Genomic DNA, 56458 nt, shown 5'->3' on the forward strand with positions numbered 1-56458 from the left:
CCGCCGTCTCCGACCTGACCGCCGCCACCCTCGCCGGCGCGCTGCGGGCCGCCGTCCGCGAGCAGTGGGGCGACACCCTGCCCACCCGCTTCACGGTGATCGGCGTGGGCCGCTTCGGCGGCCACGAGCTGAGCTACGGTTCGGACGCCGATGTGCTCTTCGTGCACGAACCCCGGGAAGGCGCCGACGAGCACGAGGCCGCCAAGGCCGCCCGCGCCGTCGCCGACGAAATGCGCCGGCTGCTCCAACTCCCGTCCGCCGACCCGCCGTTGCCGATCGACGCGGACCTGCGCCCGGAGGGCAGGTCCGGCCCGCTGGTGCGCACCCTCGCCTCGTACGCTGCCTACTACCGCCGCTGGTCGCTGGTGTGGGAGGCGCAGGCGCTGCTGCGCGCCGAACCGGTCGCGGGCGACGCCGGGCTGGGGCAGCGCTTCCTCGATCTGATCGATCCGCTGCGCTATCCGGTCGAGGGCCTCGGCGAGGACGCGATCCGTGAGATCCGCCGGCTCAAGGCCCGGATGGAGTCCGAGCGGCTGCCGCGCGGCGCCGACCCGACCACCCACACCAAGCTGGGGCGCGGCGGTCTGAGCGATGTCGAGTGGACCGTCCAGCTGCTCCAGATGCGGCACGGCTGGTGCGTCCCGGGGCTGCGCACCACCCGCACCCGCGAGGCGCTGGCCGCCGCCCATGCCGCCGGGCTGGTCGGCACCGAGGACGCGCAGACCCTGGACGAGGCGTGGGTGCTGGCGGCCCGGGTGCGCAACGCCGTGATGCTGGTCCGGGGCCGCCCCGGCGACACCTTCCCGGTGGACGGCCGGGAGCTGGCGGCGGTCGGCCGCTACCTCGGCTACGAGGAGGGCCACGTCGGGGAGATGCTCGACGACTACCGCCGCATCACCCGGCGGGCGCGGGGCGTGGTGGAGGAACTCTTCTACGAGGGGTGAGCGGCCCGGCGGCCGGCGCCCGCCCTACGGCCGTCCGGCCGCCATCGCGCGGACCCGCTCCAGGACGCCCGCCAGCGACAGCTCGAAGGCGGTGTCGGCGCGCGCGGGGCCGGTGGCGGCGAGCGCCCGCGCCAGCCGCGGGGCGGCCCGCTCGTCGGCGACCTCCCACATCGTTTCCGGGGCGGCCAGATCCAGCGCCGAGCCCAGCACCACGTTCTCCAGCGCCGCGATGACCGGAATGACGGTGGGCGGCGCGAAGCCCGCGTCCAGCAGCAGCCCGGCGGCCCGCTCGTACTGGGCCAGGACCTTCGGCGCCCGCACCGGCGACGCGGTGAGCAGCGGGATCGCGCGCGGATGGGCGGCGAAGGCGGCGCGGTAGGAGCGCGCCCAGGACTCCAGGGCCGCGTCCCAGGGGGCGACGTCGAGTGCCGAGGTGTCGATGGCCTCGGCCACCCGCTCCCGCAGCAGCTCGATCACCCCGGCCCGGCCGTCCACATGGTGATACACCGAAGCGGTCTGCACACCGAGCGACCGGGCTATCTGCGGAACGCTGAACTCGCCCTGCGCGTCGACGAGTCGCAGCGCCGTCGTGGCGATCCGCGCCCGGTCCAGCAGCGGTTTGCGCGGCCTCGCCATGTTGTCGCTCCCACCCGTGAGGTCTTCCCGAATCGTACGGGCGGGGCTACATTGCAGAAACCGAAAGTCTTTAGGTTCCTGCTCCGGCTCACGGTTCCTGCCCCCCATGTCCTGCTCGCGGTCCGGTGGGCGTCGTCAACGACGAGGCCCCCGGCGGCTGCCGCCCGCGCCGTGCCACCCGTACACGCGCCCGGCGGGCCGCCGTCCGCGCTCCGCCTCCCCCGCAGAAGGGCACCAGCGCCATGGCCGTAGCGCCCGAGACCCGAGACGGGTCGCCGACGCGACCGTCCGGCCCACCCGGCTCAGCCGGCTCCTCCGACGTCCCGCCGCCGCCCGCCGGCACGCTGCGCCGCGGCACCCTGGGCGTCGCGGACATCGCCTTCTTCGTCATCTCCGCCGCCGCCCCGCTCACCGTCATGGCCGGCGTCGCCCCGCTCGCCATCGGCGCCGGCGGTCTCGGCGCCCCCGTCGGCTACCTCCTCGCCGGTGCCACCCTCGCGCTCTTCGCGGTCGGCTTCACGACCATGGCCCGCCACGTCCGCAGCGGCGGCGGCTTCTACGCCTTCATCACCCGCGGCCTCGGCCGCCCGGCCGGCTTCGGCGCCGCCACCGTGGCGCTGCTCGCGTACAACGGTATGCAGATCGGCGTCTACGGACTGCTCGCCACCGGCACCCAGGACGCCCTCGAAGCGCTCTGGGGCATCCACGTCCCCTGGCCGCCGATCGCCGTCGCGGGCGTCTTCGTGATCTGGTTCCTCGGCTACCGCAGTATCGACTTCGGCGCCAAGGTCCTCGGCGTCCTGCTGCTCGCCGAGACCGGCATCCTCGTCCTGCTCGCCGGGGGAGTGCTGCTGCGCGGCGGCGCGCACGGCCTCAGTCTGGACTCCCTGGCCCCCGGCAACGTCCTGGTGCCCGGCACCGGCGCGGTCCTCGCCTTCGCCTTCGCCGCCTTCACCGGCTTCGAGTCGACCGCCATCTACCGCCGCGAGGCCCGCGATCCGGCCCGCACGATCCCGCGCGCCACCTATATCGCGGTCGCCTTCCTCGGGCTCTTCTACGCCTTCACCGTCTGGATCGTCATCCAGGCGGTCGGCAGCGACGAGATCGTCCGGGCCGCCGTCCACGACCCGGCCGGTCTCTTCTTCACCGCGACCACCCAGTACGTCGGCACCTGGGCCGCCGACCTGATGCACGTCTTCATCGTCACCAGCATCCTCGCCTCCCAACTGGCCTTCCACAACGCGATCAACCGCTACGGCCTCGCGCTCGCCCGGGAGGGCGTGCTGCCCGCCGCGCTCGGCCGCGTCCACCGCCGGCACGGCTCGCCGTACACCGCCGGTGTGGTGCAGAGCGCCCTCGCGCTCGTCGTCGTCCTCGGCTTCGCCGTCGCCGGCGCGGACCCCTACCAGCAGCTGCTGCTGTGGATGAACACCCCGGGAATGCTGGGCCTGCTGGCGCTCCAGGCGGTCACCGCCGCCGCCGTGCCGCTGTACTTCCGGCGTTTCGCCCACCGGGAGGGCGCGCTGCGCACCCGTATCGTGCCGATCGCCGCCACCGTCCTGATGGCGGGCGCCCTCTGCCTGGTCATCACCAAGATCGACCTGATGACGGGCGCACCGTTGGCCACCAACGCCGCCCTGGTCCTCACCGTCCCCGCCGCCTTCGTCCTCGGCCTGCTCCTCGCCCGCCGGCTGCGCCGCACCCGCCCCGCGGTCTACGCGGGCTTCGCGGCGGAGCCGCCGGGGGAGGCGGAACCGGCGGACGAGGAACGGCCGGCGCCGGCACCGGCCGCGGCGGAACGGGCGGCGCCCACCGGGCCGCCCGCCGCCACCCCGCCCGCCCGCTGACCCCCGATCCGCCCGCCTCGTCCAAGGAGCCCCCGTGCCGACCGTGCCCGCCGCGTCCTCCCCGCTCACCACCGCCGACACCGTCCTGACCGGTGCGCGGATCCGCACCCTCGATCCCCGGCGGCCCTGGGCCGAGGCCGTCGCCGTCAAGGACGGCACGATCGCCGCGGTCGGCGACGAGCGGGACGTACGGGACTGGCGGGGCGCGGCGACCGAGGTCATCGACCTGGCGGGGGCCACCCTCACCCCCGGCCTGGTCGACGGGCACAGCCACCCGGTCTGGGGCGTCGAGATGTCCACCGGCCTCGACCTCTCCGGCTGCCACGACCTCGACGGGCTGCGCACCGCCCTCGCCGCCGCCGCCCGCGCGCTGCCCCCGGGCGGCTGGGTGACCGGCTGGGGCCTGGACCACAACGTGTTCGGCGACCGGCCCGTCCACCGCGACCTGATCGAGGACGCGCTCGGCGGCGCGCCCGCCTTCCTCCGGCTCTACGACGGCCATTCGGCGCTGGCCGACGGCCGCGCCCTGGCGGCCGCCGGGATCGACGGCCCGCGGGAGTTCGCCCAGCGCGCCAGCGTGGTCTGCGACGCCACCGGCCGGCCCACCGGGCATCTCGTGGAACACGCCGCCATGGACCTGCTGCTGCCCGTCCTGCCGCGCCCCTCGGCCGCCGACCGGCGGGCGCGGCTGCTCGCGCTGCTCGGCGAGATGGCCGCGGCCGGGCTGACCGGCGCGCATGTCATGGACCTCCAGGACCCGGACGCCCTGCACCTGCTGACCGGTATCGAGGCGGACGGCGACCTCCCGCTGCGGCTGCGGCTCGCGCCCTGGTGCATGCCCGGCGTGGACGCCGACGGCCTCGACCACCTCGTCGCGCTCCAGCGGCTCACCGGCCGGCGCTGGCGGGTGGGCGGGGTGAAGTTCTTCATGGACGGCACCGTCGAGGGCGGTACGGCCTGGCTGGAGCGGGCCGACTGCCACGGCCAGGGCACGGAGGCGTTCTGGCCGGACCCCGCGGCGTACACCCGCGCCGTGCATCACCTGGACCGCGCCGGGGTCCGCACCGCCACGCACGCCATCGGCGACGCCGCCGTCCGGCACGTCCTGGACACCGTCGAGGCGCTCGGCGCCGACCGGGCGCCCGGCCGCTACCGGCACCGCATCGAGCACATCGAGACCGTGCCGGACGAGCAGCTGCCACGGTTCGCCGCCCTGGGCGTCGCCGCCTCCATGCAGCCCACCCACACCGCGTACACCCGCGCCGACCACACCGACGCCTGGTCGCAGCGGGTCGGCACGGAGCGGGCGGAGCGGGCCTGGCGGTGCCGCGATCTGCGGGACGCGGGCGCGGTCCTGGTCCTCGGCTCCGACTGGCCGATCGCGCACCACGATCCGCGCCAGGTCCTGGCCACCGCCCGGCTGCGGCGCCCCGCGGGCGAGACCGGCACCGCACCGGTCACCCCCGGCCAGGCGCTGACCGGTCTGATGGCGCTGGAGGGCTGTACGTCGCACGCCGCGCTGGCGGCCGGCGAGGAGGCGGTGGCGGGCCGGATCGCCCCCGGCTACCGGGCCGATCTCACGGCCCTGGGCGTCGACCCGGTGACCGCCCCGGCCGACGAGCTGGGCACCGCCCCCGTCCGGCTGACGATGACCGACGGCCAGATCACCCACCGGGCGGTGGGATAGCCCCCGGCCACCGGGCCGCCCGGTCGGGAGAGGCGGAGAGGCCGGGCGCGCACCGTCGGGCGCACCCGGTTCCTTGCGCTGGTCGAGTGCGGCGGATGTGGTGTCGGTCGGTTCGCGCCCGCGCCCCATCCCGCCCCGCCCCGTCCGCGGCCCGCCGTCAGGTGAGCGCGCTCCGGGCGTCGGGGTACCGGGCCAGTCCGTGCGGCAGGGTGCCGTACCAGGTGCGGGCCGGGGCGAAACTGGAGGTCAGGCAGGGGTTGCCGCCGAGACCGTCCGGAGAGACCGAGAGGCCGGGCGCGCACCATCGGGCGCACCCGGCCCCTTGCGCCGGCCGCTTCGCGCCCGCGCCCCGTCCTGTCCGCGTTCCGTCCGCGGCCCGCCGTCAGGTGAGCGCGCTCCGGGCGTCGGGGTACCGGGTCGGCCTGTGCGGCAGGGTGCCGTACCAGGTGCGGGCCGGGGCGAGGCTGGAGGTCAGGTAGGGGTTGCCGCCGAGACCGTCCGGAGAGACCGAGAGGCCGGGTGCGCACCATCAGGCGCACCCGGCCCCTTGCGCCGGCCGCTTCGCGCCCGCGCCCCGTCCCGTCCGCGGCCCGCCGTCAGGTGAGCGCGCTCCGGGCGTCGGGGTACCGGGCCAGTCCGTGCGGCAGGGTGCCGTACCAGGTGCGGGCCAGGGTGAAGCCGAAGGTCAGGCAGAGGATGCCGCCGAGGGCGTCCAGCCAGAAGTGATTGGCCGTGCAGACGATGACCAGCAGCGTCGTGGTGGGGTAGAGCAGACCCAGAGTCTTGGCCCACCAGGGCTTGGCCAGCAGCGCGATGGTGATACCGCACCACAGCGACCAGCCGATGTGCATCGACGGCATCGCGGCGTACTGGTTGGACATCGAGGCGAGGTTGCCGGACGCCAGCGAACCCCAGGTGTCGTGCACGATCACGGTGTCGATGAAGCCGCCGCCGGTCATCAGCCGGGGCGGCGCCAGCGGGTAGAAGTAGTAGCCGACCAGGGCCACCCCGGTGGTGGCGAACAGGGCCAGCCGCGCCGCGGCGTAACGGCCCGGATGCCAGCGGTAGAGCCAGATCAGCACCCCGATCGTCATGATGAAGTGCAACGTCGCGTAGTAGTAGTTCATCGAGACGATCAGCCACGTCAGCGAGTTCACCGCGTGGTTGATGGAGTGCTCCACGGCGATGCCCAGGGTGTGCTCCGCCCGCCAGATCCAGTCGGCGTTCTCCAGCGCCTTGGCCTTCTGCTCGGGCACGGCGTTGCGGATCAGCGAATACGTCCAGTAGCTGACCGCGATCAGCAGGACCTCGAACCAGAGGCGGGGCGCCCGGGGCGCCCGCAGCCTGGCCATCAGGCCCCCGCCCGGCGGACTGTCCGCGCTCTCCCCGTTGGGTGGCGGGGTGTCTGGCCGGCCTTCCAAAGTCCTCACATGCGCTTCACCCATAGGCAGACAGTCTGCCAGAAAGCGGTGTACCGCCGATCATCCTTCGGTCGGGTATTCGATGTCCCGCCTCAGACGTACGGGGAGCGGCCGGCGTAGATCTCGCGGGGGAGACCGTCCCGGCCGCCCCTTAAGGGACCCGGGGCGGTGCGGGGCTCGCGGCGGCGTCCGGGGCTGAGGCGGTGGAACCGCGCACCACCAGCTCGGGGAGGAAGACGAACTCGCTGTGCGGGGCGGGGGTGCCGCCGATCTCCTCCAGGAGGGCGCGCACCGCCGCCTGCCCCATCGCCGGCACCGGCTGGCGGACCGTGGTCAGCGGCGGGTCGGTGAAGGCGATGAGCGGTGAATCGTCGAAGCCGACGACGGACACCTGGCGCGGTACGTCCAGACCGCGCTGCCGCGCCGCGCGGACCGCCCCGAGCGCCATCATGTCGCTGGCACAGACGACCGCCGTGGCACCCCGGTCGAGCAGCGCCCCGGCCGCGGCCTGGCCGCCCTCCAGGGTGTACAGCGAGTGCTCGACGAAGCGCGCGGCCTCGGCCGGCCCGAGGCCCAGCTGCTCGTGCACGCTGTGCAGAAAACCCTCGATCTTGCGCTGGACGGGCACGAACCGCTGCGGGCCGAGCGCCAGCCCGATGTGCCGGTGGCCGAGCGCCACCAGATGCGTCACGGCCAGCTGCGCCGCGGCCCGGTCGTCGGGCGAGACGAACGGCGCCCGCACCCGGTCGGAGAAACCGTTGATGAGGACGAACGGCACACCCCGGGCGCGCAGCCGCTCATAGCGCTGCATATCGGCGGAGGTGTCGGCGTGCAGCCCCGAGACGAAGATGATGCCGGCGACCCCGCGGTCCACCAGCATCTCCGTCAGCTCGTCCTCGGTGGAGCCGCCCGGTGTCTGGGTCGCCAGCACCGGGGTGTAGCCCTGGCGGGTCAGCGCCTGCCCGATGACCTGGGCGAAGGCCGGGAAGATCGGGTTCTCCAGCTCCGGCGTGATCAGTCCGACCAGCCCCGCGCTGCGCTGCCGCAGCCGCACCGGCCGCTCGTAGCCCAGCACGTCGAGGGCGGCCAGCACCGACTGGCGGGTGGTGGCGGAGACGCCGGGCTTCCCGTTGAGGACCCGGCTGACGGTGGCTTCGCTGACACCCGCCTGCGCTGCGATATCGGCCAGCCGGGCGGTCATGGGTGGGACTGTACCGTTCACCAGTCGGATTGCCCACCGGATGTTTCCGCCCGTCAGACCGCCCACCAGACGCAGCTGTCGCCCGGCAGGAAGGCCGCCCCGTCCCGCACCGTCACCGGCGCGCTGGCCAGCAGCGGGCGGCCGGGCAGCGGGAGTTCGACGGGCCCGCCGAGGGTGTTGACGGTGCACAGCACACCGGGGCGGGCGAACGCGAGCACGCCCTCGGGCGCCGGCCGCCAGCTCAGCTCCCCGTCGCCCAGGCCCGGCAGCTGCCGCCGCAGGCCGAGGGCGGCGCGGTAGAACTCCAGGGTGGAGGACGGGTCGCCGTGCTGCGCCGCGACGGAGAGCGCGCCCCAGTCGGCGGGCTGCGGCAGCCAGCTGCCGCCGGGCCCGAAGCCGAACGGCGGCCGGCCGTCCGACCAGGGCAGCGGCACCCGGCAGCCGTCGCGGAAACCGTCCTGGCCGCCGGCGCCGGACGCGCCGTCGGGGGCACCGTCGGCGCCGGCGGCGGGCCGGCCGCGGAAGAACGCCGGGTCCTGGCGGACCTCGTCGGGCAGGTCGGTCACCTCGGGCAGGCCCAGTTCCTCGCCCTGGTAGACGTAGGCGGAGCCGGGCAGCGCGAGCATCAGCAGGGTGGCGGCGCGGGCCCGCGGCAGGCCGCCGCCCAGGCGGGTGCGGTGCCGTACGACGTCGTGGTTGGAGAGCACCCAGGTGGTGGGGGCGCCGACCGAGGCGGTGGCGGCCAGCGAGGCGTCGATGACCGTACGCAGCGCACCCGCCCGCCAGTCGGCGGTCAGGAACTGGAAGTTGAACGCCTGGTGCAGCTCGTCGGGGCGGACGTACAGGGCCAGCCGCTCGGGGGAGGGGGCCCATGCTTCGGCGACGCCGATCCGCTCGGCCGGGGGAGTCCCCTGTCCCGGGACGGCGGAGTAGCTGTCCAGCAGCCGGCGCCAGGAGCGGTGGATGGCGTGCACCCCGTCCTGGTCGAAGAACGGCAGCACCTGGTTGCCGATCAGCTTGGCCTGTTCGCCGTGGCCGATGTCCGGCAGGCCCGCCGCCTTGACCATGCCGTGCGCGACATCGACGCGGAAGCCGTCCACGCCGAGGTCCAGCCAGAAGCGCAGGATCGCGGCGAACTCCTCGTGCACGTCCGGGTTGTCCCAGTCGAGATCGGGCTGCTCGGGGGCGAAGAGGTGGAGGTACCAGTCGCCCCGGTCGGTGCGGGTCCAGGCCGGGCCGCCGAAGACCGACTCCCAGTCGTTGGGCGGGAGTTCGCCGTGCGCGCCCTTGCCGGGCCGGAAGACGTAGCGCTGCCGGGCCAGTTCGGGGTCCTGGAACCACGGGTGCCGGTCGGAGGTGTGGTTGGGGACGATGTCCACGATGACGCGCAGCCCCAGACCGTGGGCCGCGCGGATCAGCTCCTCGGCGTCCCGCAGCTCGCCGAAGAGCGGGTCGACGGCGCGGTAGTCGGCGACGTCGTAGCCGCCGTCGGCCTGCGGTGAGGCGTAGAACGGCGTGAGCCAGACGGCGTCCACGCCCAGCTCCGCGAGGTACGGCAACCGCTCGCGCGCACCGCGCAGATCGCCGATGCCGTCGCCGTCGCTGTCGGCGAACGAGCGGACGTACACCTGGTAGATGACGGCGTCGCGCCACCATCCCGCGGCTCGGCCCGGTTCGGGCGCCCGGCGGGCGGTGGTGGGGGTGGGGGAAGTGAGCTCCTGGGTCATCTGCCGTCCCTGTCGAGGTCGAGAGTGGTGGCCGAGGGGTCGTGGCCGGGGATAGCTGAGCGGGGATCGCCGGGTGGCGATCGAGGGGTGGGGATCGCGGGGTGGTGATCGAAGGGCGGGGACCGGGCGGCCGGGGCCGGGGGACGATCCCTCGTCACGCAATCAACGCTCGGGCGGGCACGGGGTGACGGTGCGGGGGCACGGGCGGGACGCCCGCCGCGCGGGCGCACTTCCGGCCGGGCCCACTGCAACGGATTCCTGGTTTCTTGCAGCAATTTTCCGCAAGGTCTTTCGGTTTGCCTTGCCGCGCTGTTACGTTCCTGACCGCCATCTCAGGCGATTCCCCAAGGAGTTCACATGCGGCGTGGCATACCTGGCATACCTGGCAGACGCGGCACACACGGCATACGCGGCGTGACGGCCATGGCGCTGGTGGCGGGTCTGGCCCTGACGGCGACGGCGTGCGGTGGCGGCGGCGGTGACGGCGAGGCCGCCGCCGGGGGCGAACTGTCCGGCACCGTCACCTTCTGGGACACCTCCAACGACGCCGAGAAGGCGACGTACCGGAAGCTCGCCGAGGGGTTCCAGAAGGAGCACCCCAAGGTCCACGTCACCTATGTGAGCGTGCCGTTCGGCGACGCCAACGCCAAGTTCAAGAACGCGGCGGGCGGCGGTTCCGGTGCCCCCGACGTGATGCGCACCGAGGTCGCCTGGGTCGCCGACTTCGCCAACCTCGGCTACCTCGCCCCGCTGGACGGCACCCCCGCACTCGACAAGACCGAGGACTACCTCCCGCAGGCCCTCGGCAGCACCGAGTTCAACGGCAAGACCTACGCCGCCCCGCAGGTCATCGACACCCTCGGGCTCTTCTACAACAAGAAGCTCCTCAAGGACGCGGGCGTCACGGTGCCCAGGACCTTCCCCGAACTGACCGCCGCCGCAAAGAAGATCAAGGAGAAGACCGGCGCCACCGCCCTCTACCTGCGCGGTGACGACCCCTACTGGTTCCTCCCCTACCTCTACGGCCAGGGCGGCAACATGGTCGACGCCCGCGACAAGATCGTGCTGATCGACGACGACGCCGGCGTCAAGGCGTTCCGGACCATCAAGGACCTGGTCGACTCCAAGGCCGCCGTCACCGACGCCACCGACGGCCAGGAGAACCAGCTCAAGGCCCTCAAGGACGGCAGCGTCGCGATGGCCGTGGACGGCCCCTGGGACATCGAGGGCGCCCGCGCGGGCAAGGCGTTCAAGGGCCCCGAGAACAAGGACAACCTCGGCGTCGCCCCCGTCCCCGGCGGCTCCTCCCAGGGCTCCCCGCAGGGCGGCTGGAACCTCTCCGTCTACGCCGGTTCGAAAAACCTCCAGGCGTCCTACGCCTTCGTCAAGTACATGAGCTCCGCCCAGGTCCAGCAGCAGACCACCGAGCAGCTCAGCCTGCTGCCCACCCGCAAGTCCGTCTACGACGTGCCGGCCGTCAAGAACAACGAGATGGTGAAGTTCTTCAAGCCCGCCGTGGACAGCGCCGTCCAGCGCCCCTGGATCGCCGAGGGCAACTCCCTCTTCGAGCCGATCAAGGTCCAGATGAACAAGGTCCTCACCGGTTCCGCCACACCCGAGCAGGCCGCCAAGGCCACCGGTGACGCCTACCGGAAGCTGCTCAAGGACTACAAGTGACCCTCGCCGCACGGGTGCGCAGGACGTTCGGCACCCACTGGTACGCCTGGACGATGGTCGCCCCGGTGGTACTCGTCATCGGCGTGATCATCGGCTACCCGCTGGTGCGCGGCCTCTTCCTCTCGTTCACCGACGCCAACGAGGCCAACGTCGAGCGCACCATCGGCGTCAACCACATCCCCGCCACCTACGAGTTCACCGGCCTCGACAACTACCGGGCGGTCCTCTCCGACGGCCTCTTCTGGGACCGGCTCGGCTGGACCGTGCTGTGGACCGTCGCCTGCGTCGCGCTCACCTTCCTCATCGGCCTCGCGCTGGCGAACCTGCTCAACCGCACCCTCCGGGGCCGCACCTTCTACCGGCTGGCGCTGATCCTGCCCTGGGCCATCCCCGCCTTCATCTCCGTCTTCACCTGGCGGATGCTCTACAACGAGAAGAACGGCATCCTCAACAAGCTGCTCTCCGGCGGCGGTATCGACGCCGTCCCCTGGCTCAACGACCCCACCTGGGCCAAGCTCTCGGTCATCGCCGTCAACGTCTGGCTGGGCGTCCCCTTCATGCTCGTCGCGCTGCTCGGCGGCCTCCAGTCCATACCGGGCGAGCTGTACGAGGCCGCCGAGATGGACGGCGCCGGGCCCTGGCAGCGGTTCCGCAACATCACCGTGCCCGGTCTGCGGGCGGTGAGCGGCACCGTGATCCTGCTCTCCACCATCTGGACCTTCAACATGTTCCCGGTGATCTTCCTGCTCACCAGGGGCGGGCCGGGCGACGCCACCGAGATCCTGGTGACCTACGCCTACCGGCTCTCCTTCGTCGACAGCCCCCGCGACTTCTCCCGGTCCGCGGCCTGGGGCGTGCTGATCCTGGTGCTGCTCTCACTCGTCGCGGCGGGCTACCGCCGTTCGCTGCGCAAGCAGGGAGAGGTGTGGTGACCATGTCCCGCGCACCCCACCGGCGCAACCGGCGTACCCCGCTGGCCTCCGCCGGGCTCCATCTGGCCCTTCTGATCGCCGCCGCCGTCGCGGTCTTCCCGCCGCTGTGGCTGCTGGTGACCTCCTTCAAACCGCGCGACGACGCCTTCTCCACCGACCTGGTCACCCACTTCACCCTCGCCAACTACACCCATGTACTGGCCGATACGGAGTTCCTGACCTGGTTCAAGAACTCCGTCTTCATCGTCGGGGTGACCACCGTCCTCGGCGTCTTCATCGCGGCCACCACCGGCTACGCCGTCAGCCGCTTCCGCTTCCCCGGTATGCGCCCGCTGATGTGGCTGCTGCTGATCACCCAGATGTTCCCGGTCGCGGTGCTGATCGTGCCGCTCTACAACCTGATGGCGAGCCTGGGCCTGCTCAACCAGCCCGCGGGCCTGATCGTCACCTACCTGACCATCGCCGTCCCGTTCTGCGCCTGGATGATGAAGGGCTTCTTCGACACCATCCCGGTGGAGATCGACGAATCCGGCCGGGTCGACGGGCTCAACCCGTTCGGCACGTTCTGGCGGCTGGTGCTCCCGCTGGCCCGCCCCGGGCTCGCCGTCACCGGCTTCTACACCTTCGTCACCGCCTGGGCCGAGGTCGCCTACGCCTCCGCCTTCATGACCGGTGAGGAGAACCTGACGCTCGCCGGCGGCCTCCAGACCTTCGTCAACCAGTACACCAACGACTGGGGATCGATGACCGCCGCGGCCGTGATCATCGCCGTGCCCGCCGCCCTGGTCTTCTCCTTCGCCCAGCGCCACCTCGTATCCGGACTGACCGCCGGCACCACCAAGGGATGACATGACGCGATACGACACCGCCCCCGCCGACCCGACCGCCACCCCGACCGGCCCCGCCCCCGCCGCCACCACGACCGACTGGTGGCGTGACGCGGTGATCTACCAGGTCTACCCGCGCAGCTTCGCCGACGGCAACGGCGACGGTATGGGCGACCTGGCCGGCATCCGCAGCCGGCTGCCGTACCTGCGGGACCTGGGCGTGGACGCCGTCTGGCTCAGCCCCTTCTACGCCTCCCCGCAGGCCGACGGCGGCTACGACGTCGCCGACTACCGCGCCATCGACCCGATGTTCGGCACCCTGCACGACGCCGACGCGGTCATCCGCGAGGCGCACGCCCTGGGCCTGCGCATCATCGTCGACGTCGTCCCCAACCACTGCTCCGACCAGCACGAATGGTTCCAGCGGGCACTGCGCGAGGGCCCCGGCTCCCCGCTCCGGCAGCGTTTCCACTTCCGCCCCGGCCGGGGCGCCGACGGTGAACTGCCGCCCAACGACTGGGAGTCCATCTTCGGCGGCCCCGCCTGGACCCGGCTCCCCGAACCTGACGGACAGTGGTACCTCCACCTCTTCGCCCCCGAACAGCCCGACTTCAACTGGGACCACCCCGCCGTCCAGGACGAGTTCCGCTCCATCCTGCGCTTCTGGCTGGACCTGGGCGTGGACGGCTTCCGGGTGGACGTGGCCCATGGACTCGTCAAGGCCCCCGGACTGCCGGACATGGGCCGCGCCGGGCAGCTGAAACTCCTCGGCAACCAGGTGCTGCCCTTCTTCGACCAGGACGGCGTGCACGCGGTCTACCGCTCCTGGCGCACCGTCCTGGACGAGTACTCCGGCGACCGGATCGCGGTCGCCGAAGCCTGGACCCCCAGCGCCGACCGCACCGCCCGCTACCTGCGCCCCGACGAACTCCACCAGGCGTTCAACTTCCACTACCTCAACACCGGCTGGGACGCCGCCGCCCTGCGCGCCGCCATCGACTCCTCCCTGGACGCGATGCGGCCGGTGGGCGCCCCGACCACCTGGGTGCTCTCCAACCACGACGTCGTCCGGCACCGCACCCGCCTCGGTGGCGGCCTCGACCGCGCCCGCGCCGCCACCCTGCTGATGCTCGCGCTGCCCGGCTCCGCCTACGTCTACCAGGGCGAGGAACTGGGCCTGCCCGAGGTGACCGACCTGCCCGACGAGGTCCGCCAGGACCCCTCCTTCTTCCGGGCCAGCGGCCAGGACGGACTGCGCGACGGCTGCCGGGTGCCGATCCCCTGGACCGGGGACGAGCCGTCGTACGGCTTCGGGACCGGCGGCAGCTGGCTCCCGCAGCCCGCCGGCTGGGCCGCGCTCAGCGTCGCCGCGCAGACCGGCGACCCGGACTCCACCCTGGAGCTGTACCGCACCGCACTCGCCCTGCGCCGCGCCCACCCCGGCCTCGGCGCGGGCGACGCGGTGGAGTGGCTGGCCGCCCCGCCCGGCGTCCTGGCCTTCCGGCGCCCCGGCGGCCTGGTCTGCACCGTCAACACCACCGGCACCCCCGTCCGCCTCCCCGCCCCCGGCCGCCCGCTGCTCTCCTCCCGTCCCGCCGACCGCCAACCGGCCGCCACGGACGGCGTGTTCGAGCTCCCCGCCGACACCGCCATCTGGTGGGAGGCGTGAGGTGATACCGCCCGCTGACCGCGCCACCCCGCGGCTGGCCGAGATCGCCGACCGGGCGCGGGTCAGCGAGGCGACCGTCAGCCGGGTCCTCAACGGCAAGCCGGGGGTGGCGGACACCACCCGGCAGCGGGTCCTCGCCGCCCTGGACGTCCTCGGCCACGAACGCCCGGTACGTCCGCCGCGGCACCCCACGGGCCTGGTCGGCCTGGTCGTCCCGGAACTGACCAACCCCATCTTCCCGGCGTTCGCCCAGGTCATCGAGGAGTCGTTGGCCGGTCACGGCTACACCTCGGTGCTCTGCACCGGTGGCGCGCACGAGGACGAACGCGTCGGGCAACTGGTGCGGCGCGGCGTCACCGGCATCGTGTTCCTGTCCGGGCTGCACGCCGACACCGCCACCGACCCCGCCCGCTACGCCCGGCTGACCGCCCGCGGCGTCCCGCTGGTCCTCATCAACGGCTGTCGCGCCGGCGTCGACGCCCCCTTCGTCTCCCTCGACGACGCCGCGGCGGCCCGGACGGCCCTGCGCCACCTGGCCGAACTGGGCCACGAACGCATCGGCCTCGCCGTCGGACCGGCCCGCTACGTCCCCTCGCGCCGCAAGGCCGAGGGGTTCGTGGCGGCCCTGGGCGAGTCGTTCGGCCTGACGGGGGAGCGGGCCGAACGGCGCGTCCGCCACACCCTGTTCAGCGTCGAGGGCGGCCACGCCGCCGCCACCGCCCTCCTCGACGCGGGCTGCACCGGCATCGTCTGCGGCAGCGACCTGATGGCCCTCGGCGCGGTCCGCGCGGCCCGGCAGCGCGGCCTCGGCGTCCCCGCCCAGGTCTCGGTGGTCGGCTTCGACGACTCCCCGCTGATCGCCTTCACCGACCCGCCGCTGACCACGGTGCGCCAGCCGGTCCGGGCGATGGCCACCGCCGCCGTGGGCGCCCTGATCGAGGAGATCCGCCGGAACCCCGTCCAGCGCACCGAATTCGTCTTCCGCCCCGAACTCGTCGTCCGCGGTTCCACGGCCCCCGCGCCCCGGAGCCCGCTCCGCGAATGACGACCGGCCACCCGCCGCACCTGACACACTGGGTTCCCAGTAATGAACACACAGTGACCAGGAGTTGGTGTCAGATGAGCGATGACGACGACGCGCGGCCGTACACCAAGGACGAAGTGCTGCACGGCGTGGCGCTCCTCCAGGCGCACCTCGCCGGGGACCAGGACGCGGTGGCGGCCCTGCACGGCGACGACGACGCCGACTCGGCGGTGGAGGCCGCGCGCGCCATGTACGCGATGGGCCACATCATCGTCTACGGGCTGATCGTCCCCGAGATGTGGGTCATCAAGAAGGGCTTCAGCTACGGCGAGACCCGTCACGTGCCGGAACTCCAGCTGGCGATCCTCATGGTCGAACGCCTGGCGGACCGGGTGGAGGTGGCACGTGACGTGCCCGCGGTGTGCGCCCTGTCGGCGGGCGATGTGATGGGCCTGATCGTGCAGTGCACCGGTACCACGAGGGAGGAAGTGCCCGCCTTCCTCAACACGGTGCGCGAACGGACCCTGCAATCGATGACGGCGTAGGCCGGTCGGTCCCCCTGGGCGGCGTACGCCACGAACGCCGCCCAGGCGTCGGCCGGTACGGCGAGCCGGGGCCCGCCGTGTTCTCGGCGTCGCGGACCCGCCTGATCCGGTCGGATCAGGCGGTGAGCAGGAACCAGCCCCCGAGGCCGCCGCACATGCTCGCGTTGAAGGCGCCGGTGCGGTAGCCGGGCGGCACGGGCACGCCGGGGCAGATGTACACGCCGGCGCGGGCCAGTTGCTGGTACCACACGCCGATGTTGCCGCAGCCGGTGCTGATGTGGCCGGTGAGCACGTACCCGGAGGGGATCGGCGAGCCCGCACAGACCCACTGGCCGTCGCGGGCCAGCTGGAGGAACCAGGTGTCGATGTTGCTGTTGCAGCCATTGGCGGTGTGGAGGGTGATCACGTAGCCGGGCGGGATCGGCGAGGTGGCGCAGACCCAGATCCCGTCCTGCACGGGCTGCATGTACCAGGCGCCGGCACCGTTGCACCCGTTGGCCGCGCGGCTGGTGATCACGTAACCCGCCGGTATGGGCGTGCCGGGGCAGACCCACCCGGGGGCCGCGTCGGTGGCGGCGGCGACCGGCGCCGCCTGGGGCGCCGCACTGGCCGTGCCGACGGCCGGGCCGGTGAGGACGGCCATCAGCAGCGCGACCACCCCCACCACCGCGGCGAGCCGGCTCCGGACCGCCGCCACCGATGAACGACCGAGCGGATGGCGATACTTGATCTTCACTTCACACCGGTCCAATCGACGGGTCCACGAAGCGCCGCACGAGGGCCGCGCGGCGCCGGGCTGTGGAGCTGAAGTGACCCTAGTGGGAACTGATGCGGCTGATTATCACCGAACGGACACATCATCAACCTGGCCGGAAACCGATAGGACCCCGCCGCCGAGAGGAACCGTCAACTGCCGGTTCCTGCTACCGGAGCGCGCCTCTCTGGCGCTCCGAACGGCCGACCGGATGCGTCTGTCCGGTTGGTGACCAGTGAGATGAGGTGAGGTGGGACCGGATCGAGCCGTTGATGCCGGCCGATCCGGTCCGCGGGCGGCGGCGGGCGGACCGCCCTGGCCGCGGCGGACGCCGACGACGAAACCGACTGGACCGCCTCGGTGGACTCGGCCAAGAGACAGAACCCGGGACCGGACCGGTCAGCCTTCTTGGGCGGCGTATGTGACGAACGCCGTCCAGGCGTCGGCGGGTACGGCGAGCTGGGGGCCCGCCTTGTCCTTGGAGTCGCGGATGTGGACGGTGGTGGGGCAGGTGGCGATCTCTACGCAGTCGTCGCCCGAGCTGCCGCTGTAGCTGGACTTGTGCCAGGAGAAGGCGGCTTCTACGCAGCTGTCGCCGTCGCCGCTGCTGTAGCTGCTCTTGAACCAGGTCAACTCGGAAGTGCTCATAGCGCTCCTCGCGTTTGCTTCAGACCGTGCGGTGCATCGGCACCACGAGGGAGGAAGCGTGTGCCTTCCTCGCGGGTGGGCGAACGGACCGTGCGATCGTTGTCGGCCTGGACCGGTCAGCCTTCTTGGGCGGCGTACGTGATGAACGCCGTCCAGGTGTCGGCGGGTACGGCGAGCTGGGGGCCCGCCTTGTCCTTGGAGTCGCGGATGTGGACGGTGGTGGGGCAGGTGGCGATCTCTACGCAGGAGTCGCCTTCGGGGCCGCTGTGGCTGGACTTGCGCCAGGTCAACTCGGGGGTGCTCATAGCGCTCCTCGCATTTGCTTCAGCAGGTTTGCGGATTCGTCGGGGGAAAGTGCCTGAGAGCGCATCTTGGCATAGCGCTGGAGCATCACGCTGACTTCTTTCGGGTCAGAGATCAGCTGATGGTGGCGGCTTCCCTCGGTGTAGCCAAGCCAGTGATGGCTCTGTGTCTCCATGACCTGCAAGGAGCCGTCGTGGCCTGCGTGTTCTGACTGGTGCAGCGGCATGATTTGAAGGTCGACGTTCGGCAGTTCGGCGCAGCGGAGCAAATTGTCGATGAGTTCTCTGGTGACCTCGACTCCTCCCGTGTGTCGTTCCAGCAGGGCCTGTTCGATGATGAAACTGAACGCGACGGGCGGCGTGCGGTACAGCAACTGTTGGCGTGCGAGCCGTGAGGCGACTCGATCTTCGACCAGTTCTTCGCTCGGGGGCGGGGGCACGCTCAGAACGACCGCACGGATATAGGCTTCCGTCTGCAATAGTCCTGGGATCACCCGGCATTCGTACGTGCACAGGGTTACCGCATGCTCCTCCAGCCCCGCCCACTGGCTAAACCATGAAGCCAGCCCCGGTTGTCGTGCCAGATGTTTGGCCATCGCCCGGAGGACTCCGAATGCATCCAGCACCTTCTCCGCCCGGTCGATGAACTCCGGCGGGGGGAGCCTGCGTCCCTGTTCGATCGAGGCGATGGTCTGCAAGGAGAACTGCGCCAGAGTGGCCAGTTGCTTCTGGGTGAGCTTTGCGCGTTCGCGGAACACCTTGACGACAGCCCCGAATGACTTGAGGCTGTCAGTGGACTCCGGCTCGTCATTGCGCATACCTGCCGCCATGTCCGGTCACCTTCCGTGTGCCTGTAAGGCCCCTTCGCCCGACCTGACCATGCTCACGGTCCGTTACCCGTACTGTCCACTCTTTGCACTCGTACGCAGACTCTCCGTACGTGTCGAAAGCCTGGTCATCGACGTTTCGGAGCCGTCACCTTGGGTTCATGCCAGCCCACGCCACCCTCCGGGCCACCCAATCCCCGGTTACCGTACGTGTGTTCACGCAGCGCTTCAGCGCCACCCGACGCGGGGCCCGTCTCGCCCGCCTCCTCGCCGTCGACCAACTCGACACCTGGGGCCTCCCTTACGGGGGCGACCTCTCCGAGTCCGTCGCCGCGATCGTCGCCGAACTCGCCGCGAACGCCGCGATCCACGGCCGCGTACCGGGACGGGACTTCGAACTGCGCCTCGCGCTCCTGCACGGCGCCGCCGGTCCCGGCACCCTGCGCATCGAGGTCGCCGACACCCGTACGGAGCGGCGCCCGCCCGGTCCGGACGGGCTCACGCTCCCGCCGCCCGACTCCGAGTCCGGGCGCGGCCTCCTCCTCGTGGCGGCGTTCGCCACCCGCTGGTCGGTCCTCGACCGCGATCCGGTCGGCAAGATCGTCCGCGCCGAACTCGACCTGCTGCCGTGAACGCGCCTTCCCCTGCGAGCCACGACGAGGGGACGGGCTGTCAGAACGCCGGCTTGCGGTCGGCGTACGCATGCATCGGTTCGCCCTTCGACGGCTCCGGCCGCAGGCCGTGGTCATGGAGTCCGAGCCGCTCGGCAACCGTTCGGGAGCCAGCGATCGGCCTGGCGCTGGGTGCCGCCGATGCGCGACGGCATCGGCGACGGCGTGGCAGGCGAGGGGCGGATTCCGTACCGCCCCGGCCTCAGTTGTTGAGCTGCGTGAGGATGACGTAGTCGGTCTCGTCGTCGGGCAGGTAGCGCACCCGCAGGATGCGGCCCGGCTGCACCCGGGGGACCAGGGCGGAGGGGATCGGCCGGTCCTGTTCGACGGTGAAGGCGGACCGGTCCGCGCGGGTGATCTGTACGACCAGGTGGAGCACGCTCTTGCCGTCGCGGATCTCGCCGGTGGGGGTCATCGACATGACCACGGCCTCGGCATCCGTTCCGCGGGTGCCGATCTCGTACTGCGCCCGGCTGATTTCGCCGCGGACGAGCTGGACGCTGTCGAGAGCCGCCTGCGCTTCGGCGGGCGTCACGTCCCGGGCGATCACCACGCCCTTCTCCGGCCGGTCGGGAAGGTAACGGACGGGGAGCGTGCGGCCGGGTTTGACGGTGCCGGGCTCGGTGAGGTCCACGGTCAGCCGGGTGGTGGCCGGGAAGGAGGCACCGTCGAGGATGTCGACCGTGAGCGCGAGTTCCAGCTGCGGCTTGTCGTTGATGCTGACGCCCGTGTGGCGCACTCCGGTCACGGTGCCCCGGCCGATCGGGGCGCCCCGGAACGCCCGGGACGGCCCGCCCACCGCACGGCTCACCTGGAAGAGCGCCGGCACGACGAAGGCGAGCAGGATCAGGCCGATGAGCCAACCGTTGAGCCAGGCGAATACGGGTTCCTCGCCGCCCACGGTGGCGGTGATCCCGCTACTGACATAGATCACGGCGACGACGACGCCGATGACGAGCGCGATCCAGGCGATGAACTTCATGAGTGGCCGACCCCCGCGGAGACGCTAACAGGCGTCCCACGCGTCACAGCGATCCGCATCCCGAGAGGTAGCTGAACGCGAGGTGTGGAGGCACCTGACCGGCGTCGCCTTCCTCTTGGGCCGGCGGTGCCGGAGCCGGGTGCGGGGCGGGCGCGGCGGTGTCACGGACGGTCGCGTGGCAGCGCGTGCAAGCCCTGGATGATCAGGCGCAGACCGAATTCGAAGTGTGCGGTGAAGTCGGTACTGGCGAGGGTGGGCAGGGTCGCGGCCAGGTGCGGGAACTGTCCTGGTGACACGGCCCGGCGCAGGCGTTCGGGGTTCGCGGGCCCCGGCTGGAGCACGGCCTGCTCCTCAAGGGTGAGGCCGACGGTGAAGCTGATCACCGCCATGAGGCCGCGGGCCGCGTCCTCGTCACCGAAGCCCGCCTCACGCAGCACACCCGTCACGGCGTCGGCGAAGCCCAGTGTGTGCGCCCCGTCCGAGTGGGTTCCGGCGAAGACGCGGGCGCCGTCGCGCCGGGCGAGCAGGGCCGTACGCATGGCCCTGGCCAGGCCGGCCAGCCGCTCGCTCCAGTCGCCGGCGGCCCCTGGCCCGTTCGCCGCGGACGCGGGGATCTCGGCCAGTATCCGTTCCGCCATCGCGGTCAGCAGGTCCTGTTTGGTGGCGAAGTAGCGGTACAGCGCGCCCGCCTGCACGCCCATGGCATCGGCCAGGCGCCGCATGGTCAGTGATTCGAGGCCGGACTCGTCCAGCAGCCGCAGAGCCGTTTCGGCGGTGCGCGACTGGTCGATCCGCGCGAGACGGCCTTTGGGGCGGGGTAACGGGGAGGTCATGGGCCTCACTGTAGTGAACGGCGTTCACGTGAGCGCCGTTCACCGCATAAGAGGGGTATCTCGGCTGGATCCCGATGCGCTCGTGGTGGGTGCCGGGACGGCCGGGCCGATGCCCGCCGGCCGGTTGGCGCCGGCGTCCTGCACTCCTGGCGCGCCATCGAGAGCATCTCCGCCGATGCGGAGAACGGCACTCGCCGCCCTGCCCCCATCGGCCAACCGCAGGTGGCGGACGCCCCGTTCGGTCCATAGGGCCCGTTCGGCGCGGATGAGGTGCGGACGAGGCGCTGACGAGGCCCCGGACGAGGGGGTCTCGCCGGTGCGCGGATGGAGCAAGAGCGCGACCCCCGATCGCGTGAAGTAGCCATCCGGTGCGTTCCCTCGGCCGATGCAGGTCCCTACGCTTCCGGCAAAAGGGGAGAAATCCCCCCTTCGGGAAAGGGGTTGCACATGCGTTCCGCCCTGAAGAAGTGGGGCCGCGCTCTGGCGGTCGTCACGGTGACGATGTCGGCCACCGCGGTGGTGCCGGGCGGCAGTGCCGCCGCGGCCAACGGGGTGCAGATCCGCACCTTCGCCGACAAGTGTTTCGATGTGCAGGGCCAGACCACGGCGGACGATGCGCACATCGTCCAGTACCGCTGCGACAGCCTGGCCAATCAGCGGTTCAGAATCGTCTCCCTCGACCACGGGGAGTTCGAGATCCGCACCTTCGCCAACAAGTGTCTGGATGTGCAGGGCCAGAGCACGGCGGACGACGCGCGGATCGTCCAGTACACCTGTAGCGGCCTGTTCAACCAGCGCTTCAGGATTGTGGACATCGGCCGCGACGCCGTTGAGATCCGCACCTTCGCCGACAAGTGCTTCGACGTGAAGGGACAGAGCGCGGCGGACGAGGTGCGGATCGTCCAGTACCGCTGCGACGGCCTGTTCAACCAGCGTTTCACCATCCTCTGACCTGCGCGGTTCCGCCGTTCGGCCCGGTGTACGCCCCGGGACGGCTCAGCCCGCCGGGGCCTCGCGGCTGGCGGGCAACTCCTCGGCGGTGCCCCGGCGATAGGCGCTCGGGCTCACTCCCCGGACGCGTTTGAAGGCCGCGCTGAAACCGAAGGCGTCGGCGTATCCGACCCGGTGCGCCACCGCCGCCACCGTCAGCTCCGGCTTGCCCAGCAGGTCGGCGGCGAGCGTCATACGCCATCCGGTGAGGTAGGAAACCGGTCCCTCGCCGAGCAGTTCGGTGAACCGCTTGGCGAGGGTGGTCCGCGACACCCCGGCGCGCGCGGCCAGCGCCGATGTCGTCCAGGGGTGCGCCGGGTCCTCGTGCAGGGCGCGCAGGGCCGGGCCCGCCACCTCGTCGCCGAGCGCGCGGTACCACTTGGGCGGGTCGGCCTCGGGGCGGTCGAACCAGTCGCGGAGCGTACACACCAGCAGCCAGTCCAGCAGGCGGTCCAGCACGATCTGGCTCCCGGGCCGCACTCCGGCGATCTGCGACTCCAGGTAGTCGCGCAGGGCGGCGCAGTCGTGCTCGTCCGGTACGACGAGCACCGGGGGCAGCACCCGCAGCAGCCGCTGCGGCACCTCCGCCCGTACGTCGTAGGCGCCGGCCATCAGTACCGTCGGCCCGGCGAGTTCCCCGGCGGGCGCGGCGTCGGGGTGCTCGCCGGAGTCTCCGTCGGGGGCGCAGTGCACGTCCCGCACCGGGGAGTTCGCGGCCGTCGCCGGGTCGTCGGTGAAGACGAAGGGCGCCGGGCCACGGACGATCGCCGCCTCTCCGGCCCGCACCCGGTGCGCCGTACCGCCCTCCGGGACGAGCCATCCCGCACCGCGCAGCGGGACGCACAGCGTGAGATACGCGGCGTCGGTGAACCGCAGCGACCACGGCGCCCACAGCACCGAACGGCCGAACACGGCCCCCTTCCCACGGACCCCGCGCAGCAGGTCATCGAACACGTCCATGCGCCAACGATAGGCGGGCCCGGCGCACGGCCGGCGAGCACGCCCGGAGCCCTCACCTGCGGGCGGGGCGGGGCGGGGCGGCACCTGGGGTGGGCGGACGAGGCCACTCGCGGGGCGGGCCGGACGATCTCGTACCGGCACTCCGGGCCTGCCCCAGGCGGTGGCCGATGCCCTCGGCGCGCAGCTCGCCACGCACCGCGCGGGCCACCCGGCCGACCCCGGCGCCTCCTCGGCCGCACGCCCCGGCCGCCTTCGGCCCGTGGGCCGAGCGCCTCGCCGCCCAGGGCACCTGGTCATAGGCGCAGGCCGTAGCTCCCGCCCCCGACCGCATGCGCCCCCACCGCATTCGAGTGGCCGTCCCGATTCGCTCGCGCGACAGTTGAAGTGTGGCGCGGCGAGCCGTACGCCGAATTCGAGGGCGGCGGCCGCGGCGACAGCGTACGGGCGACAGGGCGTACGGGCGGTATGGGGTGTGCCCGGTGTTGCCCACATCCCGAGGAGTGGCATTGTCCGGACAGCAGGGTGCACGGGACGCCGGGAATGGCCAGGGCGTCGGGAACGCGCCGGAATTCGGGGCGGAACGGGGTATCGGGCGGCTGACCCTCGCGGACCCGCTCGCGGCCGAACCGCGCATTCCAGGCCCGGTCCCGGCACCGCGGCCCGACGAGAAATGGGATCTGCCCGACGGCTTCGCCTGGGTCTACTACGCCGAGAACGGCTCCGACATCACCAAGCCGGTGATCATGGCCGACGCCTTCAGCCTGGGCAGGAGCGACCTGGGCCGGCTCTACCAGGGCCTGGAGACCGGCTTCCCGTTCCTCTCCGGTCTGCGCCACCGCGGCAGGACGGTCATCCTGCTCGGCTTCGACGAGCGCTCCGCGTCCCTCATGGACAACGCGAACGCCGCGATCACCGCCGTGCAGCGCACCATCGCCGAACAGCGCGACCACACGCGACTGACCGTCGGCGGCTTCGGCACGGGCGGTCTGGTCACCCGCTACGCCCTGGCCAAACTGGAGCACACGGGTGCCGACCACTGCACCGGGCTGTACTTCTCCTACGACAGCCCGCACCGCGGCGGCGTCGTCCCCCTCGCGCTCCAGGCGTTCGCCCACTTCATCCCGGGACCGGAGAACGACCTCGCCCGGCAGCTGAACAGCCCCGCCGCGCGTCAGACGCTGTGGCGGCACTACGACGGTGAGACCGGTGCGGTCCGGCCGGACCCCGAGCGGGAGAAGTTCCTCGACGCCCTGGGGCGGTTCGGCCACTGGCCGCAGCTGCCCCGTACGATCGCCGTCGCCAATGGCGCGGGCAACGGCCGGGGCCTCCCCGTCCCGCCCGGCGACCTCGCACTGAAGATCAACGGCCCCGTCTTCCCTGGTACCGCCCTCTACACCCAGGGCGCGGGCGACGGCGTCCGGGTCGCCGACCTGAAGCGGCTGCTGCCGCCCGCCGCCCAGCGGATCACCACCGACGGGTTGCCCGAACTGGACGGCGCCCCCGGCGGCACTCTCGACGCCTACCGGCTCCTCGCCGAGAGACTCGACGCCCACGGCGCGGAGACCGACCTGCGCCACCCCACGGTCTGCGCCGTCCCCTCGGTCAGCGCCGTCGCCATCCGCGACCTCGACCGGCACGACGACCTGTACGCCGACATCGCCAGCCTGCCGCCCGAGCAGAGCGAACTCGACGAGTTCCACTGCTCCGCCACCAATACCGGCCACACCGCCCTCACCCGGGAACTGTGCACCTGGATCATGGACCGCCTCCCGGTCTGACGCGACGAGCCGTCACGCCCCCAGCCGCTTCTCGAAGAGCGTGACGGCGTACCGGCTGCCGCCCGCCCCCTCCTTGATGACCGGCTGCTTCCCGACGACGGTGTAGCCCGCGCCCTCGTAGTAGGTGTGCAGCCGGGGGTTGGCCGCCCGGCAGTCCAGTCGGCTCAACTCCCGCCCGGCCGCGGCGATCCGCCGCTCCGCGTGCCGCAGCATCGCCCGTCCGGTCCCGGCCGGCGCGGCCGTGCGGTCCACCATCAGCCGGTGCAGATAGCCCGCCACCGGCGGCTGCGGCCCCCACGCGGGCTCGTCCCGCCACCACAGCTCGAAACCGCCGACGGTCCGCCCGGCCACCTCCGCGAACCAGACCTCACCGTCCCGCACCCGCAGCCGGAAATGCTCCCTGTCCTTATCGCCCGGCCGCCACTGGTCGATCCCGCAGGCCCGCATCCAGCGGGCCGCACCGTCGTACAGCCCGACCAAGGCTGCCAGATCGTCGCCACCGTCGTCGGCGAGCCGGAAAGTGATCATGTTCATGGAGGGATTGTGCCGCAGGAGCCGTAACCGGCTGAGGGACGCCGTCCGGACGGGCGGACGGAGGCCGTCGAGGGGCCGGAAGCACCGGCCTCAGCGGGATTTTTTTCCGGGTCACGCCGACTGCGTCCCCGGCGTCCGCAGTGCCCCCGGCCGGCCGACCAGTTCGCCGAAGATGCCGTCCGCCGGTTCGTCCGCCAGCATGCGGTCGACCACCTTCGCCATGCCGGGGTCGTACGCGGCGCTCACCGCCGCCGGCGCCGCGAGGTTGCGTCGCTCCCCGACCCCCATCCTGCGGCGCGCGCCGGTCGTCATGCGCACACGGGATCCAGCCGGGGCGCACCGCGGAATCACAGATCCAGCACAAGACCTCCGCCGCGGGCCCGGGAGACACAGATCAGCAGCGAGTCCGCGCGCTCGGCGTCCGTCAGCAGCTGGTCGCGGTGGTCCACCTCCCCGGCCAGCACGCGCTGTTGGCAGGTGCCGCAGAATCCCCGCTCGCAGGAGTACGGCAGGTCCGGCAGCGCCTGCGCGCGGAGCGCCCGCAGCACGCTGGTGTCCGCGGGGACGGTGACCGTACGGCCGGAGCGCCGCAGCTCCACCTCGAAGGCGGTGTCACCGGCCGTGTGCGCACCGGTCGGCGGGGGCGCGGCCGGGGTGAACCGCTCGGTGTGCAGCGTCAGTCCCTCGGGGCCCGCGGGCAGCAGCTCGGCCACCGCGTCCATCAGCGGCTGGGGGCCGCAGCAGTAGACGGCCGCGTGCGGCGGGGCACCGGCGAGCGCCGCCGCGAGATCCGGCCGGCCCGCCTCGTCCTCGGGCACCACCGTCACCCGTCCGCCGCCGGTCTCCGTGAACTCCTCGGTCTCCGTGAACCCGCCGGTCTCCGTGAACCCGCCGGTCTCCGTGAACCCGCCGGTCTCCGTGAACCCGCCGGTCCCCGTGAACCCGCCGGTCCCCGTGAACCCGCCGGTCCCCGTGAACTTCCCAGTCTCCGTGAACTCCCCGTTCCCCGCCAGCTTCTCGATCTCCGTCAGGAACGGCATCGACGCCCGCGACCGTCCCGCGTACACCAGCCGCCACGGCACCCCCGCCGCCTCGGCCTGTCGCAGCATCGGCAGGATCGGGGTGATGCCGATACCGCCCGCGATGAAGACATAGGCGTGGCACTCGGTGAGCCGGAAGCGGTTGCGCGGGCCGCGTACCTCGACGGTGCTGCCCTCGTGCAGCGCCTCGTGCACCTCCCGCGAACCGCCCCCGCCGTCCTCGATCAGCCGGGTGGCGATGGTGTACGAACCGCCGTCCGGCCGTACCGCGTCGGCCGGTTCGCCGCACAGCGAGTACGGGCGCACGGCGCCCGACGGCAGCACCAGATCGATGTGCGCGCCCGGCTCCCAGGCCGGCAGCCGTGTACCCGCCAGCCGCAGTGACACCACGCCGTCGGCCGCCACGGACCGCTCGGCGACCCGCAGCCGCAGCGGCGCCGGACGGTCCCGGTCCCGGCCTCTGCCGGACACCGGTTGCTCCAGTGCGGGCAGCGGCCAGAGCGGGGACTCCTTGATCCGGCGCCGCAGTGCCCGGCGGGCGACCAGCGCGGCACCGGCGACGACGAGCGCGGTACGGACCCGGGGCGGAACGGGGAGAGTGGGCAGCACGGGCATCTCAGGCGCCTCCGGGGGACGTCGCCTCGGCCGCGACGGCGGCCGGTGAACGGTGGAGATAGGCGACGGCCTGCTCGGTGCTGCCGTGCTGCGAGGGGTGGTAGGTCCGGCTCAGGTACTGCGGGACGGAACGCGCCATCGCCCCGGCCGTCGGCAGTACGCCCTGCCGCCCGCCGCGCAGGAAGTCCCGGAACCCGGCCCGGCCGTCGAGCAGCGAGGGATCGTTCGCCATGAAGAACCGGATGCCGCGCTGCCACAGGAACACCAGCGCGGTGAAGGCGGTCGCCTAGGTGCGTACCCGGCGCCGGTAGCTGCCGTCGAGATGCAGGAAGAGGTCGAAGGCCACCGAGCGGTGTTCCACCTCCTCCGCACCGTGCCAGCGCAGCAGATCGAGCATCGTCGGATCGGCGCCCCGGGCGTCCAGCGCCTCGGCGTTGAGCACCCAGTCACCCAGGAAAGCGGTGTAGTGCTCGATCGCGGCGATCGTGGCGACCCGCTCCAGCAGCCACCACCGGCGGGCCCGCCCCGGCGGCAGGGTGCGGTCGCCGAGCAGCTTCTCGAAGAACCAGTCCACCTGCGCGGTGTACGGCTCCGGGTCCAGGCCCAGGGCCTTCAGATGCGGCAGGACGTCGTCGTGCGCCTGGGAGTGCATCGCCTCCTGGCCGATGAACCCGATGACGTCCGCGCGCAGCCGAGGATCGCGGAGGTGGGGCAGCACCTGCTTGTAGACGTGCACGAACCAGCGCTCGCCGGCGGGCAGCAGCAGATGCAGCACATTGATCGTGTGGGTGCTGGCCGGGTCACCGGGTATCCAGTGCAGCGGGGTGTCCGCCCAGTCGAAGGCGACGTTACGGGCCTTCAGCGGGATGTGCTCGGACGCGGCCGGCTGGGGCCGCAACGAGGCCGTGTTAGACATGGCGTCAATGTACTGGCGAGTAAGGTGTTGGCAACAGCCTTCGGACACCGGAAAGTGGGGCCCGTCCCCGGCGCCCGCCGCGCCTCACCCGGTGCCGCTCTTCCGGCCTTGCCCCGCCTTCCCGGCCGTGCCCCGCCCGGCGCCGTTCATCCCGGCCTCGCCCCGCCCGGTCCCCCTCGGCCCGGTCCCGCTCAGCGCAGCGTCGTCAGCCGCTCTCCGTCCGCCAGCCGGGCCGTCAGCTCCGGCCGGTCGCCCGCCTTCGCCGGGATCGCGAGGAACCGCCCGGCCGCCTGCCCGCGCACCCCGCCGGTCGCGGTGATCGAGGTGACCTGTTCGCTGCCCGCCGCCAGCAGCCACCACCGCCCGTCCGGATGTCCGCCCGGGTGCCCGCCGGTGGCCTTCCACAGCACCCCGGCCAGCACCCGCGGGGCCCGTGGCCCGCAGGCGGTGCCGCCGTCGGCGCGGGCCACCGCCGCCCCCGGCGCCGCACCGGACCGGCCGCCCGGCGCGGGCGTCTGGATCTGCGCGAACGTGAGGCTGCCCGCACCGCGCCAGGTCTCCGCACGGGTGCACACCCACGCCGCGCTGCCCGCGCCCCCGGGCAGCGGCTGGCGCGCGAACTCCCAGGAGTTCACCGCGCTCACGCCCTGCCCGCGCAGGGCCGCCAGCTGGCAGGCCGTCCGCGCCCACACCGTCCGCGCCCGCGATCCGCTCACTGCCCCGGGCTCGCGCGGCGCGCCGTACGTCAGCCGCGCCGGGACCGGTTCGGCGAGGTCGGTCAGCAGCTCGCCGCCCGTCCGCAGCGCGGGCCACGCCGTGCACGTCGCCCCCGGGGCGGACGTCGGGACGGGGTGGGTCAGACCGTTCGCGTCGCGGTGCACCGCCCGGCCCGCGGCGTCCGGCTTCAGCAGATCCACCAGCCGCGCCGATGTCACCCAAGGGGCCGTCAGATAGCGGACGTTGCCGTGTGCACGGCTCGCCACCACCGCGTCCGCCGCCGTGCCCGCCGCGCCGTCCGTCCGCGCGAAGTCCAGCGTCGTACCGGACCCACCGGAGCTGTCCAGGCTGTCCGCGCTGTCCGTGCCGTCCGTACCGTCCGCCGCCTCGGCGTACCGCACCACCCGCAGGCCGTCGTGGAGGAGCACCACCACGGCGTGGTCCACCACGCCCGCGAACAGCAGCTGCGGAGGTCCCGCCGCGGGCCCGGCGGCGGTGCCCGGCGTCGCCGTGACCCGCACCCCGGCCCCCGGCCGGGCCCACACCGCGAGCGCCCGCCGCAGCAGCGCCCGGTCGCCGACCCGGTCGCCGCGGGCCGGCCAGGCCGTGAAGTCCTGGCGCGCCGCGCTCCGCCAGGCGGTCGCGGCGGCCGCCGTCACCTTCGCCGGATCCAGCGCCGCCTGCGCCGCGGCGTTCCGGGCGTACGGCGGCGCGGCCGCACCACCCGGGCCGTCCGGACCCGCCGGGCCCCAGCCGCCACCGGGCAGCCCCAGCAGCGCCCCGCACACCAGCACCGCCGCACCCCCCGCCAGCACCGCCCGGACGTGCTGCCGCCGCCGGATCAGGTCCGTCGGCCGGGCCTGCAAGGCGCAGGGGTCGAACTCCGCCGATTCCACCGGCGACCGGTCCCGGCTGCCGGCCGGTGTCGCGGTCCGCGCCGCCTCGTCCAGCGCCTCCCGGGTGTCGGCCACCCCGGCGGCCGCCAGCACCCGGAGCGCGTCCGCCTCCGTCAGCCGCTCCGGACCGCACAGCGCGAACGCGGCCCGCCCCGGCGCGGAGAGCGCCGACAGTGCTTGTTCCAGGGCCAGTTCATCGGCGCCGCCGGACCGCGGGGAGAGCCGCAGCCCCCACACCCGGGGGAGCAGCGGCGGCGGTACGGGCAGCCACCGCCGCCATCCCCGCCCGGTGCCGAGCGCGGTCCGCAGCACCCGCAGCCGTACGCAGGCGTAGCCGGGCGCGGCCGCCGGGTCCGCGCCGCCGCACGGGGCGGGCAGTGCGGGGCCGCGGGCGGCGGTGGGCCGGCGCGGCAGGGAACGCTGCACTACCGCATGGGCGGCCAGCACCCGCCGGCTGCGGCTCGCACCCGGCGGGAGGATGAGATAGGCCAGCCGTACCAGCCGTGGGTAGTGCTCGACCAGCGCGGCCTCGGCCTGTTCGACGTCGACGAGGCCGTCGAAGCGGTCGGCGGAGGTGGGGTCCGGACGCGGGGTTGCCGCCTGCTGCTGCTCCACGTTCCGTAAAACGAGTGAATCCTGTGATGGTCACCGAGGGGCGCTTTCGCCCCGACGGGTGATCATCACAGGATTCGGGTCCCGCGCGGGCACCTCAGGCGCCGGGCGGCGGCCCCACTGCCAGGTCGAACTCGCCGTCCCGCGCGCCGAGGACGAAGGCGCGCCACTCCGCCTCGGTATAGCGCAACACCACCTCCGGCTCCGTGGAGTTGCGCATCGCCACCGCCCCGCGCTCCAGGAAGGCGATCTCCACCGCCTCCTCGGACTCGCCGGGGGCGCGCTGCCAGGTGGCGTCGGAGATGTCGAGGGCGTAGAGCCACTCTTTCTCAGCTGCGGCACTCATACCGTGATCCCCTCGCTCGTGATCCGTCCCGGTCAGCGTACGCGGTGGCCGAGCGACGTTCCAGCGGCGGAACCCGGCCGTCCCGCGGGCGCCGGTGGGGGAGTTGGGGTCGGCCGGACGCCGCTCGGCGTCCGGCCGCGGGGCGGTTCCGGGGCGGGTACGGTCCGCTGACGGGACGTCGGCCCAGGTCCGGGAGCCGCCCGTCGGACCGGGCCCGGGAACGGCCTGCCCGGCCCGGGTCCGGGCACCGCCCGTCAGCCCCGGTCCAGGTAGGCCAGGACGGCCAGCACCCGCCGGTTGTCGTCGTCCGACGGCGGCAGCCCGAGCTTGCCGAAGATGCTGGAGGTGTGCTTGGCGACCGCGCGCTCCGTGATGACCAGCCGCGCCGCTATCGCCGCATTGGACCGGCCCTGCGCCACCAGCTCCATCACCTCCAGCTCGCGCGGCGACAGCTTCGCCATCGGCCGGTCCCGCGCACGCCGCGTCAGCAGCTCCGCGATGACCTGCGGATCCATCGCCGTACCGCCGGCCGCCACCCGCCGCACCGCGTCGGTGAACTGCTCCGCGTCGAACACCCGGTCCTTGAGCAGATAGCCCACCCCGCCGCTCCCGTCGGCCAGCAGCTCGCGCGCGTACAGCTGCTCCACATGCTGGGAGAGCACCAGTACGGGCAGACCGGGCCGCGCCCGGCGGGCGGCCAGCGCGCATTGCAGGCCCTCGTCGGTGAAGGACGGCGGCAGCCGGACGTCGACGACCGCGACGTCCGGCGTCAGCTCCGCCAGCGCCCGGGTCAGCTCGGGCCCGCTCGCCACCGCCGCGACGATCTCGAAGCCGAACGCCTCCAGCATCCGCGCCAGTCCGTCGCGCAGCAGGAAGAGGTCTTCGGCGAGTACTACGCGCACGGAATCTCCATCGTGACCAGGGTCGGGCCGCCGACGGGACTGCTGACGGCGAGGACGCCGTCGAATGTACCGAGCCGCCGTTCGACGCCGCGCAGCCCGGAGCCCGGCGCCCCGCCCCCGGCGTCGTCCGCAGCGCCGGAGTGCAGCACGGCGCCGCCCCGTCCGTCGTCCGTCACCGCGATCCGCAGCAGGGCATCGGCGTACCGGATGTCCACCCGCACCCGCTCGGCCCCCGAGTGCTTCGCGGCGTTCGTCAGGATCTCGCTGACCGCGAAGTACGCGGCCGACTCCACCGGCGCGGGCAGCCGCCCCGGCAGCTCGGCCGTCACCTCGACCGGCAGCGCCGTCCGCAGCGCCAGCGCCCGTACCGCATCGCCCAGTCCGCGTTCGGCCAGCACCGGCGGATGGATACCGCGGACCAGATCACGCAGCTCGGTCAGCGCCTCGGCCGACGACCGGCGGGCCCGGCCCGCCAGCTCCTTGGCGCGCGCCGGGTCCTTCTCGATCAGCGCCTCGATCGCCCCCAGGCTCATGCCCACCGCCACCAGCCGGGCCTGCGCGCCGTCGTGCAGATCCCGCTCGATGCGGCGCAGTTCGGCGGCGGACGCGTCCACCGCGTCGTGCCGGGTCTCGGTCAGCCGCGCCACCCGGGCCGCCAGTTCGGCCCTGGGCGGGGTGAGGAACACCGCGGCGAGCTGGAAGTGGGCCCGCAGCAGCGCCGGGTTCGCGTACCGGGCCAGTACCAGCAGCCCGGCGCCGACCGGCACCAGCGCGTAGATCAGCCCGGGGCGGCCGGTGGTCAGCGCGCCCAGGCCCAGCAGTTCGCCGCCCAGGCCGGTCAGCCAGTGCAGGAGCGGCAGCAGGACGAACCCCACGCCGTAGCCGACCAGCGAGGGCGGCAGCAGTACCAGCAGGAAACCGGCCGACAGATCCACCGGCAGCCACAGCAGCTCCCGCCAGGTCGCCGGGTCCCGCAGCAGCACGGCGCAGCGCTGCGCCTGGCCGAGCGGACCGCGCCGCAGCCGGGCGGGGAAGGGGCGGTACGCCGCCGGGATGCGCAGCCCGGCCACCTCGTACCCCCATACCCGGCGCAGCTGGGCGAAGGACCGGGCCCAGGACACCACGACCGGAGTGGTGAGGATGCCCACCCCCAGCACCATCAGCGCCATGGACAGCACGGTCAGCACGAACAGCGCCAGCGATCCGCCGTGCGCGACCAGGGAGAGCCCCAGCCCCCGCACCCCGGCGACCAGTGTTCCGCGGACCCTCATCTGTACGCTCCTCGCGCTTCACGCGCCCGGACGCCGGACACGGGAACAGTCTGCCGGGTGGAGAACGCCAGGTCATGGGGTTACGCCCCCGGGCCAGGGGGTACGTGGCACCACCTGTGCGCCCGGTACGGAACCTGACCCGGCATCATCCGCGACCCGCACCATCCGTGGGCCCCGCACCCGTTCCGCCGGCTCACGCCCGCGACCCCACCGCCTCCCCACTCCCCAAGGAGGGCTCCCATGAGCAGGGCAACGACCGCGTCCACCGCCATACCCGCACCCACCGCCATACCCGCGCCCGCTCCCGCGGCATCCGCTCCCCCCTCGGCCCCGGCCCCCGCCGACCCGGCCACCGTCCCCGCCTACACCGCCGAGATCGCCGGCACGCCCGAGCGGATCCGGGCCGCGCAACGGCTGCGCCACCAGGTCTTCGGCGAGGAACTGGGCGCGACCCTGCACTCCCCGCTGGCCGGCCACGACATCGACGCCCTCGACGCGCTCGCCGACCACCTCGTCGTCACCCACACCGCCACCGGCGAGACCGTCGGCACCTACCGGCTGCTGCCGCCCGGCCGCAGCCGGCGGCTCTACTCCGACGGCGAGTTCGACCTCGGTGCCCTGGAAGCGCTGCGCCCCTCGCTCATCGAGGCCGGCCGCTCCTGTGTGCACCCCGACCACCGCGGCGGCGCCGTCATCCAGCTGATGTGGTCCGCCCTCGCCCGCTACACCCTGCTCTCCGGCCACCGCTATCTCGCGGGCTGCGCCTCCGTCCCGCTCGCCGACGGGGGCACCGCCGCCGCGCACGCCTGGGAGCTGGGCCGCACCCGCCACGCCGCACCGCCCGCACTCCAGGTCACCCCGCACCACCCCTGGGAGCCCGCCGCCCCCCTTTCCGAGCTCGTGCCCGGCGGCCCCCGCGCCGCGCAGCTGCCCCCGCTGCTGCGCGGCTATCTGCGGGTCGGCGCCTGGATCTGCGGTGCGCCCGCGTACGACCCGGAGTTCGACGTCGCCGACTTCTTCGTGGTCCTGGACATGGCGCGGCTCGACGACCGCTACCGCCGCTACTTCCTGGAGCAGCGGTGAACGGCCCCTGGGACATCTGGTCCGCCTGCACCCCGCAGTGCGCCCGGCACGCCGTACCGCCGGTGCCGGCGGCCGAAGCCGCCCGGCGCGGTGTCGCGTTCGCCCGCGCGGTGCGCCGGGCGCTGGCCGTGCGCGGCACCCCGGCGGACGGCGGACGACCGCCCGACCCGGCGCTGCTGCGCGCCCATGCCCGCGCGCTGCTCACCGCGCTCGGCATCCGCCTGGAGACCGCGGACGACGGACTGCGGGTGCCGCGCCCGGCCGCCCCGGGGGCCGAGCGCCACGGCGGCCCCGGCACCCTCGTCGTCGCCAACCACATCTCCTGGCTCGACATCCTCGCGTTGCTCGCCGTCGAACCGGTGACCCTGCTCGCCAAGCGCGAGGTCGGCGGCTGGCCGGTCGTCGGCGGCCTGGCCCGCAGTGCCGGTACGCACTTCATCGACCGCACCAGCCCGCGCCAACTCCCGCACGCCGTAAGAGAATTGACCGAGCTGCTGGGTGCCGGGCACTCGGTGGCGGTCTTTCCGCAGGCCACCACCTGGTGCACCCCGGCGCAGGGCGCCTTCCGCCGCGCCACCTTCCAGGCCGCGATCGACGCGGGCGCCCCGGTCCGGCCGGTCACCCTCACCTACACCCAGCACGCCCGTCCCAGCACGGTGGCCGCGTTCTGCGGCACGGACACCTTCGTCTCCTCGCTGCGCCGGGTGCTCACCGCGCGCGGCCTGACGGTACGGGTCGCGGCGCACCCGGGCCTGCCGGCCGGGCGCGACCGCCGCACCCTGGCGGCGCTGGCCCGGACGGCCGTCATGGGCGAGGCGCCGCGCCCCGTGTGGGACGTACCGGCCGTCCCGGACCCGCCGGTTGGCGGCGCACGGGTGCCGGAGCCGGAACGGGCCCCGGCACCGGCGTCTCAGATGCCCGGTACGTACTTGTAGCCGACCCGCCGCACCGTCACGATCGACGACCGGTGCTCGATGCCCAACTTGCGGCGCAGCCGGGCGATATGGACATCGACGGTGCGGCCGTCGCCCACGTGGCCGTACCCCCACACCGTGGTCACCAGCTGGTCGCGGGTGTGCACCCGGTGCGGATGCGCGACCAGATGGGCCAGCAGCTCGAATTCGAGGTAGGTCAGGTCCAGCGTCCGGCCCTGGACCTGCACGGTCCGCTGTTCGGGGTCGATCCGCACGGTCTCGTCGCCGGTGGTCACCGGCCGTTCGGCGGTCCGCTGCGGGCCGGTGGCGGCCTGGTCGGCCGGTACGAGCACCAGATAGCCGACCATCGGCGGCTGGCCCGGCAGCACGGGGAGGGTGTGCTGCGGCGCCGGCAGCCAGGTCGCGCCGGAGTTCAGGAGTTCGGCGACGGGCGGCACCTCGTCGGGCGCCACGGCGCGCAACCGCTGGCGGTGCGGTGCGGGGACGGCGGGGAGGGGAGCCAGTGCGGAAGGGGCGGGCAGCGTACGGACGTTCGTCATCGGGGGTCAGCTCTTTCGCGCAGAGGGTCGTCGGGGACGTCGTGCGCGCGGGCAGGGCTGGAGACGCCGGTCAGCGGCGTCGGGAAAGGGGGTGCGGGCCCGCGCTCAGTGCGCGCGGCAACACAGACGGTCGTACGCGTGCGCCTGCCGGGAGGGCCAGAAAGGCTCAAGGTCGCTGCGACCTGTCGCGGTATCGGTGAGGCTGGCCATGCGCCCTATTGAACCAGACAGTCGGTGATCTGTCCCTCGTACTGGCGTCGGTTTCCGCTCACACCGACCCCGAGGGTGCCGCGGATGCCGTCGGGCGGCATCCGCGGCGGGACGGCGGTCGCACCCTCACCGTCCTCCGGCGTCCGCCACGTCCTCGCTCGGGCCCGCCGCGTGGATGCGTCCCGCGTCGAGACGGTGGACGGTGTCGGTGTAGGCGGCGATGAGGTCCAGCTCATGGCTGACGAGCACGAGTGTCAGCCGGCGTTCGGTGCGCAGCCGGGTGAGCAGCTCCATGACCGCGACGGCGGTCGCCGGGTCGAGTGCGGAGGTGACCTCGTCGCAGAGCAGCAGGTCGGGCTCGGCGGCGAGGGCGCGGGCGATGGAGGCGCGCTGGCGCTGCCCGCCGGACAGCTCGTGGGGATAGCGGTCGGCGAAGTCGCGGGGGAGACCGACGTCGTCGAGGAGCCGGCCGACCCGGTCGGGCCGCTCCGCCCGGCCGGCGGTCCGGTGGAGTTGCAGCGGGCGGGTGAGGGACGCGCCGATCGTGCGGGCGGGGTTGAGGGCGCCGAGGGGGTTCTGCGGGACCAGCTGGATGCGCCGCTGCTGGTCGCGGCTCCGCTTGCGAGCGGGCACCGGCAGGGGCTCGCCGTGCCAGGTGAGCGTGCCGGAGACCGGCGTCTGGAGCCCCGCCAGCGTCCGCAGGAGGGTGGATTTACCGGATCCGGAGGGGCCGATGATGCCGGTGGCGGTGCCGGCCGGGGCGTGGAAGTCCGCGTCCCGCAGCGCGTGGTGGGTGTGGCCCTGGTGGGTGAAGGCAACGGACAGGTCCGTGGCGCGCAGGCCGTCGGCGGCGGGGACGGCGGCCGGTGCGGGAAGGCCGGTCCGCGCCAGCCGGTCCGGCGGTCCGGAGGGGTTTCCGGGCGTTCCGGCGGGGGCGCCGAGGACGGTGACGGCGTCGGCGCACGCCTCGACGAGCCGAGGGTCGTGGCAGGCCAGGACGATGGCGACGCCGCGGTCGGTGGCGAGGCGCCGGAGGAGGCCGGCGATCTCGTCGCGCAGGGCGTTGTCGAGTCCGGCGGTGGGTTCGTCCAGCAGGAGGACGGCGGGCCGCCGGGCCAGGGCGCGGGCGAGGGCGAGCCGGCGTTGCTGTCCGCCGGACAGCGCCCCCGGGCGGTGGTGGACGAGCGTCTCGGGCAGCCGGCATTCGGCCATCAGCGCCGCGACGGCCGCGGGCGAGCGGTCGGCGGCGACCTCGGCGATCAGACGGCCCGCGCGCATCCGGGGGTTGAGGGCGGAGCCGGGGTCCTGGCCGACGTAGGCGACGCGGTGGCGGCGGAGCGCGCGCAGCGCGTCGGGCGCGAGGGCGAAGACGTCCTGGCCGAGGACCGACACGGTGCCGGACGTGACGCGCGCGCCGTGCGGGAGGTCGCCGACGAGGGCGCGGAGCAGGGTGGTCTTGCCGGAGCCGGAGGGGCCGGTGAGGGCGGTGATCGTGCCGGCCCGCACGGTGAGGCTGCTGGTGCGCAGCAGGGCCGGGCCGTCGGGCAGGGCTATTCCGAGGCCGGTGACGGTGACCGGCGGCGGGGCGTCGGGCAGGTCTGTCCGGCCGTCCCGGGGTATGCGGTCGGCGGGCGTGGCGGGGTGCCGGGTGGTGGTCATCGAAGGGCAGCCTTGCGTGCGGCGGCGGGGGCCAGGGCATCAGTGGCGAGGTTGACGCTGATGGCGAGCAGGCCGATGGCGAGGGCGGGGGCGACGACGGCCCAGGGGTTGAGGAGGATGCCGGGCGCGTTCTCCCGGATCATCAACGCCCAGTCCGCCTCGGGGGGCTGGGGCCCGAGTTGCAGGAAACCGGCCATGGAGATGACGTACACGGCATCGACGAAGCGCAGGCCGAACAGGGCGAGCACGGTGGCGCGCAGATTGGGCAGGATCTCCCGGAGCGCCAGGTGTCCCACGCGTTCCCCGCTCGCGACGGCCGCCTCGACGAACCCGGTGGCGGCGAGCGGGGCGGCGGCGCCGGCGACGATCCGTACCGCGTACGGGGTGCCCAGCACGATGGCGGCCACGGTGATCGCGAGGCGCCCGCCGCCGGGCCAGGCCAGGGCGAGCAGCATGATGCCGAGCACCGGCGGCAGCAGGATGGCGGTGTCCGCGGCGCGTTCGACGAGCCGTCCGGTGCGTGGGCTGACGGCGGCGAAGCAGCCGAGCAGGGTGGCCAGCAGCGTGACCACGGCCGCGACCGTCAGGGCGCCGGCGATGAGGGCGCCGCCCCCGTGGAGGAGACGGCTCAGCACGTCCCGGCCGAGCTGGTCGCCGCCCAGCAGCGCGTCCGCGCCGGCCTCGCCGTAGGGGGCGGTGACGGGCTTGTCGACGGGCTCCGCGGCGAGCAGCGGACCGGCCAGGGCGGCCAGTACGAGCAGCGCGGCGGGGGCGACGCGGAGCAGGGCCCCCGGCCGGGCGCGGCGCAGGCGCCGGCCGTCGGACACGGTCGCGGCGCTCATGAGCGGGCTCCCAGGGTGCGGGCGCGGACGAGGTCGGCGAGGAGCAGGACGAGCGTGATGACGGCGGCGGCGCAGGCGACGACGCCCGCGATGACCGGGGTGTCGCGGTCCGCGACGGCGCCGGCCAGTACGGTGCCGATTCCGGGGTAGTTGAAGAGGGTTTCGACGACGACGGCGCCGCCGAGCAGCATGCCGGTGGAGGTGGCGACGCCGGTGGCGATGGCGGGCCAGGCGCCGGGCAGGGCGTGCCGCAGCAGGACGCGCGAGGTGGACAGGCCGTCGAGGCGGGCCGCTTCGACGTGCGGGGCGGCGGCCTGGTCGGCGAGGGCGGCGCGGACGATGCGGGTGTTCCAGCCGGTCTGCGGGACGGCCAGGGCCAGCACCGGCATGACGAGCATGGTCCAGGTGGCGGGCGAGCCGTCGGCACCGGTGACGGTGGCGGCGGGCAGCCAGCCGGTCCACAGGGACAGCACCAGCAGCAGACCGATGGAGACCACGAACTCGGGCAGGGCGAAGGCCGCGGTGGAGGTGAGATCCACGATGCGGTCCACCGCGCCCCGGGGACGTGCGGCGGCCCAGAGGCCCAGGGCGAGGGCGCCGAGCACGGTCAGGACGAAGGCGGTGCCGCCCAGGAGAAGGGTGTTGGGCAGCGGCGCGGCGAGCAGATCGGTGACGTGCTGGCCCCGGGCGGAGGTGCCCAGGTCGCCGGTGGGAAGGGCGGTGATCCAGTCCCAGAAGCGTTCCCACACGGGCCGGTCCAGGCCCAGCAGATGGCGGCGGGCCGCGAGACCGGCGGCGCCCTCACCGCGTTCGGAGGTGGCCGAGGCCGCGTCGCCCGGCAGCAGCTCGATCGCGGCGAACACCACGGCGAGCAGGACCAGCAGCATCACGAGGCGCTTGGCGAGCACGGCGGCGACGCGGACCGCCAGGACGCCCGCCCGGCGCGCGGCCGGGGCCGCCGCGGGCCGGGCGGCGGCCTCGGCCGGTGGCGCGGTGGTGTCGGTCACCGGGCCAGCCAGACGTGTTCGAGCTGGACGCGTCCGTAGCCGGGGAGTGCGGGCAGGCCGTGCACCTTGGGCGCGGCCAGGTCGATGCCGTCGGCCATGCCCCACAGGAGGTGGCCGGACCGGTCGTGCTCGATCTGCTGGAGGTCGCGCAGGGCGGCGGCGCGGGCCTCGGGGGAGCCGGTGGCGATGGCCTTGTGGTACGCGGCGTCGAAGTCCTTGTCCGACCAGCCGGCTTCGTTCTGCCCGGCTCCGGTGGTCATGGTCTTGGACGCGAAGAAGACCACGGAGTCGTTGGTGCCCCAGTAGTTGGTGTAGAAGTCGCCCTTGAGCCAGGTCTTGTCGTAGAAGGTGCCGGACTCCTGCTTGACGACCTCGACCTTGACGCCGGCCTCGCGGGCCTGGGCGGCGAACAGGGTGGCGGACTCCGCGAGCCCGGCGATGTCCTCGGTGGTGACCAGCTGGTAGGTCTTGCCGAAGTCGAACCCGGCCTCCGTGAGCCGCTGCTTGGCCTTGGTGAGGTCGCGGGTGCGCTGCGGGATGTTCTTGGCGTAGCCGGGGTCGCCGGTGCCCAGGATGTCGTTGGCGACGGTGCCGTATCCGGACAGGACCTGCTTGACCATGGCCTCGCGGTCCACGATCAGCTTCATCGCCTCGCGGACCCGGGGATCGGCGAACGGGCCGCCGGAGGTGCGCATCACGAGGGGCATCGCCATATCGTTCGGGCGCCGGACGACCTGGATGTCCTTACGCGCACCGGCGGTGCGGGCCGCGACGGCGCCGGCGTTGGAGGCCAGGTCGATCTGACCGGACAGCATCGCGTTCGCCATCGCCTGGGGGCTTTCGAACATGGTCACCTCGATGGCGTCGAGCGGGACCGGGCCGCCGTGCCAGTGCTCGTTGCGCAGCAGCCGGGCGTTGCCGCCGCGGTACCAGTCGAGCTTGAACGGGCCGGTGCCCGGTGCCTTGGCGATGTCCTTGTCGGGGGTGTCCTTCTTGAGGATGAACGTCGACAGACGCGTGATCATGGGGAGATCGGCGTTGGCGAAGTCGGAGACGAGGACGACGGTGTCCTTGCCGTCGGCGGTGATGTGGTCCGCCGTGATTCCGGGCAGGCGGGCCGCTCCGGCGGGGGTGTTGCGCAGGCGGCGCAGCGACCAGACCACGTCCTCGGCGGTGACCGGGCTCCCGTCGTGGAACGTCGCCCCCTTGGCGATGGTGAAGCGCCAGGTCTTGAGGTCCGCCGAGGGCTTCCAGGCGGAGGCGAGGCGGCCGACGGTGTTCTCCTTGAGACCCGGTGCGGTGAGGGTGTCGTGGACCAGGGCGATGACGAGATAGTCGCTCTCGTTGCCCTGATTGCCGTGCGGGTCGCGGGTGATGGCGGAGGCGCGGCCCAGGGCGCCGACGCGCAGTGTGCCGCCCTTCTGCGGAGTGCCGCCGGAACCGGAGGTCGCCGCTTCCTTGCCGCCCCCGCAGGCGGCGAGCAGCGCGGCCGCGCCTATGCCGCCGCCGGCCCACAGCACCTGGCGCCTGTTCCAGTCCACGTCGCCCTCGCTCCACTCGTCCGCAAATTCTTAGGGTTGCCTATCCTAATGACGGCCATTTTCACAAGAGTGCGGGGTCCACCGATAGTGCCCGGCCTCCGTCGGCTGCCGTCGGCCGGTGCTCGCGGGGTGGTGATCGGCCCCTTGTGGGGCGGGAGTTCCGCGTGGTGGGGCGGGAAGTTCCGTGGGTGTGCACAGAAGTGAAAAATAGTTAGGCTTGCCTTGCCTAAGTCGAGTGGGTAGCTTCCTCACATCCGCCGGACGCCGGGTACGGAGACCGCGCACCGAACCGTCCCGTACCCCGGCCGCAGAGCGCGCTCCGCCATGCCCGGGGAGCCGCGCGCGGACCCGATCGCCGCCCTCGTTCGCCGCCCTCAACGGAAACGGACCGCCTCGACATGAGCACGGGAACCGCCCCCGTCCGCCCACTCGACACCGCCGGCGCCGAAGAACTGCGCCGGGCCGCCGAGAAGATCCACACCGAATTCGGCACCTCGGCCACCTCGCCCGAACTCCTGGCCCGCGTCGCCGAGTCCGCCGCCGGACTGAGCGAACCCGTCCGCCACCAGCTGCGCCCCGTCGACACCGACGACGGCCTGTTCGTCCTGCGGGGCCTCGACGCCGACGACGACGAGACAGGACCCACCCCCGCCGGCTGGGCCGCCGCCGGCGACAGCGCCGCCGTCCACGACATCGTCCTGCTGCTGCTCGCCACGGTCATGGGCAACCCCCTCGCCTGGGAAGGACAGCAGAACGGCCGCTTCGTCCACAACATCGTGCCCGCCCCCGGCCACGAGACCGAACAGACCGGCGCCAGCAGCACCGTGCTGCTCAGCCCGCACACCGAGGACGCCTTCCACCCCGGCCGCGCCCATCTGCTGATGCTCGGCTGCCTGCGCAACCACGACGACATCGCCACCACCGCCGCCAGCATCCGCAAGGCCCGGCTCGACGAGGCCGATATCGCGCTGCTGACCCGGCCCGCGCTGCCGATCCTGCCCGACGACGCGTACACCGTGGCCCGGGACTTCGACGGAGGACGCCCGCCCGCCGTCCCCGTCCTCTTCCGCGCCGAGGACGGCCTGACGCTGCGTTTCGACCCCGCCTACACCCCGGTGGCCGACGCCCCGCCCGCCTACCGGGCCGCGTACGGGCGGCTCGCCGACGAACTCGCCCGCGTCTCGGTCGCCGTGAGCCTGCGTCCGGGCGAGGTGCTGATCGTCGACAACGACCTCGTCGTCCACGGCCGCGTCCCGTTCCGGGCCCGCTACGACGGCACCGACCGCTGGCTCAAGCGCGCCTCCGTCCGCGTCCCCGGGCGGCGCACCCGCCCGCCGGCCGAGGCCGCCGAACACGGCTACGGTCAGGCCGCGGTCGAAGCCCACGCCGCCTGACCACCCACCCACCGAGGACGGACATGACCGAGACGAAGAACCCGGCGGCCGACGCCGCCCCCGGCATACCCGCCGACGACAGCACCCTGCGCGTACTGTCCACCAGCGACCTCGCCGGAATCGACATCACCCTGACCGACGTCGTCGACACAGTGGAGGGCGCCTACCGCACCCTGGCCGCGGGCCGGTCGGACAACCCCCGCAAACTCACCGTGCGGCCCGCCGACGGCCACTCCGTCTCCTACGCGATGCTCGGCCGGGACGGTTCCCGCAACGTCGTCGCCGTCAAGACCTCGTACAAACACGGTCTGGACAAGGGCCGCGCGGAGCAGCACTACTACACCGCCCTCACCCTCTACGACGACGTCACCGGCCTGCCGGTCGCGATGATGGACTGCGGCCGCATCGGCGCGCTGCGCACCCCGGCCGTCTCCGCGCTGCTGGCCCGCGAATGCGCCCGGCCCGGCGCCCGCAGCGCCCTGGTCATCGGCACCGGCACCCAGGGGCGCCTGGCCCTGCCGTTCCTGCTGACCACCCTGCCGGACCTGACGCGCCTGATGCTCTCCGGCACCCACCCCGAGGGCATCGCCGCCGTACGGGAGCAGCTGCGCACCCACTTCCCCGACCGGGACCTGGAGGTCGTCACCGACCTGCGGGCCGCGGCGGCCGACGCCGACATCATCATCGCCACGGCCGGCGGCCACACCACCGCCGCGGTCGAGGCCGACTGGCTCAAGCCCGGCGCGCTCACCGTCCTCGTCGGCCACGGGCTGGCGCCCTCCACCCTCCACCGCGCCGACCGCGTAGTGGCCACCAGCGAGGCGCAGATGAAGGTCACCGGCACCGACATGGCCGACGCGACCGGCGGATTCCCGGCCGTCGACACCGAGTTCCCGCCGGTCATCGCGGGCATCACCGCCGGCCGCCGCTCGGCGCGGGAACACGTCTTCGCCTACAACAGCGGGCTCGTCGTCACCGACATCGCCCTCGGCCACCGCTTCGCCCAACTCGCCATCGACCAGGGCCTGGGGCAGCAGGTGGCGCTGTGGCGGTGACCGGCCCGCGCACCACGGACCTGCCGACCCTGCCGGCCCACCCCGACCCCGAAACCGACCAGGTGCTGGACAGCGGCCTGCTGCACGAGCTGTCCTACGCCTTCGGCGGCCCCTTCCACTTCCTGCTGCCGCACCGGTTCGACGCCAACCTCGCCGCCTTCCGCACCGCGCTGCGCGACGCCGGTGTGGCGGGGCAGGTGTACTACGCGAAGAAGGCCAACAAGGCCGCCGTATGGCTGGAACGCTGCGCCGCCGACGACGCGGGCGTGGACGTCGCCAGCGCCCCGGAACTGCGCCAGGCCCTCGGGCACGGCGTACGCGGCGAGCACCTCGTGGTCACCGGCCCCGCCAAGAGCGAGGAACTGCTGCGCCTGGCCGTCCGCCACGGCAGCCTGATCGCGGTGGACGCCCTCGACGAACTCGACCTGCTCAGCACCCTCGCCCAGAACGGCGCGGGACGCCCCGCCCGGCTGTTGCTCCGCCGGCTCCCGCCCGCCCAGCCGCACAGCCGCTTCGGCATGCCCGACACCGAGCTGACGGCGGCCCTGGACCGGTGCGTACGCGCCGGGGACGCGGTACGCATGGAGGGCTTCAGCTTCCACCTCGCCGGCTACGCCACCCGGCCGCGCGCCGACCTCGCCGGCGAACTCCTCGACTGGTGCCTGCGGGCGCGGGCCCTGGGACTCCCGGCGGACCGGATCAGCATCGGCGGCGGCTTCGCCGTCGACTACACCTCCGCCGGCCACTGGCACACCTTCCTCGCCGGCCAGCGCCCCGAGCACTACCACGCCGGCAAGACGTTCCGGAACGCCGACTTCTACCCCTACCACTCACCGGTCGCCGGAGCCGACGCGCTGCGCGAGATCCTGGCCACCGTCCCCGCGAACGGGCACACCACCCTGGCCGCCCGCCTCCGCGAGACCGGCACGCGGCTGCTGACGGAACCGGGCCGCGCCCTGCTGGACACGGCGGGCGCGTCCGTCTTCCGCGTACAGGGCGTCAAGGACCGCGACGGCTACCGGATCGTCACGGTCGACGGCACCAGCCTGAGCCTGTCCGAGCAGTGGTTCAACAGCGAATACCTCCCCGACCCGCAGCTGGTGACCCCCGCCGGCCGGGCCCACGGCGACGACGTCCACCCCGCTTGTGTGGGCGGCGCCTCCTGCCTGGACTCCGACCTGCTCACCTGGCGCAAGATCCCCTTCCCCGCCCGCCCCCGCGTCGGAGACCTGCTGGTCTACCCCAACACGGCCGGCTACCAGATGGACTCCAACGAGTCCCCCTTCCACGATCTGGCGCTGCCGCCCAAAGTTGTCCTGGACCGCCTCGGCGCCCGCCCGCGCTGGCGCCTGGACCGCCGCCCCGCACTCTGACCTCCCCTCACCTGCCCCAGGAGTTCCCCCATGAACGAGGCCCTCGCGCGCCCCGCCGTGGTCTCCCGCATATCCGACCTCATCGGATACACCCCACTCTTCGAGCTCTGCCGCACCGAGACCGGCAGCCGCCTCCTGCTCAAACTGGAGATGTACAACCCCACCGGCACCGCCAAGATCCGCATGGCCCGCCAGATGGTCCTCGACGCCGAGGCACGCGGCGAACTGCGGCCCGGCGGCCGCATCATCGAGTCCACCTCCGGCAACACCGGCCTGGGACTGGCGGTCATCGCCGCCGAACGCGGCTACACCTTCACCGCCGTCGTCGACCACCACGCCTGCGCCGACAAACTGCGCGCCATGCGGGCACTGGGCACCGAACTCGTCTACGTCGCCGAGGACGGCACCGACGAACTGGCCACCGCCGCCCGTGAGGAACTGGCCGAGGACATGGCCCGCGGCCAGGACAACACGATCTTCACCGAGCAGCACAACAACCCCAGCAACGGCATCGGCTACTTCCCGGTCGCCCACGAACTGCATCAGGCCCTGGACGGGCATCTCGACGTCCTCATCGGCGCGGTGGGCACCGGCGGCGCGCTCTGCGGCACCGCCCGCGAACTGCGCACCCTGGTGCCCGGCGTCACCGTGATCGGCGTCGAACCCAAGGGCTCCATCGCGTTCGGCGGCCCCGCCCACGACTACTACCAGTCCGGCACCGGCACCCCCGAAGGCGCCGAGATCGGCGCGCTCGTCGACTACGACCTGATCGACGAAGGCGTCAAGGTCGGCGACATCGAGGCGTTCGCCACCGCCCGCGCCGTCGCCCGTACCGGCCTCCTCATCGGCGGCTCCGCCGGCGGCGTCGTCCACGAAGCCCTCACCCGGCTGCCCGCCCTGCCCCCGGGCACCACTATGGTCGCCCTGGTCAACGACGGCGGCGAAAAGTACCTGGACACCGTCTTCGACGACGACTGGATGAACGCCCGCAACCTCATCGACCCCGCCGTGGAACGCGAGATCGACGAAACGCTCACCAAACTCCGCAGGAACTGATGCCGCCATGCAGCTGATCACCCTCCTCCGCGACAGCCGTGCCCTGGCCACCCTCGCCGTCCCCCTCATCCTCACCCAGCTCGCGCAGGTGGCCCTGACCACCACCGACACCGTCATGATGGGGCTGCTCGGCACGGTCGACCTCGCGGCAGGGGGGCTGGCCATCGTCATCTTCAACCAACTGCGCACCATGGGCGTGGGGCTGGTCACCTCCGTCGGCAACCAGATCGCCGCGGCCTCCGCACGGGCGGAAGCGGCACAGGGCTCCGGGGCACCGGACGCCGGCCGGGAGCGCGGCGGAGCCGGTGAACCGGCGGAGAACGGCGGAGCCGGTGAACCGGCGGAGAGCAGTGAGGAGGTCCGCCGGATCGTCCGCGCCAGCCTGGCGGTGGCCACCCTCGCCGGGGTGGCCGGAGCCGTCCTGATGCTCCTCATCGGCCAGGCACTCACCCCGCTCGGCCAGGAGGCCGACGTCGTCGACCGCGCACAGACGATGCTGCTCGCGCTCGCGCCCGGCCTGGTGCCCTGCCTGTGGTTCCAGGCCATCCGCCAGTTCACCGTCGGCATGCGCCGCCCGCAGGCCCTGCTCCAGATCACCATCGCCTCCGTCGCCGTCAACGCAGCCGTCAACTGGGCGCTCATCCACGGCACCTGGGGCCTGCCGAAGCTGGGCCTGCCCGGCGTCGGCGTGGCCACCTCGCTGGTCTACCTGCTCTCCTTCCTCGCCCTGTACGCCTCCGCGAAGCGGGACGAGGTCCTCGGCCCCCTGCTCAGCCTCAACATCGCGGCGGCCGACCGCGCCACGGTCCGCCGCCTCATCAAGCTCGGCATACCCATCGCCGCGACCTACGGTTCCGAGGCCGGGTTCTTCTCCGTCACCGCCCTGATGGCCGGGTCCTTCGGCAGCGCCGCCCTGGCCGCGCACACCGCCGTCAACCAGCTCGTCTACATCGTCTTCCAGGTCGCGGTCGGCCTCTCCCACGCCGCGTCCATCAACGTCAGCCGCGAACTCGCCCTCGGCCGCACCGACACCGCGCTGCGCATCAAGAACACCGCGCTGGCCTGCGCCGCCGCCGTCATGGCCGTCGTCGCGGTCCTCTACATCACTCTGCCCCACCTGGTCCTGAGGCCCTTCTTCGACACCGGCGACGCCAAGGACGCCGAAGCCGTCGCCATCGCCACCCACCTGCTCCTCGTCATCGCCGTCCTCCAGTTCTTCGACTGCGCACAGAACATCGGCGTCGGCCTGCTGCGCGGCCTCGACGACACCAAGAGCGGATTCCGCATCACCCTCATCGGCTACTGGGTCATCGGCCTGCCCACCGCCTGGCTCCTCGGCTACGCCGCCGGACTCCACACCCTCGGCATCTGGCTCGGCCTGCTCACCGGCCTCGCCGTCACCGCCGTCCTGCTCCTGCGCCGCTACGGCGCCAGTCTGCGGGCGAGGGGCGTCGGACGGGAGGCGGCGCCTGCGACGTAGGGGGGTTCTGGCGTGGCGGGTGGGTGGGTGGTTGGAGGCCGTGGTTGGAGGCCGTGGTTGGTAATTGGTCGTGGGTGGTGGGTGGTTGGTGGTTCGAGCGGTAGGTGGTGTGGGTGGGGGAGGGGTGCGGGTCGGCCGGGGTGGGGCGGACGGGCTGCGGTGCCGGCGCCGCCAGTGACACCGCCACCGAGGCCGGCGCCGCCCACGCCACCGAGGCAGACATCGCCCCGGCCATCGCCACCAAGGTCATCACCGCGACCGCGACCGCGACTGCCACCGCGACCGTCACCGGCATCGCCCGCACGGGGCCCGTTGTCGTCCGGCCCGGCCCGGCCGGACCTCGTGCTCACCGCCGCGCTGGTGACCGACCCCGTCGTGCGCCCATCCCCGCTCCGATGCCGACCCCGAGCGCGATCGCTATCAGATGACCGGTGTCGGTGAACGTCCGCTCCGGTCGCAGCACCGGCCGGATGCCCAGCGCCAGCAGCCCGGCCGTCGAGGCGGTCCGCGCGCCACGGTGCGGAACGGTCATGGCGAGCGCGCCGAGCGTGGCGTTCAGCCCGTAGCTCACCCCGACATCGATCGCCCGCGCCGTCACGTCGGGCGGATCGGCGCGCACCCGGCCGCGCAGACCCGCGTAGACCAGCAGGCTGGCACCTATATGACCCGCCGCGAACACTCCGGCCGCCCGCCGCGGGCACCATCGCGCCTCGGCCGTGCCCAGGGCGGCGAGCAGCGCCGCGCTGTACGGCAACGGCAGCGGCTCCTCAAGGAACGCCGCACTGGTGACCAGCGTCCGCCACTGGCGGGCCCGCAGATTCTCGACGTTGGTGGAGTGCGCGCGCAGCAAATCGGCCCGCCGAGCGCCCGGCAGCCGCGCGGCGGCGTACGCGCCCACCCCTATGGCGACGACATACAGCGGCGCGACCCAGGGCAACCGGCGCCGCCCGGCCGAGCCCGAGGACACGGGCGCGAGCGGGGGCGTGGCGGCGGCCGGGGGCACGGACAGGGGTGCCTGCACGGGCGTGGCCGGGAGTTCGGCCGGAGGCGCGGACGCTGACGTGGACGGGGATTCGGATGCGGACGGGGACATGGCGGCAGCGGGCGGCGCGGAGACGGACGGGCGGCCGGACGAGGCCGGGGGCTTTGACGCGGACGGGGACCCAGGCGCGGACGAGGGCTTCGATGTGAGCGGAGACTTCGACGTGATCATGGACTTCGGTGTGAGCGGGGACTCCGAGGTGAGCGGGGACTCGGGCATGGGCGAGGGCCTTGGTGCGGACGGGAACAGGGATGAGATCCATCGGGAACCTGAGACCCACCGGGAACCTGAGACCCGTCGCGAGTCTGAGACCCATCGGGAACCTGAGACCCATCGGGAACCCGCGCCCCCTTGGGGAGCCGAGGTAGATCGGGAACCCGAGGCAGTGGGGGAACCCGAGGCAGTGGGGGAACCTGAGGCCGGGTGAGAGCCCGAGGCAGGGCGGGAGCCCGACGCCCACCAGGAGCCCGACGCCCTCCGGGACCCGGCCGAGCCCGACCGGGAGCCAGGGGCCGGCGGGGGCACCGAAGAGACCCACCGCGAGGCCACCGAGACCGACCGGGAGCCGACGGAGACCGACCGGGAGATCACGGAGACCGGCCACGAGACCGCAGCGAGGACGGAGAGGCGTCCCCAGAGGGACTTGTTCGCCGACATCTCAGACCCCCTCCGGCAGCCGCTTGCGCCGACCCGGCCCGGCGGCTTCGACGACCTGCTCCGGATCGCCGACCCACCGCACCGGCGGGCCCGCCGCTATCCACCGTGCCTCGTCCGGCCGCACCTCGTCCGGCGAGACCGGGCGGTCCCCGGCGGCGCAGGCATCACGCGGGCCCGCCACGAACGGGCCTTCGCCGTCACGCCGGATCCGCGCGAACATCTGGCTCTGCCCGGGGACCCGCTCGGGGACCGCGAACGGGTCGTCGTAGCCGCCGAACCGCCCCAGCGGGCTGGACGGTTCGCCGTCGGCCGGGCGCGGGTGGACCGGCCCGGTCTCGGTCTGCACGGTGATCGCAAGCATGGGTACAGCGTGCCAGCCGCCACTGACAACGGCCCGACCGGAGTGCCGCCCAGCCCCTGACCGCGGCGCCCCGGACCCAACTCCCTTCCAGCCCACACCTCTTAACCCGACCTCAACTCTCCTTCACCTTTCTTCCCATCCCCAACTCCTGCTCCGTACACCGCCGTCACGCCACCCCATCGCACCCACCCCTGGACACCACAGCCTGCCTGCCACAGCCCTGCCCGCCACAACCCCGTGCGCCCCGGACGTGAACTCATCGGACGTGAACTCATCGGACGCGCGCTCCTCAAGACGCGCGCTCCTCAAGACGCGCGCTCCTCGGACGCGCGCTCCGCGGTCCGGCACACCGCGTCCCGCGCCCCGGACCCGCGCGGCCGCCCAGGCCGCACGCCGGGCCCCGTATCCGCGCCGCCCGGCACCGCGACCCACGGCCACCGGCACGCCGAGACGCCGGCACCCGGATACGCCGGCACCCGGATACGCAGCCACGCAGCCACGCAGCCACGCAGCCACGCCGCCACGCCTATACACCGGCCCGCAGCAACCGGAGTATCTGCCTCCCCCTCCCTGATCCCCGCCGCACCACGCGGAACACTGTCCCCATGACCTCCACGCCTCCTCCCATGGCCTCTACGTCCCCGGTGACCTCTACGTTCCCCGTGGCAACCCCGCGCATCGGACTTCTCGGCACCGGCCCCTGGGCGCAAAGCGTCCACGCCCCCGTGCTCGCCGCCCACCCCGGCGTCGACCTCACCGGCATCTGGGGGCGCAGCCCGGCCGCCGCCGCGGAGCTGGCGCACACCCACGGCACCCGCCCGTACGCCACCCCTGACGAGCTGTTCGCCGCCTGCGACGCCATCGCCATCGCCCTGCCGCCCGCCGTCCAGGCCCCCTTGGCGGTACGCGCCGCCGAGGCCGGCTGTCACCTCCTTCTGGACAAGCCGGTAGCCACCACCGTGGCCGAGGCCCGCGCCGTGGCCGACGCCGCCGACCGCGCGGGCACCGCCACGGTCGTCTTCTTCACCCTCCGCTTCGGTCAGCGGGAGGGAGAGTGGATCGCCGAGCAGGCCGCGGCCGGCGGCTGGTTCACGGCGCACGCCGACTGGCTCAGCTCGGTCTTCGCCGACGGCAGCGAAAGCCCGTACCTCGACTCCCCCTGGCGCCGCGAGAAGGGCGCCCTCTGGGACATCGGCCCGCACGTCCTGTCCGTGCTCCTCCCACTCCTCGGCGACGCGGAATCGGTCACCGCGACCAGAGGCCCGGCCGACACGGTACTGCTCACGCTGCGTCACCGTGGCGGGGCGGCGAGTTCCGCGGCGGTCAGCCTGACCGCCCCCGAGGCCGCCGCCAGCTACGACGTCACCGTGCACGGCGCCGCGGGCACCACGTCCCTGCCGAACGGTCAGGAAGGACCCCGGCCGGCCTACCACCGAGCCGTCGACGCCCTGCTCGCTGCCGCCCGCACCGGCCGCCCCCACCCCTGTGACGCCCGCTTCGGCGTCCGCGTCACCGAAATCCTGGCGGCCGCGGAGGAATCCCTGAAATGACGCCGCCAGGCACCCCCTGAACCCCATACCGCCCCCTGCACCATCCACAGACCTACGCCTTCCGGACCACGGCAAATTGGCGCTTTCGGTCGTGGAAGACAGCAACGATTCGTCTTAACGTCGGGGTCGTTGTTCGTGCCACTCCCGGAGCAGCCAGCACGGCCAGCACTGCCGGCACAGCCAGCACGACTGGCGCGACCAGCGCAGCCGGAACATCCAGCACAGCCTGAACAGTCGGAACAAGGAGTCACATCTCCGCCATGACGACCCCCGCGAACACACCAGGCCCCGACCGCGCCCCCGCCCCTACCGACCCGGCCGCGGACACCCCCGACCCGGCCCCGGCCCCCTTCACCAGCTACGTCGAATCGATCCTCACCTCCCTGGCACGCGTCCCGGACCGCCCCGTGGTGACCACCGCGGACGGCGACGAGATCACCGCGGGCGCCTTCCATGCCACCGTGCACCGCATGGCGGCCGAGCTCGCCGACCGGGGGATCGGCCGCGGCCGGACCGTCTCCCTCCTCAGCGGTAACCGCCCCGAAGTCCTCGCCGCCCGCTACGCCGCCAACCTCCTCGGCGCGCGGGTGGTCTTCCTCTACGACGGTATGGCGCCCGAGACCCTGGCGCGGATCGCGGAGAGCGTGGAAACCGCCCTGCTCCTGGTCGACCCCGACCTGCACGACACCGCGAAGGTCCTGCTCACCCACCTCCGCGGCGACCGCCCCGCCGTCCTGACCCTCGGCCCGGCACCCGACGCGACCACAGGTGCGGCCACGGACACGGCGCAGGCCACGGACACCCGAAATCACCGCCCCCACGCCGAGCCCCTCGGCCCCGACCTCCTGGCCGCCTGTGCCGCCCGTCCCACCACTCCCACCGTCCCGAGCGCCGCCCGCCCCGAGGACGACTGGTGTATCCGCCACACCGGCGGAACGACCGGCATCCCCAAGGGAGTCCGGATGGCGCACGCCCCGTACGCCCGGATGCTCACCGCCGGCGGCCCGGGAGGCGCCGGCGAACCGCCCCGCTTCCTCGCCTGCACCTCACTCGCCCACCTCGCCGGGGTGATGACCGACCTCACCCTCGCGGCCGGCGGAAGCGTCGTCCTCCACCGCACCTTCGACCCCGCCGCCGTACTCGCCACCATCGCCCGCGAGCGCATCACCCATCTCTGGCTGCTGCCCCCGCTCCTCTACCGCCTCCTCGATCACCCCGACCTCCCCACCACCGACCTCAGCTCCCTCACCCGCATCAGCTACGGCGGCTGCCCCGCCTCCCCCTCCCGACTGCGCGCCGCCGCCCAGGCGTTCGGCCCGGTCCTCTACGGGGGCTACGGGCAGTCCGAAGCGATGATGATCAGCGAAGCGAGCCCGGACGAGCACACGGTGACCGGTCTCGGCGGCCGGATCACCGTCGGCCGCGCACGGCCCGGCGTGGAGATCGCGATCCGGGACGCCGACGGCCGGACCCTGCCACCGGGGGAGCAGGGCGAGATCCAGGTACGCTCCGCCGGCGTGATGACCGGCTACTGGAAGCGGCCCGATGCCACCGCCGAGGTTCTCTTGCACGACGGCTGGCTGCGTACCGGCGACACCGGCTGCCTCGACGCCGACGGTTACCTCTTCATCGTCGACCGCCTCAAGGACCTGATCATCGTCGTCGGCGGCCACGTCCACCCGGCGGAGCTCGAAGACCTTCTGCACACCCACCCGGCGGTCGCCCACTGCGCCGTCTACGGGGTGCGTACCGCCGACGAGACCGAGGAGGTGCACGCCGCGATCGTCCCCGCCGCGGGCCGGACCGTCGACGCCGACGCCATCCGCGCCTTCGTCACCGAGCACAAGGGAGTGATATACGCCCCGGCCGCCGTCCACCTCGTCGACGAGATCCCCCTCACCCCGGTCGGCAAACCCGACAAGGTCCGCCTCCGCGCCACCGCCTGACAGGGTCGCCCCGAAGGCCCCAAATCCCCTCTGGCCAGGGGCGATTGTCAGTGTCCGACGGTAGAATGGGAACCAGTCAGTGAGGGTTCACCACAGCATCAGGAGGTCTCCGTTGGCCACTGCCACGCTCATGACGAAACCTCTCCCGGCCCACCCGCTGCCCAGGAAACCCCTGCCCGCCGGCTGGCCGCGCGAGCGCTACGAATCCCACAACCGCCGCCTGAAGGCCATGCGCCTGGCCATAGCCCTGCTCGACACCGGCGTCTACCGCCCCGCCCAGGCCCATAACCACAAAATCCGCACCACCGCGGCCCAAATAGGAGTGCGCCCGCCCTCCGACACCACGTGCCGCCTGGTCCGCGCCCTCCTCTACGACAACTGCTGACGCCCCCAGGGCCGCGCCGACGCCCCGACCAGTCAGGGGAGTTCCCCCTGCACTCCGCGGCACTCAACACTGACCCAGCACCACTCCCACGCTGAGCCGACGCGAGTCCCACGCTGGGCCGGTGCCGGGCCGGTGCCGATCGAGCACCGGCCCAGACCCCGGCCCGGCACCATCCCAGCACGGCTCACCCCTGACCCTCGTCGCAGCTCGCAGCTCGCAGCTCGCAGCTCACCACGCACCGCTCATCGCCCCCTTGCGACCGCCCACCGGACGGCGGCGAACCCCAACCGACAGACCCGCGAACCGTGCCGCCCTGGAGCGTGCCGCCCCGGAGCGTGCGCTCCCCGGAGTCCGAGGCCGGGACCGCGCCCGCGCCTGCTGCCGCAACCGAAGGTCGAGACCGAGCCGGCAGCGGCGCCACGAAACCCCTACCCCTCAGCGACCCCCACCCTGACCCAACGACGGGGAGGCCCGCCGACCGGGCTGCCGTCGTTGAGGCGCATACCGGCCGTCCAACAGGCATACGCCATCTCCCGCGCGCTGTACGACGACGGATGGGCCCGGTCCCAGAGACGGAACAGCCACCACTCAGCCGCCACATCGGGAGCGGGGGAGAGCGGCAGCTCACCGTGCCATTCGACCGCCCCGTTCCGTGCGCCCGCACCGTATGTCCCTCCCCCGAGGCCAAAAGAGACCCCGCAGGCCGCGGTGGACGGGGAGAGGGCCGTCACCAGACGCGCCGAACTCAGCTGACGGCCAACGGTCTGCATCAACACACAGCCACCCGGAACCCCCGTCACCCCCGCGTAATTCCGCGCCTCGTCGTAGTCGTTCGGGTCGAAGCCACCCGGCCCCGTTCCGTACGGTCCGGGCGCACGGTCGAGGTCGAGCACCGGATGCTCGGCGGGATCGGCGCCGAGCCGCCGTATCACCTGCTCCTCGTCCAGCCCGGCCACGAAGGCGACACTCAGGCCGTCCGCGTGCACTCCGTCGAAGACCGCGATCAGCTGGTCCGCTTCACGCTGGAGTGCCCGTTCGCCGGCGGTCGCCCCCGAGGCTCCCGGCAGCCGCTCGAAGAGAGGCGCCAGCGAGGGAACCGTCAGCGCCAGGCCACCCGCAGACCGTCCGCCGCACTGCGACAGCCAGGGATCGGCACCGGCCGCCAACAGCAGGGAGACGTTCTCGGCCCGCCCCTGGCAGACCGCCTGCCACAGGGCCGTGAATCCCCGGCCGTCACGCCCGTCGATGTCCGTTACCCGGCCGGCCAGTTCGACGACGACCTCCGCCGAACCGTGCGCGGCGGCCTCGAACAAGGCGGTGTACGGATCAGCGCCGGCACCGAGCCGTGCCCGTACGAGCCGCAGATCGTCCCCTTCCTCGGACCACCTGATGCCGTCCCAGTCGGCCCGTGGCGCATACCGGGCCGGATCATCGCGAGGATCCTGCGCCCGCTCCGGCGCCTGCCGGAGCGCAGCACCGCCCGCCGTGGACAGGTCCGTCCCAGGGCTCCCGAACGAGAGCGCCGGAGCGAAGGCCGGGACACCGTCCGGCTGCGGGACCGGCGGCTGAATCCCTGGCCGCCTGTCGACGACCCCGTCCACCGCCGCCCGGATCTCACCCGCATCGATCCGTGTACGGGTCTCCGGTATGTCCTCGTCCGGCCACTCCACCACTAACGTCAGCTCACCCTCGGGCGGCAGCGCGGACAGCCACAGATCGACGGTCCGGTGGAACCCGCCGCCCCCGCCCCCGACCGTCCGCAGCCGCACCCGCCGTCCCTCAGCCGTCCCCGCAGGGAGCCAGGGCTCCCCGTCCAAGGTCGTGCCCCGACGCCCGTCCGCCAGCACCAGCCCCACCCGCAGTCCACCAGCGGCCGTCCCGCCGAACACCACGCGGTCGTCACTCCGGAACCGGCGCCGGAAGACCGCAAGGTGCAGCGTGACCGAATCGGGCCACACGGAGAAGCCCGTGAGCATCACCCGCGCGCAGCCACCGTGGCCGACCTCCGCGGTGTGGTTCACCACCTCCGGAAGGAAGTGCTCCGCAGGCGGAAAGGCACGGACCATGTCACCCGACGGACCGAGTTCCACGAACTCCGGCTCCGCCGGCTCGGGTTCGGCCGCCACCACCAGATCCTCGAAAAACCCCACAGCACACCCCTCCCCACGGCGCCCCTTCGCCGGCACCCGCTGATGGAAACGATGCTGACAGAGGGGTCTGACAATTCCGGCGGCGAGAACACCACGACCAGGACGACTGTGACTGGTCGAGATGCTTGTCACCTGGTCGCGATGTCTGTCACCGGAGCCAGTTCGGCGGCTGCCATCTTGTGAGCAGTGACACGGTGGTTGGAACCTGGCCACGAGGAGTGGAACCACCGTCGAGTCCCTGGCGAGGTTGACCCCGGCCGGGCTCTTCCGGCCCAACTCAGACCCAGCGAATGTCGACCAGACCGGTTCCGGCGAAAGTGGCAAGTCGCCGCAGGTGGCAACTCTCGGGCTGGACGCGGGCGCAGGCCGACTCCGTCGTGGCTGTCGTTGAAGAAGAGAATGAACGTCCAGACCTGATCCGCAGACTTGATCAGGCCGATGCGCAAGGCCTCGTCTTCTGAGTGTTCGAGGATCGCGACGGTCTCGGCGAGGCCGGGTGTCGCGACCGCGCGCCTCCGGGTGCGGGGGAGCAGGGTCCGGTAGGTGCGGAAGAGTCGGTCGCCGGCTTCCGGCTTACCCGGCGCTCCGGTTCAAGGTGGCGCGCAGGGACCCAAGCAGGCTGAGGGCCTGCGCGCTGGAACTGCCGGGCTCCGCCTGGTAGACGACCAGCTGCTGGCCGGGAGCGTCGCGCACGTCGAAGGTCTGGTAGGTGAGGGTCAGCTGGCCGACGTCCGGGTGGCGGAGGTGCTTGGCCTCCTGGGTCTTGCCGCGCACCGCGTGGGCGTTCCACAGACGGGTGAAGTCCGTGCTGTGGCCGGTGAGGGTGCGGACGAGCTCCCGCAGCCGGGGGCTGTCCGGGTCGAGCCCGGCCGCCTGCCGCAGGTGGCCCACGACGGCCTGGGCCGTGTGGCCCCATCGTTCGTAGAACTGCCGGCCCGCCGGGTCGAGGAAGGCCATCCGGGCCGCCAGGACGTCCAAAGTCCGGTTGATGACGAACGCCGGGGCGGCCGGGTAGCCGTCCAGCAACTGGCGCAGGGCGGGGCCGACCCGGTCCGTGGTGTGGGCGAACCGGCTGCTCGGCACCGTCCCCGCCAACTGGTGCAGGTGCGTGTGCCCGTCCGAGTCAAGCCGCAGGGCGCGGCCGAGCGCGTCGAGGACCTGGGCCGATGGGTGGCGTTCTCGCCCCTGTTCCAGGCGGGTGTAGTAGTCCGCGTTCACCCCGGCCAGGACGGCGACCTCCTCCCGGCGCAGTCCGGCGACCCTGCGTACCCCGTGGCTCGCTACGCCGGCGTCCTGCGGCAGCAGGGCCGCACGGCGTGCGCGCAGGAACTCTCCCAGGTGGTTGTCGGTCACGCTCTCACCCTAGGCCGCGCCGGCGGAGCCTTGCCTGGGTGCATCGCACCCAGGCAAGGCACGTCCTGGTCGGTCACCCGCGTCCCGCCCAGACTCGGTCGGGCGGAAC

Annotated in this window: 49 protein-coding genes and 1 pseudogene (1 of these 50 only partly in view); 22 read left to right on the forward strand and 28 right to left on the reverse strand. The window is 73.2% G+C overall.

All coding sequences use genetic code 11. The annotated features are described in order from the left end of the window. Positions 1–944, forward strand: partial view of a bifunctional [glutamine synthetase] adenylyltransferase/[glutamine synthetase]-adenylyl-L-tyrosine phosphorylase gene (locus tag ACLJWH_RS06305; RefSeq protein ID WP_411140577.1) — the 3' portion only. The gene continues 2080 nt to the left of window position 1, outside the view; 944 of the gene's 3024 nt are visible here — the last part of the coding sequence; its start codon lies off the left edge, out of view; its stop codon occupies positions 942–944. Positions 945–968: 24 nt separating this feature from the next. On the opposite strand, the gene ACLJWH_RS06310 is transcribed toward ACLJWH_RS06305, so the two are convergent. Then, positions 969–1580: a TetR/AcrR family transcriptional regulator gene (locus ACLJWH_RS06310; protein ID WP_411140578.1), complete on the reverse strand. Its 612-nt coding sequence runs from the start codon at positions 1578–1580 to the stop codon at positions 969–971. A gap of 242 nt (positions 1581–1822) precedes the next feature. Between ACLJWH_RS06310 and ACLJWH_RS06315 the strand changes: the two genes are divergently transcribed. Both ACLJWH_RS06315 and ACLJWH_RS06320 read left to right on the forward strand, forming a co-directional pair. After that, positions 1823–3427, forward strand: coding sequence for an APC family permease (locus ACLJWH_RS06315; RefSeq protein ID WP_411140579.1), 1605 nt, complete (start codon positions 1823–1825; stop codon positions 3425–3427). A gap of 34 nt (positions 3428–3461) precedes the next feature. Then, positions 3462–5114 carry an amidohydrolase gene (locus tag ACLJWH_RS06320; RefSeq protein WP_411140580.1) on the forward strand — a complete coding sequence of 551 codons (1653 nt, stop codon included), beginning with the start codon at positions 3462–3464 and terminating at the stop codon, positions 5112–5114. Between the two features lie 596 nt (positions 5115–5710). On the opposite strand, the gene ACLJWH_RS06325 is transcribed toward ACLJWH_RS06320, so the two are convergent. The 3 genes from ACLJWH_RS06325 to ACLJWH_RS06335 all read right to left on the reverse strand — a co-directional run bounded on the left by ACLJWH_RS06325 (position 5711) and on the right by ACLJWH_RS06335 (position 9463). Further along, positions 5711–6559: a phosphatase PAP2 family protein gene (locus tag ACLJWH_RS06325; RefSeq protein WP_411140581.1), complete on the reverse strand. Its 849-nt coding sequence runs from the start codon at positions 6557–6559 to the stop codon at positions 5711–5713. A gap of 127 nt (positions 6560–6686) precedes the next feature. Continuing rightward, positions 6687–7736: a LacI family DNA-binding transcriptional regulator gene (locus tag ACLJWH_RS06330; RefSeq protein ID WP_411140582.1), complete on the reverse strand. Its 1050-nt coding sequence runs from the start codon at positions 7734–7736 to the stop codon at positions 6687–6689. A 53-nt stretch (positions 7737–7789) separates the two neighbouring features. Next, entirely contained in the window at positions 7790–9463 is a 1674-nt protein-coding gene (locus ACLJWH_RS06335) for a glycoside hydrolase family 13 protein (RefSeq protein WP_411140583.1), read from the reverse strand. A gap of 357 nt (positions 9464–9820) precedes the next feature. Here ACLJWH_RS06335 and ACLJWH_RS06340 point away from each other — a divergent pair, with 357 nt between their 5' ends. From ACLJWH_RS06340 to ACLJWH_RS06365, 6 genes are all read left to right on the forward strand, one after another. Next, positions 9821–11140 carry an extracellular solute-binding protein gene (locus tag ACLJWH_RS06340; protein WP_411140584.1) on the forward strand — a complete coding sequence of 440 codons (1320 nt, stop codon included), beginning with the start codon at positions 9821–9823 and terminating at the stop codon, positions 11138–11140. Beyond that, positions 11137–12072, forward strand: a complete 936-nt coding sequence (locus ACLJWH_RS06345) for a carbohydrate ABC transporter permease (RefSeq protein ID WP_411140585.1) — start codon at positions 11137–11139, stop codon at positions 12070–12072. Before ACLJWH_RS06340 ends, ACLJWH_RS06345 begins: the two co-directional genes overlap by 4 nt. A 2-nt stretch (positions 12073–12074) precedes the next feature. Beyond that, positions 12075–12920: a sugar ABC transporter permease gene (locus ACLJWH_RS06350; RefSeq protein WP_411140586.1), complete on the forward strand. Its 846-nt coding sequence runs from the start codon at positions 12075–12077 to the stop codon at positions 12918–12920. Between the two features lies 1 nt (position 12921). Further along, the gene (locus tag ACLJWH_RS06355) at positions 12922–14568 is read left to right on the forward strand and encodes a glycoside hydrolase family 13 protein (protein WP_411140587.1); all 1647 of its coding nucleotides are present in this window, start codon (positions 12922–12924) and stop codon (positions 14566–14568) included. A gap of 1 nt (position 14569) precedes the next feature. Beyond that, a complete protein-coding gene (locus tag ACLJWH_RS06360; protein ID WP_411140588.1) occupies positions 14570–15613 on the forward strand; it encodes a LacI family DNA-binding transcriptional regulator in 1044 nt (347 codons plus the stop codon). Between the two features lie 74 nt (positions 15614–15687). Beyond that, positions 15688–16137 carry a DUF6224 family protein gene (locus tag ACLJWH_RS06365; protein WP_411140589.1) on the forward strand — a complete coding sequence of 150 codons (450 nt, stop codon included), beginning with the start codon at positions 15688–15690 and terminating at the stop codon, positions 16135–16137. A gap of 115 nt (positions 16138–16252) precedes the next feature. On the opposite strand, the gene ACLJWH_RS06370 is transcribed toward ACLJWH_RS06365, so the two are convergent. The 4 genes from ACLJWH_RS06370 to ACLJWH_RS06385 form a co-directional block, all read right to left on the reverse strand. Next, complete coding sequence (locus tag ACLJWH_RS06370; protein ID WP_411140590.1) at positions 16253–16873, reverse strand: hypothetical protein; 621 nt, start codon at positions 16871–16873, stop codon at positions 16253–16255. A gap of 417 nt (positions 16874–17290) precedes the next feature. Continuing rightward, positions 17291–17539, reverse strand: coding sequence for a DUF397 domain-containing protein (locus tag ACLJWH_RS06375; RefSeq protein WP_411140591.1), 249 nt, complete (start codon positions 17537–17539; stop codon positions 17291–17293). A 116-nt stretch (positions 17540–17655) separates the two neighbouring features. Then, positions 17656–17844 (reverse strand): DUF397 domain-containing protein, encoded by a 189-nt coding sequence (locus ACLJWH_RS06380; RefSeq protein WP_411140592.1) that lies wholly within the window; start codon positions 17842–17844, stop codon positions 17656–17658. Further along, positions 17841–18671, reverse strand: coding sequence for a helix-turn-helix domain-containing protein (locus ACLJWH_RS06385; protein WP_411140593.1), 831 nt, complete (start codon positions 18669–18671; stop codon positions 17841–17843). Before ACLJWH_RS06385 ends, ACLJWH_RS06380 begins: the two co-directional genes overlap by 4 nt. Before the next feature lie 158 nt (positions 18672–18829). Between ACLJWH_RS06385 and ACLJWH_RS06390 the strand changes: the two genes are divergently transcribed. Next, entirely contained in the window at positions 18830–19300 is a 471-nt protein-coding gene (locus ACLJWH_RS06390; protein ID WP_411140594.1) for an ATP-binding protein, read from the forward strand. Between the two features lie 241 nt (positions 19301–19541). Here the strand turns inward: ACLJWH_RS06390 and ACLJWH_RS06395 are convergent, their stop codons facing one another. Together ACLJWH_RS06395 and ACLJWH_RS06400 are read right to left on the reverse strand one after the other, a co-directional pair. Next, a complete protein-coding gene (locus ACLJWH_RS06395) occupies positions 19542–20321 on the reverse strand; it encodes a hypothetical protein (protein WP_411140595.1) in 780 nt (259 codons plus the stop codon). Positions 20322–20482: 161 nt separating this feature from the next. Beyond that, positions 20483–21154 carry a TetR/AcrR family transcriptional regulator gene (locus ACLJWH_RS06400; protein WP_411140596.1) on the reverse strand — a complete coding sequence of 224 codons (672 nt, stop codon included), beginning with the start codon at positions 21152–21154 and terminating at the stop codon, positions 20483–20485. A gap of 447 nt (positions 21155–21601) precedes the next feature. Here ACLJWH_RS06400 and ACLJWH_RS06405 point away from each other — a divergent pair, with 447 nt between their 5' ends. Continuing rightward, the gene (locus ACLJWH_RS06405) at positions 21602–22105 is read left to right on the forward strand and encodes an RICIN domain-containing protein (protein WP_411140597.1); all 504 of its coding nucleotides are present in this window, start codon (positions 21602–21604) and stop codon (positions 22103–22105) included. Between the two features lie 45 nt (positions 22106–22150). Here ACLJWH_RS06405 and ACLJWH_RS06410 read toward each other — a convergent pair whose 3' ends face one another. Further along, the gene (locus ACLJWH_RS06410; RefSeq protein ID WP_411140598.1) at positions 22151–23104 is read right to left on the reverse strand and encodes an AraC family transcriptional regulator; all 954 of its coding nucleotides are present in this window, start codon (positions 23102–23104) and stop codon (positions 22151–22153) included. Positions 23105–23604: 500 nt separating this feature from the next. On the opposite strand from ACLJWH_RS06410, the gene ACLJWH_RS06415 reads away from it, so the two are divergent. Next, positions 23605–24882 carry a hypothetical protein gene (locus tag ACLJWH_RS06415; protein ID WP_411140599.1) on the forward strand — a complete coding sequence of 426 codons (1278 nt, stop codon included), beginning with the start codon at positions 23605–23607 and terminating at the stop codon, positions 24880–24882. 12 nt (positions 24883–24894) lie between these two features. On the opposite strand, the gene ACLJWH_RS06420 is transcribed toward ACLJWH_RS06415, so the two are convergent. The 8 genes and pseudogenes from ACLJWH_RS06420 to ACLJWH_RS06455 form a co-directional block, all read right to left on the reverse strand. Beyond that, positions 24895–25416, reverse strand: coding sequence for a GNAT family N-acetyltransferase (locus ACLJWH_RS06420; protein WP_411140600.1), 522 nt, complete (start codon positions 25414–25416; stop codon positions 24895–24897). Positions 25417–25527: 111 nt separating this feature from the next. Further along, positions 25528–25728: a hypothetical protein gene (locus tag ACLJWH_RS06425; protein ID WP_411140601.1), complete on the reverse strand. Its 201-nt coding sequence runs from the start codon at positions 25726–25728 to the stop codon at positions 25528–25530. Positions 25729–25763: 35 nt separating this feature from the next. Then, positions 25764–27071: a PDR/VanB family oxidoreductase gene (locus ACLJWH_RS06430; protein ID WP_411140602.1), complete on the reverse strand. Its 1308-nt coding sequence runs from the start codon at positions 27069–27071 to the stop codon at positions 25764–25766. Between the two features lies 1 nt (position 27072). Beyond that, positions 27073–27987 (reverse strand): annotated as a pseudogene (locus ACLJWH_RS06435) (metal-dependent hydrolase). Between the two features lie 191 nt (positions 27988–28178). Then, positions 28179–30215: a hypothetical protein gene (locus tag ACLJWH_RS06440; protein WP_411140603.1), complete on the reverse strand. Its 2037-nt coding sequence runs from the start codon at positions 30213–30215 to the stop codon at positions 28179–28181. 94 nt (positions 30216–30309) lie between these two features. After that, complete coding sequence (locus ACLJWH_RS06445; RefSeq protein WP_411140604.1) at positions 30310–30558, reverse strand: DUF397 domain-containing protein; 249 nt, start codon at positions 30556–30558, stop codon at positions 30310–30312. Between the two features lie 254 nt (positions 30559–30812). Further along, the gene (locus ACLJWH_RS06450) at positions 30813–31460 is read right to left on the reverse strand and encodes a LuxR C-terminal-related transcriptional regulator (protein ID WP_411140605.1); all 648 of its coding nucleotides are present in this window, start codon (positions 31458–31460) and stop codon (positions 30813–30815) included. Beyond that, complete coding sequence (locus ACLJWH_RS06455; protein WP_411140606.1) at positions 31451–32731, reverse strand: histidine kinase; 1281 nt, start codon at positions 32729–32731, stop codon at positions 31451–31453. Before ACLJWH_RS06455 ends, ACLJWH_RS06450 begins: the two co-directional genes overlap by 10 nt. 240 nt (positions 32732–32971) lie before the next feature. Here ACLJWH_RS06455 and ACLJWH_RS06460 point away from each other — a divergent pair, with 240 nt between their 5' ends. Further along, entirely contained in the window at positions 32972–33814 is an 843-nt protein-coding gene (locus ACLJWH_RS06460) for a GNAT family N-acetyltransferase (RefSeq protein WP_411140607.1), read from the forward strand. Then, positions 33811–34749, forward strand: coding sequence for a lysophospholipid acyltransferase family protein (locus ACLJWH_RS06465; protein ID WP_411140608.1), 939 nt, complete (start codon positions 33811–33813; stop codon positions 34747–34749). Before ACLJWH_RS06460 ends, ACLJWH_RS06465 begins: the two co-directional genes overlap by 4 nt. Here the strand turns inward: ACLJWH_RS06465 and ACLJWH_RS06470 are convergent. The 5 genes from ACLJWH_RS06470 to ACLJWH_RS06490 form a co-directional block, all read right to left on the reverse strand. After that, positions 34725–35288 (reverse strand): winged helix-turn-helix domain-containing protein, encoded by a 564-nt coding sequence (locus ACLJWH_RS06470; protein ID WP_411140609.1) that lies wholly within the window; start codon positions 35286–35288, stop codon positions 34725–34727. The two genes, ACLJWH_RS06465 and ACLJWH_RS06470, sit on opposite strands and share 25 nt — an antisense overlap. A 336-nt stretch (positions 35289–35624) precedes the next feature. Then, positions 35625–37157, reverse strand: a complete 1533-nt coding sequence (locus tag ACLJWH_RS06475) for an ABC transporter ATP-binding protein (protein WP_411140610.1) — start codon at positions 37155–37157, stop codon at positions 35625–35627. Beyond that, positions 37154–37999 carry an ABC transporter permease gene (locus ACLJWH_RS06480; RefSeq protein ID WP_411140611.1) on the reverse strand — a complete coding sequence of 282 codons (846 nt, stop codon included), beginning with the start codon at positions 37997–37999 and terminating at the stop codon, positions 37154–37156. The genes ACLJWH_RS06475 and ACLJWH_RS06480 overlap by 4 nt, the downstream gene beginning before the upstream one ends. Continuing rightward, on the reverse strand, positions 37996–38886 hold the full coding sequence (locus ACLJWH_RS06485; protein ID WP_411140886.1) for an ABC transporter permease: 891 nt from the start codon (positions 38884–38886) through the stop codon (positions 37996–37998). The genes ACLJWH_RS06480 and ACLJWH_RS06485 overlap by 4 nt, the downstream gene beginning before the upstream one ends. Positions 38887–39002: 116 nt before the next feature. Further along, positions 39003–40547: an ABC transporter substrate-binding protein gene (locus tag ACLJWH_RS06490; RefSeq protein WP_411140612.1), complete on the reverse strand. Its 1545-nt coding sequence runs from the start codon at positions 40545–40547 to the stop codon at positions 39003–39005. A 398-nt stretch (positions 40548–40945) separates the two neighbouring features. Between ACLJWH_RS06490 and ACLJWH_RS06495 the strand changes: the two genes are divergently transcribed. Genes ACLJWH_RS06495 through ACLJWH_RS06515 form a run of 5 tightly spaced genes read left to right on the forward strand, consistent with a single transcriptional unit; the run spans position 40946 to position 46905 of the window. After that, positions 40946–41941, forward strand: a complete 996-nt coding sequence (locus tag ACLJWH_RS06495) for a TauD/TfdA family dioxygenase (protein ID WP_411140613.1) — start codon at positions 40946–40948, stop codon at positions 41939–41941. A gap of 23 nt (positions 41942–41964) precedes the next feature. Next, positions 41965–42996, forward strand: a complete 1032-nt coding sequence (locus tag ACLJWH_RS06500; protein ID WP_411140614.1) for an ornithine cyclodeaminase family protein — start codon at positions 41965–41967, stop codon at positions 42994–42996. Then, positions 42987–44369, forward strand: coding sequence for a Y4yA family PLP-dependent enzyme (locus ACLJWH_RS06505; RefSeq protein WP_411140615.1), 1383 nt, complete (start codon positions 42987–42989; stop codon positions 44367–44369). The genes ACLJWH_RS06500 and ACLJWH_RS06505 overlap by 10 nt, the downstream gene beginning before the upstream one ends. Before the next feature lie 30 nt (positions 44370–44399). Then, positions 44400–45425: a cysteine synthase family protein gene (locus ACLJWH_RS06510; protein ID WP_411140616.1), complete on the forward strand. Its 1026-nt coding sequence runs from the start codon at positions 44400–44402 to the stop codon at positions 45423–45425. Between the two features lie 7 nt (positions 45426–45432). Beyond that, complete coding sequence (locus tag ACLJWH_RS06515; RefSeq protein WP_411140617.1) at positions 45433–46905, forward strand: MATE family efflux transporter; 1473 nt, start codon at positions 45433–45435, stop codon at positions 46903–46905. 346 nt (positions 46906–47251) lie between these two features. Here the strand turns inward: ACLJWH_RS06515 and ACLJWH_RS06520 are convergent, their stop codons facing one another. Both ACLJWH_RS06520 and ACLJWH_RS06525 read right to left on the reverse strand, forming a co-directional pair. After that, positions 47252–47998: a rhomboid-like protein gene (locus tag ACLJWH_RS06520; RefSeq protein WP_411140618.1), complete on the reverse strand. Its 747-nt coding sequence runs from the start codon at positions 47996–47998 to the stop codon at positions 47252–47254. A gap of 607 nt (positions 47999–48605) precedes the next feature. Continuing rightward, positions 48606–48965, reverse strand: coding sequence for a hypothetical protein (locus ACLJWH_RS06525; RefSeq protein WP_411140619.1), 360 nt, complete (start codon positions 48963–48965; stop codon positions 48606–48608). A gap of 626 nt (positions 48966–49591) precedes the next feature. Between ACLJWH_RS06525 and ACLJWH_RS06530 the strand changes: the two genes are divergently transcribed. The 3 genes from ACLJWH_RS06530 to ACLJWH_RS06540 all read left to right on the forward strand — a co-directional run bounded on the left by ACLJWH_RS06530 (position 49592) and on the right by ACLJWH_RS06540 (position 52846). After that, the gene (locus tag ACLJWH_RS06530; RefSeq protein ID WP_411140620.1) at positions 49592–50515 is read left to right on the forward strand and encodes a Gfo/Idh/MocA family protein; all 924 of its coding nucleotides are present in this window, start codon (positions 49592–49594) and stop codon (positions 50513–50515) included. Positions 50516–50775: 260 nt separating this feature from the next. Continuing rightward, on the forward strand, positions 50776–52461 hold the full coding sequence (locus ACLJWH_RS06535; protein WP_411140621.1) for an AMP-binding protein: 1686 nt from the start codon (positions 50776–50778) through the stop codon (positions 52459–52461). A gap of 130 nt (positions 52462–52591) precedes the next feature. Continuing rightward, complete coding sequence (locus tag ACLJWH_RS06540) at positions 52592–52846, forward strand: hypothetical protein (RefSeq protein WP_387808475.1); 255 nt, start codon at positions 52592–52594, stop codon at positions 52844–52846. Between the two features lie 428 nt (positions 52847–53274). On the opposite strand, the gene ACLJWH_RS06545 is transcribed toward ACLJWH_RS06540, so the two are convergent. Together ACLJWH_RS06545 and ACLJWH_RS06550 are read right to left on the reverse strand one after the other, a co-directional pair. Then, entirely contained in the window at positions 53275–54996 is a 1722-nt protein-coding gene (locus tag ACLJWH_RS06545; RefSeq protein WP_411140622.1) for an ankyrin repeat domain-containing protein, read from the reverse strand. A gap of 573 nt (positions 54997–55569) precedes the next feature. Further along, entirely contained in the window at positions 55570–56349 is a 780-nt protein-coding gene (locus ACLJWH_RS06550) for a helix-turn-helix transcriptional regulator (RefSeq protein WP_411140623.1), read from the reverse strand. Positions 56350–56458 lie beyond the last annotated feature (109 nt).

The sequence above is a fragment of the Streptomyces sp. x-80 genome (genome assembly GCF_046549095.1).
Lineage (GTDB): Bacteria > Actinomycetota > Actinomycetes > Streptomycetales > Streptomycetaceae > Streptomyces > Streptomyces celluloflavus.

Excerpts from the sequence above, each read along its gene's own strand:
- ACLJWH_RS06495 (WP_411140613.1), top strand. The coding sequence starts at position 40,946 with ATGAGCACGGGAACCGCCCCCGTCCGCCCACTCGACACCGCCGGCGCC.
- ACLJWH_RS06365 (WP_411140589.1), top strand. The coding sequence starts at position 15,688 with ATGAGCGATGACGACGACGCGCGGCCGTACACCAAGGACGAAGTGCTG.
- ACLJWH_RS06520 (WP_411140618.1), bottom strand. The coding sequence starts at position 47,998 with ATGTCCCCGTCCGCATCCGAATCCCCGTCCACGTCAGCGTCCGCGCCT.
- ACLJWH_RS06510 (WP_411140616.1), top strand. The coding sequence starts at position 44,400 with ATGAACGAGGCCCTCGCGCGCCCCGCCGTGGTCTCCCGCATATCCGAC.
- ACLJWH_RS06485 (WP_411140886.1), bottom strand. The coding sequence starts at position 38,886 with ATGCTGCTGGTCCTGCTCGCCGTGGTGTTCGCCGCGATCGAGCTGCTG.
- ACLJWH_RS06395 (WP_411140595.1), bottom strand. The coding sequence starts at position 20,321 with ATGAAGTTCATCGCCTGGATCGCGCTCGTCATCGGCGTCGTCGTCGCC.
- ACLJWH_RS06330 (WP_411140582.1), bottom strand. The coding sequence starts at position 7,736 with ATGACCGCCCGGCTGGCCGATATCGCAGCGCAGGCGGGTGTCAGCGAA.
- ACLJWH_RS06380 (WP_411140592.1), bottom strand. The coding sequence starts at position 17,844 with ATGAGCACCCCCGAGTTGACCTGGCGCAAGTCCAGCCACAGCGGCCCC.
- ACLJWH_RS06390 (WP_411140594.1), top strand. The coding sequence starts at position 18,830 with ATGCCAGCCCACGCCACCCTCCGGGCCACCCAATCCCCGGTTACCGTA.
- ACLJWH_RS06405 (WP_411140597.1), top strand. The coding sequence starts at position 21,602 with ATGCGTTCCGCCCTGAAGAAGTGGGGCCGCGCTCTGGCGGTCGTCACG.
- ACLJWH_RS06460 (WP_411140607.1), top strand. The coding sequence starts at position 32,972 with ATGAGCAGGGCAACGACCGCGTCCACCGCCATACCCGCACCCACCGCC.
- ACLJWH_RS06410 (WP_411140598.1), bottom strand. The coding sequence starts at position 23,104 with ATGGACGTGTTCGATGACCTGCTGCGCGGGGTCCGTGGGAAGGGGGCC.
- ACLJWH_RS06310 (WP_411140578.1), bottom strand. The coding sequence starts at position 1,580 with ATGGCGAGGCCGCGCAAACCGCTGCTGGACCGGGCGCGGATCGCCACG.
- ACLJWH_RS06325 (WP_411140581.1), bottom strand. The coding sequence starts at position 6,559 with ATGGGTGAAGCGCATGTGAGGACTTTGGAAGGCCGGCCAGACACCCCG.
- ACLJWH_RS06420 (WP_411140600.1), bottom strand. The coding sequence starts at position 25,416 with ATGAACATGATCACTTTCCGGCTCGCCGACGACGGTGGCGACGATCTG.
- ACLJWH_RS06470 (WP_411140609.1), bottom strand. The coding sequence starts at position 35,288 with ATGACGAACGTCCGTACGCTGCCCGCCCCTTCCGCACTGGCTCCCCTC.
- ACLJWH_RS06525 (WP_411140619.1), bottom strand. The coding sequence starts at position 48,965 with ATGCTTGCGATCACCGTGCAGACCGAGACCGGGCCGGTCCACCCGCGC.
- ACLJWH_RS06455 (WP_411140606.1), bottom strand. The coding sequence starts at position 32,731 with ATGAGGGTCCGCGGAACACTGGTCGCCGGGGTGCGGGGGCTGGGGCTC.
- ACLJWH_RS06540 (WP_387808475.1), top strand. The coding sequence starts at position 52,592 with ATGACGAAACCTCTCCCGGCCCACCCGCTGCCCAGGAAACCCCTGCCC.
- ACLJWH_RS06475 (WP_411140610.1), bottom strand. The coding sequence starts at position 37,157 with ATGACCACCACCCGGCACCCCGCCACGCCCGCCGACCGCATACCCCGG.
- ACLJWH_RS06375 (WP_411140591.1), bottom strand. The coding sequence starts at position 17,539 with ATGAGCACTTCCGAGTTGACCTGGTTCAAGAGCAGCTACAGCAGCGGC.
- ACLJWH_RS06315 (WP_411140579.1), top strand. The coding sequence starts at position 1,823 with ATGGCCGTAGCGCCCGAGACCCGAGACGGGTCGCCGACGCGACCGTCC.
- ACLJWH_RS06340 (WP_411140584.1), top strand. The coding sequence starts at position 9,821 with ATGCGGCGTGGCATACCTGGCATACCTGGCAGACGCGGCACACACGGC.
- ACLJWH_RS06530 (WP_411140620.1), top strand. The coding sequence starts at position 49,592 with ATGGCCTCTACGTCCCCGGTGACCTCTACGTTCCCCGTGGCAACCCCG.
- ACLJWH_RS06350 (WP_411140586.1), top strand. The coding sequence starts at position 12,075 with ATGTCCCGCGCACCCCACCGGCGCAACCGGCGTACCCCGCTGGCCTCC.
- ACLJWH_RS06535 (WP_411140621.1), top strand. The coding sequence starts at position 50,776 with ATGACGACCCCCGCGAACACACCAGGCCCCGACCGCGCCCCCGCCCCT.
- ACLJWH_RS06430 (WP_411140602.1), bottom strand. The coding sequence starts at position 27,071 with ATGCCCGTGCTGCCCACTCTCCCCGTTCCGCCCCGGGTCCGTACCGCG.
- ACLJWH_RS06355 (WP_411140587.1), top strand. The coding sequence starts at position 12,922 with ATGACGCGATACGACACCGCCCCCGCCGACCCGACCGCCACCCCGACC.
- ACLJWH_RS06400 (WP_411140596.1), bottom strand. The coding sequence starts at position 21,154 with ATGACCTCCCCGTTACCCCGCCCCAAAGGCCGTCTCGCGCGGATCGAC.
- ACLJWH_RS06385 (WP_411140593.1), bottom strand. The coding sequence starts at position 18,671 with ATGGCGGCAGGTATGCGCAATGACGAGCCGGAGTCCACTGACAGCCTC.
- ACLJWH_RS06445 (WP_411140604.1), bottom strand. The coding sequence starts at position 30,558 with ATGAGTGCCGCAGCTGAGAAAGAGTGGCTCTACGCCCTCGACATCTCC.
- ACLJWH_RS06425 (WP_411140601.1), bottom strand. The coding sequence starts at position 25,728 with ATGACGACCGGCGCGCGCCGCAGGATGGGGGTCGGGGAGCGACGCAAC.
- ACLJWH_RS06515 (WP_411140617.1), top strand. The coding sequence starts at position 45,433 with ATGCAGCTGATCACCCTCCTCCGCGACAGCCGTGCCCTGGCCACCCTC.
- ACLJWH_RS06500 (WP_411140614.1), top strand. The coding sequence starts at position 41,965 with ATGACCGAGACGAAGAACCCGGCGGCCGACGCCGCCCCCGGCATACCC.
- ACLJWH_RS06335 (WP_411140583.1), bottom strand. The coding sequence starts at position 9,463 with ATGACCCAGGAGCTCACTTCCCCCACCCCCACCACCGCCCGCCGGGCG.
- ACLJWH_RS06480 (WP_411140611.1), bottom strand. The coding sequence starts at position 37,999 with ATGAGCGCCGCGACCGTGTCCGACGGCCGGCGCCTGCGCCGCGCCCGG.